Origin of the sequence: Streptomyces sp. NPDC051364 (genome assembly GCF_040682115.1) — a bacterium.
Taxonomy (GTDB): Bacteria; Actinomycetota; Actinomycetes; order Streptomycetales; family Streptomycetaceae; genus Streptomyces.
The window spans coordinates 1-57,671 of sequence record NZ_JBFBAH010000025.1 but is presented as its reverse complement, the minus strand read 5'-3'; the positions used below and the strand labels follow the sequence as shown (position 1 = coordinate 57,671).

The following is a 57,671-nucleotide window of genomic DNA, read 5'->3' as shown; positions in this document are numbered from 1 at the left end:
TCGTTGCGCTGCTTGCGGGCGTCGTCGAGCTTGTCCTGCGCGGCCGTGGCCATCGCCTTGCCCGGGTCGTCGTAGTCGCGCCCCGGGCGGGGCGGCAGGGGTTCCTTCTTCGCGTCGTAGGCGTCGTTGTATTCCTTGACGAGCTTGTTGTGGGCGGTGCGGGCGTCCTCGGAGGCCTTCTTCGCCTTGTTGTAGTCCTCCAGGGCCTCCTTGGCCTTGCCCTGCGCCCACTCGACGGTTTCGGCGAAGCGGCCCATGGTGTCGGCGGCCTTCTCGAAGGCCGAGGCGGCATTGAACCAGCGCGCCGGCTCCTTCGCGACGGAATCACGGAACGCGCCGGCGGTCTCGCCCTTGAGCCCGTCGGGCCGGGTGAGGCTCTTCAGGCCGTTGCCTACGGATTCGAAGGCCTTCCTGAAGTCGTTGAGGTGGGCGACCTGCTCGCGGATCTTCGAAGGGCTGCCGTAGACCAGCTTCTTCGGGTCCTCCGTCTGGCCGAGTTCGAGTTCCTCCACGTCCGCGCCGAGCCGGTTGGCGGCCGAGCGGCTCTTCTCCCGGATCCAGTCGCCCGCATCGTCGAGGCCGACCTCCTCCGCCAGGTCGGCCGTCTTGTCGCCGGCCCACTCGATGGCGTCGCCGACCCCCTCGACGGCGTCCTCGGCGACGTCCTCGACCGAGTCGGGTATGTAGTCGCGCCAGCCCATCAGTTACCGCCCCCGTCGCCCTTCGCCTGGTCCAGCAGGTCCTTCAGCGAACCGATCTTGCCGGTGGAGGTCACCGTGTCCTTGGTGTCCGACCAGGTCTTCTTGATGTCCTGCGCGCCCTTCTCGAAGGACTCGGCGCTGTAGTCCGGCTTGTAGACGTCCGCGCTGAAGATGTCGCCCCAGGACTTCTGCTCGATCTCGTCCTCGGTGGCGTGCGGATTGCCGTACGCGGCGTTCGCGGCCACCTTGAACGCGCCCTGGATGTACTGGTCCTCCTCCCACATCGTCCCCGCGGCGATGCCGAGGTTCCCGGCCAGGGTGGAGGCGTCCTGGATCAGGGCGCGCACGCCCCACTCCCAGCGCTCGCAGAAGTCCTCGAAGTCCGTGGCCAGTCCCGCGTGCCCGGTCTCCATCCCCGTCATCGACAGGTTCTCGAAACCCGCACCCTGCGAGGCGCCGGCCGCATCGCCGGACTCCCGCAACTCCGATATCGCCGCCCGCAGCCCGACCTGGATCGATGCGACCGCCGCCGGCGAAACCTCCAGATCCCCGCCGCCCGCCATCAGGCCACCGCCCCGTCAGAAGCCCGGCCGGCGGCGACATCGACGGCGCAGGCATCGGGGACGATCCCCGCGACCGGCGGGAACATCATCGAGCCGTCCGCGTCGGCCACGTTCACCGCCACCCCGGCCGGCCCGTCGACCTGCGGAACGACCGCATCGACCAGCCGCGCGCCGAGGACCGCCAGGTACGGCCACTCCCGGCCGTCCTCCCCACGGGCCCGGGCGAACCGGAACAACGCCTCCTCGTCGGTGAACGCGTAGAACCAGCGGATCCCGCCCGACACGGCCGACATCAGACCACCGGCGGCATCACCGGCACCGGCCGCGACGTCGGTGACCGGAACGAGCAGGGCAGCGCGGCGGAACTCGCCCACCAATCGCCCCGGATCCCCCCGGCCTTCCCGGAAATCGGCTATCTCTTCGGTCAGTCCCATGCCCGTGCGCACCCTCCGCATGATCCATGTGTGCGAAAGGAAACAGTACCGTTATCGGCAAAATGGACTGCCGTCCGACCGGGGCCGGAGTGGCGGGGGCTGTGTGCCCCGTAGGGGGTGCACCGGTCGGCGGGGCTCGGTCCCCCCGCGCCTCAGCCACGCCGACCAGCGTTCGAGCCCCCGTTCAGGCCGCCCGTTCAGGCGCCCGCCTCAGCCATCCGGCGGCGCAAGCTCAAAGGGCGCATGTCCGTCCACACCGTGCCGATGTGGTCCAGGCATTCCTGCCGCGTGCCCGTCGTGCCCTCGGCGTGCCAGCCCGCCGGCAGCTCGCGGTCCGCACGCCAGATGGAGTACTGCTCCTCGTCGTTGCGCACGACCCGGTAGCCACTCTCGTCGGTGTCAGTCATCGCTTCGGTCCTCCGCAGTCAGTCGGTCATCCGGTTTCATCCGGCCTTTCCGTCAATGGGCCACAGCGTGCCGCCCCGGCCCGGGCCGCCATAGGGACAAACGCGCAGAAGGACCGGCGGTCGGTGCTGCCGCTCCTTCCCTGGTGACGCCGGCCTGCGCGGCGGCAGTGTTCGGGGCAGCCAGGGTGGTGTCCGAGAGGTACAGCGCCGCCGGCCACGCCACCCCATCAGGCTGGAAGGAGCTCCGCCATGTCGGACACCCCAGAGACCGTGCACCTGCCCACCGGCGGGTGGCGGTTGTGGGAGCACTTCGCACTCCGCGGTCCGGGTTTCCCGGCCGAGGGGGTCCTGCGCATGGCTCCGCCCGGACTCGCCCTGGCCGCCGACAAGTTCGGGCCGGGCGACACCCTCGCCGGCCCGGACTGGGAGGCGTTCACCGGGGCCTTCGACACCGGCGCAGTCCACACCGCCGAGCTGCTCCAGGACATCGCGGCCTCGCCGCGCTTCCGGGCCGCCGTGGCCTGGCAGAACCCGGCCGTGCTGCGCACCGGCATCGCGCCGTTCCTGAACTGGACGCCGACCGCGGCGAGTCGTACGAGCATGCCCCGCCAGCGCGAGGAGCTGGTCGCCCACTACTGGCAGCGGTTCTGCGTCAAGAACGACACCATCGGGTTCTTCGGACCGGTCGGGTGGGGGCGTTGGGATCTCGCCACGGACGGGGTGCGCGTCGACCCCGGCTCCGGCGGGTTCCTCGCCGACTCGCGGGTCTACTTCGCCAGTTGGGCCATCGACGCCCTGGCCAAGTCGCTGAACGCGGACCCCGCTCTGCGGGCCTGGATACCCCCGCGCCGGGTGTCCTTCGTACGGGCCGAGGGCCTGTCCGTGCATCTGCCGGGCCGGCCGCCGCAGCCCATCGGCGAGACCGCCCGCGCCGTACTGGACCTGTGCGACGGGACCCGGCCCGTGGCCGCGATCGCCGAGGCGCTGGGGATCCCGGTGGCGGAGGCGACCGAGACCGTGCAGTGGCTGCTGGCCAAGCGGTGGGTGCACTGGCGCCTCGACGTGCCGACCGGCACCTACCCGGAGCGGGAGCTGCGGGCCGTCCTGGAGCGGATCGGCGATCCGGCCCTGCGGGAGCCGGCCCTGGAGAAGCTGGCCGTCCTGGAGCGCGGGCGGGACGCCGTCCAGGCGGCCGGCCTGGACGCCGAGGCGCTGACCTCGGCGATCGGCGCCCTGGAGGCCGACTTCGCGGCGCTGACCGCCACCGACGCCCAGCGGTCCAAGGGCGAGCGGACCGCGCCCTGCCGGGGGCTCGTGTACTCGGACGCGCGGCGCGCGGCCACGGCCACCCTCGGCACCGCCCTGCTGGACGAACTCACCCCCCTCGCACAGTGCCTGACCGCGGCGCGCTGGCTGACCAACCGGTTCGCCGAGCGGGTCGGAACGCGGCTGCGCGAGGTGTACGAGCGGCTGCGGGAAGCCGGCCCGGTGGACCTGGGGTCGATGTGGCTGGGCTGCCTGCCCTCCCCGTACCCGGAGGCGGGCCGGGACCTCGACGCCGTCCAGGCTGAGCTGCGCGCAAAATGGGCGCGGATCCTGGCCGTGCCCGAGGAGGCGCGCCGGGTGCGGGTGTCCTCGGCGGACATCGCCGAGCAGGTGCGGGCGGAGTTCGAGGAGCCCGGCGCGGGCTGGTCGCTGGCCCGCTACTTCAGCCCGGACGTGCTGCTGCTGGCCGATGACGCGGACGCCGTGGCCCGCGGCGACTTCGAGATGGTGCTGGGCGAGATGCACAGTGCGCTCAACACGATGGGCGCCTCGCTCTTCGTCCACCAGCACCCCGACCGCGATGAGTTGATCGCGGAGACCACCCGCGACTTCCCCGGGCCGCGGCTGCTGCCGATGCTGCCCAAGGAGCTGCCGCTGAAGTGGTCGACGCGCAGCAGGCCTTCGCTGGACCGGCCGCAGGACTACTACGTCTCGCTGGTCGACGACACCGGCGACCCGCACCGCCCGCGCACCGTCCTGTGCGCCGACGTCGCGGTGGAGGACCGGGACGGCCGGCTGACGGCGGTGCTGCCCGACGGGGCCGCGTTCGACCTGCTCGACGTGTACGCGAACACCCTGACGCAGCGCGTCATGGACCGGTTCACGCTGCGCCCCGAGGGCGACCACACGCCGCGGATCAGCATCGACAAGATGGTGGTGGCGCGCGAGACCTGGGCCTTCCCGGCGTCCGAACTGGCCTTCGCCGACGAGAAGTCCGAGGCCAGGCGGTACGTACGGGCCCGGCACTGGCGCGAGGAACACGACCTGCCCCGGTTCGTGTTCGTGGTCTCGCCGACCGAACCCCGGCCGTTCTACGTGGACTTCGACAGCCCGGTGTACCTGACCATCCTCGCGAAGGCCGCGCGCAGGCTGGCCCGCAAGGACCCCGGAGCCAAGCTGAAGATCAGCGAGATGCTGCCGACCCCGGAGCAGGCCTGGCTGACCGACGACCAGGGCGACACGTTCACCTCGGAACTGCGCTTCGTGGCCGTCGACCGGACGGTCGTCGACCAGGCCGTCACCGACGTCTCGCGGCCCGCGGACGGGAGCGCGTGATGCGGACCTTCGTCGACGACATCGCCGGGCACGCCGCCCTCGACCCGGACCGGGTCGCGGTCACCACCCCCGCCGGCGAGGTGACGTACGCGGAGCTCACCGCCCGCATCGACGCCCTGGCGGCGGTGCTGCGGGCCCGCGGCGCCCGCCCGGAGACGGTGTGCGCGGTGGCCGTGGAGCGCGGCGTGGACGCCGTGGTGGCACCGGCGGCCGTGGTGCGCTGCGGCGCGGCGTTCCTCGGCCTGGACCCGGAGCAGCCGCCGGCCCGGCTGGCGGCGCTGGCCCGCAGCGGCGGCGCGGAGCTGCTGGTGACCACCTCGGCCCTGGCGGGCGGGCTCGACCTGCCGATCCCGGGGCCGCCCGTCCTGCTGGACCGGCCCGGGAGCGCGGCCGGCGCGGACGGACCGGGCCGGCCGCTCGGCGAGCGCTCGCTCGCGTACGTCAGCCACACCTCCGGGAGCACCGGGGAGCCCAGCGCCGTCCTGGTCGAGCACCGCGGGCTGGACTCGTACCTGCGCTTCATCGCCCGCGACTACGGGCTGGGGCCCGACACCGTGGCCCTCCAGCTCGCCCCGCTCGGCTACGACGCGTCCCTGCGGGACACCTTCGCCCCGCTGCTGGCGGGCGGGCGGCTGGTGGTGGTGCCGCGCTCGGCGCTGCTGCGGCCCGAGGAGTTCGGCGCCGTGGTCCGGGAGCACGGCGTGACGGCGGTGCTGAGCACGACCCCGTCGTTCCTGTCGTTCCTGGCCGGGCAGCCGAACGGGGCCCGGCTGCTCGCCGGGGTCCGCCTGGTGGTCTCCAGCGGCGAGTCGCTGCGGCCGTTCCTGGCGGCCGGGGGGCGGCCGCTGGTCCGGGGCGACCTGGTCAACCAGTACGGCCCGACCGAGTGCACGATGACCTCGACCCGGTACGCCGTGCCGGCCCGGCCGGACGTCCTGACCGACACCGTCGGCACCCCGATCGACGGCGTGGTCGTACGGCTCCTGGACGCCGGGATGTCCCCGGTGCCCGACGGGGACGTCGGGGAGGTCTACATCGGCGGGGCGGGTGTGGCCCGCGGTTACCGCGGGCGGCCCGCCCGTACGGCCGAGTGCTTCGTACCGGACCCGTTCGGTCCGCCGGGTGCGCGGCTGTACCGGACCGGCGACCTGGCCCGGACGGGTCCCGACGGGCTGGAGTACCTGGGGCGCGGCGACCGGCAGGTGAAGATCCGCGGGTACCGGGTGGACCCGGCCGAGGTCGAGGGGGCGCTGCTGTCCCACGCCGGGGTCACCGGGGCGGTCGTCACCAGCGAGACCGACGCGCAGGGGCGGGTGTTCCTCGTCGCCCACGTCACGGGGGACCTGGCGGGCACCACCGATGCCGCGCTGCGCGCGCACCTGGCCGCCGGCCTGCCCCCGCACCTGATGCCGCGCCGGTTCGTGCGGCTGGCGGAGCTGCCCACCACCCGTGGCGGGAAGGCCGACCGCCGTGCCCTCTCGCAGACAGGAGGCCGGTCATGACCACCGCACCCGCGGCGCCTGCCGCACCCGTCGCGTCCGGCGGACCGGCCGGCTCCGTGCGCGTCCCGCTCGGCCGGGCCGACGTGGAGGCCGCCGCCGCGCGGATCGCCGGCCATGTCCGGCGTACCCCGCTGCTGCCGGGGCCGCCCGCGCCCGACCGCCACCGGACGGGCCGGCGGCTGCTGCTGAAGGCCGAACACCTCCAGTACGGCGGGTCGTTCAAGCTGCGCGGGGCCGCCAACGCGGTCCTGGCGCTGGGGGCCCGGCGGATCGTCACCGGCTCCTCAGGCAATCACGGCATCGCGCTGGCCCGGCTGGCGGCCGCCCTCGGCGCCGAGGTGACCGTGGTGCTGGCCGGCGGGGCGCACCCCGCCAAGATCGCCCTGATCCGGGCGCTCGGCGGGCGGACGGTCGGTGTGCCGGGCGGCGTCGCGGAGCGCGACGCCCGGGCGCGGGCGCTGGCCGAGGAGACGGGTGCGGTCCTCGTGCCCTCCTCGGACCACGAACTGGTGGTCGCCGGGCAGGGCACGGTCGGCCTGGAGATCCTGGCCGAGGCGCCCGACGCCGAGACCGTGTACGTGCCGACCGGCGGGGGCGGACTGCTCGCGGGGGTGTGCCTCGCCGCGTACGGGCATCCGGTGCGGGTGGTGGGCGTCGAGCCCGCCGGCACCCCCCGCTACGCCCGGTCCCTGGCCGCGGGGCACCCCGTACGGCTGGCGCCCGGTGACACCGTCGCCGACGGGCTGCGCGGCCAGCAGCCGGGGGCGGTGCCCTATCCGGTCATCCGGGACCGGGTCGACGACCTGGTCACCGTGTCCGACGCGGAGATCCTCGCCGCGGCCGCGCTGCTGCGGCGGCGCGGGATCGAGGCCGAGCCGTCCGGCGCCGTCGCGCTGGCCGGGGCGATGCGCGCGGGTCGCGGGACCGGCCGCGCCGTCGCCGTCGTCTCCGGCGGCAACACCTCGGCGGCCCTGACGGCGGCCGCCGCGGCCGCCACCCCTTCCCGTACCCACTGCACCACCTGAACCACACGCACCACACACGCCACCCGTACGTCCGCTCCTCGAGGAGAACTCATGACCATGACCGCGAACGAGACCGCGAACCTGACCACGCAGCTGACCGGCGCCGCCCTGACCGAGCTGGTCGTCTCCATCTACCGCGAGACCCTGGGGGTGGCCGACCTCGACGAGCAGAGCGACTTCTACGAATGGGGCGGCGATTCGCTGACCGCGTTCCGGATCACCGCACGGCTCGAGGAGGCACTCGGGGCAGAGGTCCCGGTGGCCCTGGTCTTCGCCTACCCCTCGCCCGCGGACCTCGCCGACGTCGTCCACGCCGACTTCGTCCAGGCATGAGGAGCCGGCCATGACCGATACCTACGTGCCCGGCGGCCGCTGGCGGCTGTGGGACCAATTCGCCCTGCGCGGGGCGGGTTTTCCGGCCGGGGGCGTGCTGCGGCTGGCCCCGGACGGACTGGCCGCGGCCGCCGACAAGTTCGAGCCCGCCGAGGGCCCGGCCGCCCTGGCCGGCGAGCGGTGGGGGGAGTTCACCGCGCTGTTCGCCGACGCCCAGGTGGAAGTGGCGCACACGCTCCAGGAGATCGCCCGGATGCCCGCCTTCCGGGAGGCGGTGGCCTGGCAGAACCGCCCGGTCCTCGGCTCCGGGATCACGCCCTTCCTGAACTGGACGCCGACCGCGGCGGGCCGTACCAGCATGCCCCGCCAGCGCGAGGAGCTGGTCGCCCACTACTGGCAGCGGTTCTGCGTCAAGAACGACACCATCGGGTTCTTCGGCCCCGTCGGATGGGGCCGCTGGGACCTGTCCGCGGAGGGCGTCCGCGTCGATGCCGGCGCCCCCGGCACCGGCTTGACCGCCGGTTCGGAGGTGTACTTCGCCAGCTGGGCGATCGACGCCCTGGCCGCGCGGATCGACACCGGCCCGGAGCTGCGGGAGTGGGTGGCGCCCCGGCGCGTGCCGTTCGTCCGCCAGTCCGGGATGGACGTGACGGTGCCGGGCCGCCCGCGCCAGGCCCTCGGCGAGGAGGGGCGCGCAGTGCTCGCACTCTGCGACGGCGTACGCCCCGCGCGGGAGATCCGCGCCGCGCTGCCGGACGTGGACGTTTCCGCAGTCCTGGCCGACCTGGTCGCCCGCCGGTGGGTGGTGTGGAAGCTGGAGGTGCCCGCCGACGCCCGCCCCGAGCGGTATCTGCGGGCCTGGCTGGACCGGGTCGGGGACGCGGAGCTGCGCGCACCCGGCCTGGCCGCCCTGGATGCTCTGGAGCGGGGCCGGGACCGGGTGGCGCAGGCGGCCGGGCCCGAGGCCCTGGTGGCCGCGCTGACGGAGCTGGAGGGCGAGTTCGTCTCGCTGACCGAGACCGCCGCCGTACGCGAGAAGGCGGCCGGTACGGCTCCCTGCCGGGCCCTGGTGTACTCCGACTGCCGGCGGGCGGCGACCGCCACCCTCGGGCGGACCGTGCACGAGGCCCTCGCCCCGCTGGACCCGCTGCTGACCAGCGCCGGCTGGCTCACCGCCCGGCTCGCCGACGCGGTGATGGCCCGGGCGCGGGAGGTGTACCGCCGGCTGGCCGGGCAGGGGCCGGTCGACCTGGCCGCGTTCTGGTTCGCCTGCATGCCGATCCTGCACGGCGCCGCCCGGGCGGAGTCCGCCGAGCTCCAGCAGGAGTTCCGCCGGCGCTGGGACGCGATCCTGGCGCCCCCGCCGGGCACCCGCCGGGTCAGGCTGCCGCTGGAGGCCGTCGCGGGGCCCGTCGCCGAGCAGTTCGGCGGCCCGGGCGGCGGCTGGACCGCCTCCCGCTACCTCAGCCCCGACATCATGATCGCCGCGGCCGGGGAACAGGCCGTGGCACGCGGTGACTTCGAGCTGGTCCTCGGTGAACTGCACGTCGCCGCCAACACGTTGGGCGCTTCGCTGTTCGTCAACCAGCACCCGGACGCCGAGGAGCTGCTCGGGCTCACCGACCGGGACCATCCCGGCCCCCGGCTGATTCCGCTGCTGCCGAAGGAGCACCGCTCGCGGCTGTCGGCGCGGATCCGGCACTCCTTGGTCCGCCCCGAGGACTACTACGTCGCCCTCGTCGACTTCACCGCCGATCCGGGCCGGCCCCGTACGGTGCTCAGCGCCGATGTGGCGGTGACCGAACGGACGGACGGCGAGCTGGCGGTGGTGCTGCCCGACGGGTCCGAGTTCCCCGCCGTGGACGTGTTCTCGCACGTGCTGACCACCCTGGCGATGGACCTGTTCCAGATCCTGCCGGACGCGCCCGACCACTCCCCCCGGGTCACGGTGGACCGCCTCGTCGTGGCCCGCGAGACCTGGCGGCTGCCCCCGTCGGACATGGACTTCGCGGAGGAGAAGGACGAGGCGCGCCGGTTCGTACGGACCCGGCAGTGGCGGGAGCGGCGCGAGCTGCCGCGGTTCGTGTTCGTGGTGCTGCCGACCGAGACCCGGCCGTTCTACGTGGACTTCGACAGCCCGGTGTACGTCAACATCCTCGCCAAGGCGGTCCGCAGGATGGCCCGCAAGGAGCCCGAGGGCCGGGCCGTGTTCACCGAGATGCTGCCGAGCCCCGAACAGGCCTGGCTGACCGACGACCAGGGCGATGCGTACACGTCCGAGCTGCGCTTCGTGGCGGTGGACGAGGGCTGACCGCAGCGGCCCGGCCGCACATGTGGAGCGACGTGTACGACGGCGGCGCGCACGGCAGACCGACACCGTGCGGTGCCGCCGTTGCGCTTTTTACCCCCCGGCGGCTGCGTGCGCGGCTGCGTCTTCTTCCCTACTGACGGATCTCCGCAGCCAGCAGTGTTGAGGAAAACACCGCTTGGAGGCCCACAGTGAAGGTTGTCGCAGCGCACGGCGGAGCGGCGAGGCACGGCAGCGAAGCAGGCGACGTCGTCCGTGATGGTGACGGAGTGTCGTTCGCGCAGCGGAGGCTGTGGTTCCTCGACCAGCTCACCGGAGGCTCCGCCGAGTCCCTGCTCCCGCTGGCCCTGCGCATCCGCGGCGCCCTCGACGTCCCGGCCCTGGAGCGGTCGCTGACCGGCATCGTGGACCGGCACGAGGTGCTGCGCACCCGCTTCACCGCCGTCGACGGCGAGCCCGTACCCGTGGTGGACCCGGCGGGCCGCACCCGGCTGGCGCGGATGGAGGCGGGCAGCACCGCCGAGCTGTTCGACCGGGAGCTTGCGCGCCCGCTCGACCTGGCGAAGGAGCACCCGCTGCGGGCCACGCTCGCCCGCCTCGGGCCCGAGGACCACGTGCTGCTGCTGGTGGTCCACCACATCGCCGTGGACGGCTGGTCGTGGGACGTGCTGCTGCGCGAACTGGACGCCGGCTACCGGGGCGAGGCGGTGGACGCACCCGCCCTGCAGTACACCGACGTGGCCCGCACCGAGGCCGAGCGGCTGGGCGGGCCCCGCATGGAGCGGCTGCTCGGGTACTGGCGCGAGCGGCTGGCCGGGGTCTCCCCGCTCGCGCTGCCCGCGGACCGGCCCCGGCCGGCGTTCTGGGACGGCTCCGGGGACGTGGTCCGCTTCGAGCTGCCGGCCGAGCTGGTCGCCGAGGTCGACCGGGTGGCCCGCGAGCAGCGCGCGACCCGCTACATGCTGCTGCTCGCCGTCTACCAGGCCCTGCTGGGGCGCCACTCCGGCCGCTCCGACATCGCCGTGTGCACCACCCTGGCCGACCGCGGGCGCGCCGAAGTGGCCGGCCTGATCGGCCCGTTCGTGAACACGATCGTGCTGCGCACGGACCTGTCCGGGGATCCGACCTTCGCCGCCCTGCTGAGCCGGGTCCGGTCGGGGGCCCTGCGGGACTTCTCCCACGCCGAGGCCCCGTTCGACCGGGTGGTCGGCGAGGCGGTCACCGAGCGCGACCTGTCCCGCCACCCCCTCGCGCAGGCCTCCTTCACGCTGCTCAACACCGTCCCCTCGGCGGCCCGTCTGGACGGGCTGGACGTGGCGCTGGTACGGACCCCGCTGACGGGCACCCCGCTGGACGTGTTCCTCGACCTGAGCCTGCGCGCCAACGGCGACATCGCGGCCCGGCTCCAGTACTCCACGGCCCTGTTCGACGAGAGCACGATGGTCCGCTTCACCGAGGGCTACGTCGAACTCCTGCGCGCGGTGACGGCCTCGCCCGGGACCCCGGTGGCCGAACTCGCCGGTCGGCTCGAGCCGTTGCCAGGCAAGGAGCGCCGGCGCCTGGTCGCCATGGCGGGCTCGGAGCGCGCCGCGCCGGCCGCGGAACCGTTCACCGCCGCGGGCGCGCCCGACGCGGTGGCCCTGGTCTGCGGGGAGGAGACCCTGCGCTACGGCGAACTGGACGCGCTCGGCGGCGGCCTGGCCACGGCCCTGCGCGCGGCGGGCGTCGGCCCGGGGACCCCGGTGGGCGTGTGCCTGCGACGCGGGATCCGGTCCGTGGCCGCGATGACCGCGATCTGGCGGGCCGGCGGAGTCTACGTGCCGCTGGATCCCGCGCTCCCCGGGGAGCGGCTGCGGTTCATGGCCGCCGAGGCCGGTCTGCACTGCGTGCTCACCGATGCCGCGACCGCGGAACTGGCCGGCGCGCTCGGCCCGCAGGTGCTCCGGGTGGAGGACGCCGGGCCCGACGCCGCCGCCCCGCACCACACCCCCGACCCGCAGGACCTCGCGTACGTCATCTTCACCTCGGGCTCCACCGGCCGCCCGAAGGCCGTCGGCATCGAGCACGGGGCGATCGCGGCTCATGTGGCCGCCGTCCGTGAGGAGTTCGGGATCACCGCCCGGGACCGGGTGCTCGCCTTCTCGTCCTTCTCGTTCGACGCCTCGCTGGACCAGCTGCTGACCGCCCTCGGCTGCGGGGCCACCCTGGTGGTCCGGCCGGACGAGCAGTGGCTGCCCGCGCAGCTCCCCTCGGTGGTCGAGCGGCACGGGATCACCGTCCTGAACCTGCCGCCCACGTACTGGGCCGAGCTGGCGTTCTCGCTCACCGACCGGACCGCGGCCTTGCTCGCCCCGCTGCGCCTGCTGATCCTCGGCGGGGAGGCCGTACCGGCCGCGGCGCTGGCGACCTGGCTGGCGCGGGCCCCGCACGTACGGGTGCTCAACGCGTACGGCCCGACCGAGACCACCGTCACCGCCACCACGCACGAGATCGGCTCGGCCGGGGACACCGACCGGGTGCCGATCGGGCGGCCGCTGGGCCACCGACGGATGTACGTGGTCGACGCGCACGACGAGCTCGTGCCGGTCGGCGAGCCCGGCGAGCTGCTGATCGGCGGCCTTGAACTGGCCCGCGGTTACCTCGGCCAACCGGCCCTCACGGCCCAGAAGTTCGTGCCGGATCCGTACGGCGGAGACGGCGGACGCCTCTACCGCACCGGCGACCTGGTCCGTCGGCTGCCCTCCGGGGAACTGGAGTTCCTCGGCCGCACCGACGACCAGGTCAAGATCCGCGGCTTCCGCATCGAACTCGGCGAGGTGGAGGCGGCCTTGGCACAGTGCCCCGGCGTGGTGGCCGCCGCGGTGGCCGTCGGGGCGGACGCCCAGGGCGGCAAGAGCCTGACCGGCTATGTGGTGGCCGGCCCCGGCGGCCCGGTGCCGCCCGCCGTACTGCGGTCCTTCTGCGCCGGCCGGCTGCCGCACTACGCCGTACCCGCGGACTTCGTGGCGCTCGACGCGCTGCCCGTGAACGCCTCGGGCAAGCTCGACCGGGCCGCCCTGCCCGCCGCCCGGCCGGACGGGGAGCGCGCGGATCGGGACCGGGCGGCCGCGGGCGGCGCCGAGTTCGTCGCGCCGCGCGATACCGCCGAGCAGGTGGTCGCCGAGATCTGGGCCGAAGTGCTGGGCGTCGACCGGGTCGGCATCGACGACGGGTTCTTCGACCTGGGCGGGCACTCCCTGCTCGCCACCATGGCCGTGTCCCGGATCGCGGAGCGGCTCGGCCGCGAGGTGGAGCTGCGGACCCTGTTCGAGAACCCCCGCATCCGCGAGTTCGGCCCGCTGGTGGCCGCCGCCCGGCAGGCGGGCGCCGCCACCGTCGTCCCCGTGGACCGCTCGGGGCCGCTGCCACTGTCCTTCGCGCAGGAGCGGATGTGGTTCCTGGACCGCATGTCCGACGTCGGCGACGAGTACGTGCTCTGGTTCTCGTGGCGGATGCGCGGCGGGCTCGACCGGGACGCCTGGCAGGGCGCCCTCAACGAGGTGGTGGCCCGGCACGAGGCGCTGCGGACCGCCCTGGTCGAGGTGGACGGCCGCCCGGCGCAGCGGGTGGTCGACGGGGTCCGCGTACCGCTGGTGTGGCAGTCGGCCCCGCCCGGCGACGGCGAGGCCGTACGGCTGGCCAGGCTCCGGGAGGTGGCCGTCCCGTACGCCACCCGCCGCTTCGACCTGGCCGGGCCGCCGCTGCTGCGGGCCGGGGTGTGGGAGCTGGACCCCGAGGACCACGTCGCCGTCATCGCCTTCCACCACGTGGCGACCGACGGCTGGTCCAAGGACGTGATCATCGGCGAGCTGGCGCAGGCGTACGCAGCCCGGGTGGCCGGGCGCCCGGCCGGACTGCCGCCCGTCCCCATCCAGTACGGGGACTTCGCCGTCTGGCAGCGCGACCGGATGGCCGGCGAGGTGCTGGAGCGGCAGCTGGCGTACTGGGAGCAGGCCCTGGCCGGCGTACCCGTACTGGAGCTGCCGACGGACCGGCCCCGCCCGGCGGGGTGGTCGGGCCGGGGCGGAGCGGTCGAGATCGACCTGCCGAAGGAGCTGGAGAGCGCGCTCGGCGAGCTGGCCCGGCGGCACGGGGTGACCCGGTTCACGGTGCTGCTGGCCGTGGTGCAGATCGTGCTGGGCCGCTGGTCCGGGCAGCAGGACGTGGCGGTGGGCACCCCGGTGGCGGGCCGCGGCCAGGTGGAGCTGGAGCGGCTGGTGGGGCTGCTGGTGAACACGGTGGTGCTGCGCGGGGATCTGTCCGGCGAGCCCTCGTTCACGGAGTTCCTGGGCCGGGTCCGGGAGTCGGTGCTCGGGGCCTTCGACCACCAGGAGGTTCCGTTCGAGCGGCTGGTGGAGCAGCTGCGGCCGGAGCGGGACCCGTCCCGCAACCCGTTGTTCCAGGTGATGTTCGACGTACAGGAGAGCGCCGCCGGCGGGCCGCGGGTCGAAGGCCTCGACGTGGAGCACTTCGTCCTGCCGTGGGGTTCCGCCAAGTTCGATTTGACCGCCACCTTCCTGCTCTATCCGGACCGCTTCGCGCTGAACGTGGAGTACGCGAGCGATCTCTTCGACGCCGCCACGGTCACCCGGTTCGCCGGGCACGTGGGCCGGGTGCTGGAGTCGGTGGTGGCCGGTCCGGAGCAGGCCGTCGGGCGGCTGGAGCTGCTGTCCGCCGCGGAGTACGCGGAGCTGACCGGGGCTGCGGGCTCCGAAGTGGCCGCACCGGCGACGACGTTCACGGTGTCGGGCGCGGCGGACGCGGTGGCGCTGCTCTGCGGGGACGAGAGCCTGACGTACGGCGAACTGGACGGTCTGACCGGCGGGCTGGCCCGCGCCCTGGCCGCTGCCGGCGTCCGGCCCGGAACGCCGGTCGGCGTGTGCCTGCGCCGCGGTATCCGCTCGGTCGCCGCCATGGCCGCGATCTGGCGGGCCGGCGGGGTCTACGTACCGCTCGACCCCCGGCTGCCCGAGGACCGGCTGCGGTTCATGTGCGCCGCGGCGGGCGTGCACAGCGTGTTCAGCGACACCTCGACCCACGCGCTGGCCGCCGCCCTCGGGCCGCGGACCGTCCCCGTCGACACCGTCGTGCCCGACCCGGACGCGCCGCACCACACCCCCGCTCCCGAGGACCTCGCGTACGTCATCTTCACCTCGGGCTCCACCGGCCGCCCCAAGGCCGTCGGCGTGGCACACCATGCGCTGGGCGCGCACGCCGCCGCGGCCCGCGAGCTCTTCGGCATCACGGCGGACGACCGCGTCCTCGCCTTCGCCTCCTTCTCCTTCGACGCCTCTCTTGAGCAGGTGCTGCCCGCTCTCGCCGCGGGAGCCTCGGTGGTGGTCCGCCCGGACGAGGTGTGGTCGGTGGAGGAGCTCGCCGAGGCCGTCCGCACCCAGGGCGTCACGGTCGTGGAGGCCACCCCCGCCTACTGGGAGGAGATCGTCGCCCGCCTCGACACGGTCGCCGGGGACCTCAAGAGCCTGCGGCTGCTGGTCACCGGCGGCGAGGCACTGCCCTCGGCGCCGCTGGCCCGCTGGTTCGCACACCTCCCCGACGTGCCGGTCGTCAACACGTACGGCCCGACCGAGTCGGTCATCTCGGCCACCGCCCACATCGTCACCGCGCCGGTCGAGGGCCGGGTGGCGATCGGCAGGCCGCTGGGCTCCCGCCGGGCGTACGTCGTGGACGCCCTCGGGCAGCTCGTACCCGTCGGGGTGCCCGGCGAACTGCTGATCGGCGGCCCGGAACTGGCCCGCGGCTACCTCGGGCAGCCCGCGCTCACCGCCGAGAGGTTCGTACCCGACGCGTACGGCGGCACCGGCGGGCGGCTCTACCGCACCGGCGACCTGGTCCGCCGACTGCCCTCCGGGGAACTGGAGTTCCTCGGCCGCACCGACGACCAGGTCAAGATCCGCGGCTTCCGCATCGAACCGGCCGAGATCGAGGCCGTCCTGGAACAGCACCCGGGCGTGCACGGCGCGGCCGTACTGGTCCGGGAACTGCGCGGGGAGCGCGCCCTCGTCGGCTACGCCGCCGGCCAGGGGCTCGACGCCGACGTGCTGGCCGCCTGGTGCCGGACCCTGCTGCCCGGCTACATGGTGCCCGCCGCGTTCGTCCTGCTCGACGCCCTGCCCCGGACCGTGCAGGGCAAGACCGACACCGCCGCCCTGCCCGATCCGGTCCTGGCCGCGCCCGTCGCGTCCGTGGCGCCGCGAACCCCCACCGAGGTCGTGACGGCCCAGATCTGGGCCGAGGTCCTCGGCCTCCCCGAGGTCGGGATCCGGGAGGACTTCTTCGCCCTCGGCGGCCACTCGCTGCGCGCCGTGGCGGCCGCGTCCCGCCTGCGCACCGCGTTCGACTGCCCGATCCAGGTACGCGACCTGTTCGACCACCCGACGGTGGAACTGCTCGCGATGGAAGTGGAACGACAGCTCATCGACCAGATCTCCTCGATGAGCGACGACGAGATCGACCTGTCCCTGACCTCCGAGTTCTGATCGCCGCCGCGGTCCGAGCCTCGATCCCAGCCTTGATTGGACGGCACTTCCGATGACCACTGCACAGGTCGAACCCTCCACCACTTCTTCCACGACGCCCGGCGGTCTCTCCCCGGCGGCCCGCCGGCTCCTCGAAATGCGCCTGCGCGGCAAGACCGCCGCCGCGCCCGCCGGCATCCCCCGGCTCGATCCGCGCTCCGCGCAGGCCCCGCTGTCGGCCGCCCAGCAGCGCCTGTACTTCCTCGACCGGCTCGACCCCGGCGGCGTCGAGTACCTGATGCCCGCGGCCTGGCGGTTCACCGGGCCGCTGGACGCGGCCGCGCTGGGCGCCGCGATCGGGGACCTCGTCGCCCGCCACGAGCAGCTGCGGGTGGTGTTCACCCACGAGGACGGCGTACCGGCCCAGCACGTGCTCGCCGCCGCCGAGGCACCCGCCCTGGACGTGGTCGACCTGCCCCCGGCGGTCCGCGACGGCGGCCCCGAGGCGGTCGCCGAGGCCGTACGGGAGGTGGCCCTGCGCCCCTTCGACCTGGCGGCCGCGCCCCCGTTCCGGGCCACTCTGCTGCGGATCACGGCCGAGGACCACGTGCTCGTCCTGGCCATGCACCACATCGTCTCGGACGGCTGGTCGCTGGACATCCTGACCGGCGACCTGAGCGCCTGCTATCGCGCCAGAACCCAAGGCCGGCCCCCGCACCTCGCCGCACCACCGGTCGAGTACACCGACTACGCGCACTGGCAGCGCGGGGCCGACGAGAGCACCGAGCTGGACTACTGGCGTACCGCCCTCTCCGGCCTGACCCCGCTCGAACTGCCCACCGACCACCCGCGGCCGGCCGTGCGCACCTCCGCCGGCGCCGTGCACTCGGTAGAGCTCCCCGAGGTGCTGACGGCCGCCCTGGCGGAGCTCGGCCGCCGGGCCGACACCACCTCGTACATGACTCTGATGGCGGCCTTCCAGGCGGCGCTGGCCTTCCACAGCGGCCAGGACGACATCGCGATCGGCACCGTCGTCGCCAACCGGGAGCGCCCGGAGATCGAACAGCTCGTCGGGTTCTTCGTGAACACGCTGGTGATCCGCACCGATCTGTCGGGCGACCCGACGTCGGCGCAGCTCCTCGCCCGTACCCGGGAGAGCGTCCTGGGCGCCCTCTCCCACCAGGGCCTGCCCTTCGAGCGGGTCGTCGACGAGCTGAGCCCGGAGCGGGACCTCTCGCGCAACCCGCTGTTCCAGGTGCTGTTCTCGCACTCCGCCGCCGCGCGGCAGGGTGCGTACGCCCTCGGCGACGCGACCGGCACGGCGTTCCCCATCGACCTCACCACCGCGAAGTTCGACCTGACGCTGGACGTCAGCGAGGACGCGGACCGCATCCGGCTCCAGTTCGTCTACCGCCCCGACCTGTTCGACGCGGCATCGGTGGCCCGGCTGGCCGAGCACACCGTCGCGGTGCTGCGGGCGTTCGCCGAGGCCCCGGACGTGCCGCTCGGCATGGCCGACCTGCTCAGCGCCGACGAGCGGGCCGCGCTGCTCGGCCCCGACGGCCCGGCGAACCGCGCGCCGGCGGGCACCGTCCCCGAGCCGGCTCCGCGGCTCGCGATGGAGCGCCTGGCCGAGCGGATCCGGCTGGCCCCCACCGCCGTGGCCGTCTCCGGCGGCGGCCGCAGCCTGACGTACGCCGAACTCGACGCGGCCTCGCTCGCCCTGGCCCGGCGGCTGCGGGCGGCGGGCATCGGCCCGGAGTCCCTGGTCGGCGTCTGCCTGGGCCGCTCGGTCGACCTGGCCGTCGCGCTGCTCGGCGTATGGCGGGCGGGTGCGGCGTACCTGCCGCTGGACCCCGCCCACCCGCGGGCCCGGCGGGAGTTCACGGTCGGCGACGCCGGGGTGGAGTGGGTGGTCGCCGACGCCGTCGGCCGGGCCGGGGTGGAGGGGCTGCCGGTGGGCGTGATCCCGCTCGAGGGCCCCGCAGACGACCCGGCCGACGACACCGGGGACCCGCTCTCCGCCGTGCTCCCCGGACCGGAGACCCTCGCGTACGTCATCTACACCTCGGGGTCGACCGGGCAGCCCAAGGGCGTCGAGATCACCCACGGCAACCTCGCCTGGCTGCTCGGCGCCGCCGACCGCCACTTCGGCTTCTCCGCCGACGACGTGTGGACGCTCCTGCACTCCCCCGCGTTCGACTTCTCCGTCTGGGAGCTGTGGGCTCCGCTGGCCTCCGGCGGCCGCGTGGTGGTACTGACCGAGGACGAGGTCCGCGACCCCGCCGCGGTGCACGCCGTCCTGCGCGACGAGCGCGTCACCGTGCTCAACCAGACCCCGGCCGCGTTCAAGGGGCTCCGGGCCCATCTGGCCCAGCAGGGCGAGGAGTTCGGCGCGCTCGCGCTGCGCACCGTGGTCTTCGGCGGTGACGCCTTCGACGCCCGCGACTACCGCGACTGGTTCGCCGGGCCCGAGGGCGAACGGCCCGCGCTGGTGAACATGTACGGGATCACCGAGACCACCGTGCACGTCACCCACCGGCTGATCACCGAGGCGGACACGGTCTCCCCCGTGTACTCGCCGATCGGCCGCCCCCTGTCCGGCCAGCACGGCTACGTCCTGGACCGGGCGGGCCGGCTGGTGCCGCACGGCACGGTCGGAGAGCTGTACGTGGCCGGCGGGGGCGTCGCCCGCGGCTACCGCAACCGGCCGGAGCTGTCCGCCGAGCGCTTCCCCCTCGACCCCTTCGGTCCGGCCGGGACCCGCATGTACCGCACCGGCGACCTGGTACGGGTGCTGCCCGACGGGCAGTTGGCGTACGCCGGCCGGGCCGACCACCAGGTGAAGATCCGCGGCTTCCGCATCGAGCCCGGCGAGATCGAGACCGCGCTGCGCGCCCTGCCCGGCGTACGGGACGCCGCGGTGGTGGCCCGGCCCGATGCGCACGGCGGCGCCCGCCTGGTCGCCCACGTGGTGCTGACCGAGGGCCGGCCGCTGGACGCGCCGGACCTGCGCGACCGGCTGCGGATCACGCTGCCCGAGTACATGGTGCCCGCGCTGTTCGTCCGGCATCCGAAGCTGCCGATCACCGCCAACGGCAAGGTGGACCGCACGTCCCTGGTGGCGGTGGCCGCCGACGGGGCTGCCGCGCCCGCCGGGCACGTCCCGCCGGCCGGTGCGGCCGAGGAGGCGCTGGCCCGCATCTGGTCGGACGTGCTGGGCGCCGAGCGGATCAGCCGGACGGCGAACTTCTTCGACCTGGGCGGCGACTCGATGCTGGCCCTGCGGGTGATCGGCCAGGCCTGCTCCGCCGGGCTGGTACTGAGCGTCCCGGACCTGTTCCGGGCCCGCACCCTGGGCGATCTCGCGGCGCTGGCGACCGAGGCCGCCGACGCCGCCGTCCCCGCGCCCGTGGAGCCGTTCTCCCAGCTCGACCCGGCCGACGCGGCCCGGCTGCCGGAGGGGCTCGACGACGCGTACCCGCTGACCATGCTCCAGGCCGGGATGCTGCACGAGATGCTGGCCGACCCGAGCCGCGGCGCCTACCACAACGTCACCGACCTCAAGATCACCGTGCCGGAGGGCTTCGACCTCGCCGCCTTCCAGACGGCGGTGGACACCGTCGTCCGGGGCCACAGCATCCTGCGGTCCTCCATCGACCTGGTCTCCTTCTCCGAGCCGCTCCAGCTGGTCCACGCCGCCGCCGAACTCCCGGTCGGCTACAGCGATCTGCGCGGCCTGCCCCACGACGAGCAGTGGGCCTCCGTACGGCGCTACGTCGACGCGGAGTTCGCCCGGCGCTTCGACCTGGCCGCCCCGCCCCTGGTCCGCATCCACCTGCACCGGCTCACCGACCAGGAGCTGCGGCTCACGCTCACCGACTGCCACGTGGTGCTCGACGGCTGGAGCCTGACCTCGCTCATCGCGGACCTGCTCGACCTCCACCGGCAGGCCGTGGCGCAAGGCCGGACTCCGCAGCTGCCGGCGGCGCCCCCGTACGCCGAGTACGTCGCGCTGGAGCGGGCCGCGCTCGTCGATGAGGAAGGCCTGGCGTACTGGCGCTCGGCGCTGAGCGACCTGAGCCCGATCCGGTTCACCCGGCGCGGTACGGAGGCCGCCGACGGCGGGCAGTTCGTCCACGAGGTGCGCCGTTCGTACGGCTCCCTCGCCGAGCCGATCGGCCGGCTGGCCCGGCTGGCCGGGGTGCCCCGCCGTACCGTCCTGCTCTCCGCGTTCCACCACACCATGAGCCTGTTCGCCGAGCGCGACGGCTCAGCCGAGGGGCACTCGGTCGGCCTCGTCACCAACGGCCGGCCCGAGGTGCCCGGCGCCGACCGGATGCGCGGGCTGTTCCTCAACACCGTGCCGTTCGGCGTCCGGCGGCCGCGGGGCAGCTGGCTGGAGTACCTGAAGGCGGCGTTCGCCGCCGAGCAGGAGATGCTCCCGTACCGCAGGGTGCCGCTGGCCCGGCTGGCGCAGCTGCGGCCGGGTGAGCCCAGCCTGGCGGACACCCTGTTCAACTACGTCAACTTCCACCGGCTGTCCGGGGACAGCTGGGACGACTCGCTGGAGATCGCCCGTACCGCGTTCCCGCTGATGCTCAACGCGAGCGTGGAGTCCTTCACCCTCGACGTCGACCCGGACTACCTGGCTCCGGCCACCGCCGAGCAGCTGGCCGACCTGATGTGCGGGGTGCTGAAGGCGATGACCGCGCAGCCGGAGGCGCCCGTCGCGCCGCCGGTGCTGGGCGGCGAGGCGCGCATGAGGGCGCTGGAGGAGTGGGGCCGCGGGCCCGAACTGCCCAACACCCCGCTGATGTTCCACGAGTGCGTGGCCGAACACGCCGTGCGCACGCCCGACGCGGTGGCCGTCCGCCAGGGCAGCCAGAAGGTGACGTACGCCGAACTCGACGAATCTGCAGGTCAGTTGGCGGCACGGCTGCGCGCGCTCGGGGTCGGCCCCGAGGTGCCGGTCGGCATCTGCCTCGACCGGGGCCCGGAGATGGTGCGAGCCGTGCTCGGTGTGCTCCGCTCGGGCGGCGCGTTCCTGCCGCTGGAGTCGCAGCACCCGTCCGACCGGCTGAAGTTCATCGTCGAGGACAGCGGGATGCCGGTGCTGATCACCCAGTCCTCGCTGCTCGGGAAGGTGCCGTTCGACGGCCCGACCCTGGTCGTGGACGATCCGGCGACCTGGGGGGCTTGCCTCGAGGTCCCGGCCCCGGCGCTCGCCGTCACCGCGGACAACGCGGCCTACATCCTCTACACATCCGGCTCCACGGGCACGCCCAAGGGCGTCACCATCCAGCACCGCAGCCTGACCAACATGCTGGAGGGACAGCGGGACCTGTTCCCCGTGACCCCGGCCGACCGGGTGCTCCAGTTCGCCTCCCTCAGCTTCGACGTCTCGATCATGGATCTGACGTGGGCCCTGGCGAACGGCGCCCAGCTGTGCACACCGCCCCGGGAGGCCCTGCGCGCGGGCGCCGACCTGGCGAACACCCTGCTCGACTACGGGATCACCGTCGCGATGCTGGCCCCGAGCGCCTTGGCGGCCCTCGGCGAGGACCGCTTCCCCGCACTGCGGATCCTCCAGGTGGCCGGCGAGGCGTGCCCTGCCGAACTGGCCCAGAAATGGGCGCGCGGACGGCGCTTCTACAACGTCTACGGGCTCACCGAGACGGCCGTGTGGTCCGTCTCCACCCTCCTCAAGCCCGACTGCAAGCGGCCGCCGATCGGCTGGCCGATCCGCAACACCCAGGTCTACGTACTCGACGAGGACCTCCAGCCCGTTCCCGTCGGGGTGCAGGGCGAGGTCTACCTCGGCGGGCGCGCCATCGGCCGGGGCTATGTGAACCGCCCCGACCTGACCGCCGCCGCGTTCGTCCCCGACCCGTACGGCGCCCCCGGCAGCCGGCTGTGCCGCACCGGCGACATCGGCGTCCAGCTCCCCGACGGAGCCGTGGAGGTCCTCGGCCGCCGCGACAGCCAGGTGAAGCTGCGCGGATTCCGCATCGAGCTCGGCGAGATCGAGCACGGGCTGCGGGAACTGCCCGAGGTGCAGCAGGCGGTGGTCCTGCTGCGGCGCGACCTGCCGGAGCCGGCGCTGGTGGCGTACGTGGTGCCCGAGGCGGGCGTGGAGCCCGTCGCCGAGCCCTTCCGCCAGGCGCTGCGGGCCAGGGTGCCCGCGTACATGGTCCCCGCGCGGTTCGTGTTCCTCGACGCGATGCCGGTCAACAGCAGCGGAAAGATCGACAAGAAGGCACTGCCGCTGCCCTCGGCCGACCGCCTGCACAGCGCCACCGACTACGTCGCGCCGGGCACGCCGGCCGAGGTGGTGCTCGCCGAGGTGTGGCGCACGGTGCTCGGCATCTCCCAGGTCGGTGTCCACGACGACTTCTTCGCCCTCGGCGGGAGTTCGCTCTCCACCGTCCGGGTCGCCGCGCAGGCCGCCGCCCGGGGCCTCCGCGTCTCCGTACGGGACCTGCTCGAACTGCCGACGATCGCCCGGCTCGCCGCCCGCGCCACGGAGACGGCGGCGCAGGCGGCCGGGGAGATGCCGGCCGGGGCGAAGGCCCGGGCCGTCACCTCGGAGGTCCGGCTGCGCGAGGGCGACGGCACCCCGCTGTGGTGCGTGCACCCCAGCGGCGGCAGCGGCGCCTGGTACGTACCGCTCGCCCGGGCCCTCCCGCCCGGGCAGCCGGTCCGGGCCTTCCAGGCCCGGGGCCTGCTCGGCGGGGTGGACCCGACCACGATCGCCGGCATCGCGGCCAACTACGCCGCCGAGCTGGCCGCCCACGGCGGGCACGGGCCGCACGACCTGCTCGGCTGGTCCATGGGCGCCAACATCGCCCTGGAGATGGCCACCCAGCTGCACGAGGCCGGTCACACCGTCGCACCGCTCACGCTGATCGAGCCGTACCTGCCCCACCCGGCGGCCCGCGAACGCCTCGCCGCGGTCGGCCGGGACATGGAGCAGGGACTGCGGATGCGCGACCGCGTCCGCGCGCTGGCTCCGTCCGCGGAGCGGGAGGCGGCCGTGGCCGAGCTGACCGCCCTGCTGCTGGGCGCCGGCATGAGCCCCGGCGAGGCGTCCCTGGTGGAGCACGCCCCCATCGAGGTGTGGCACTCGCTGCTCACCGCTCTGGCCGGCTACGCACTGCGCCCCTACCCCGGCCACGTCCACCTCCTGGTGGGCAGCGCGGCGGCCGAACTGCCCGACGGCGAACCGATGCCCGGTCTGGACGTGGACTTCCGGACCTACGTCGGGCGCTGGCGCGAGATCGCGCTCGGCGGGCTGACCGTCCACGTCACCGAAGGCGACCACATGTCCATGATGTCCGAACGGCTGATGCACAAGACCGCTGGTGTGCTCGGCCGGATCCAGTCGGAGGCACGCCGATGACCGTCCTGACCACGACCTCGAACGCGGCAATGAGCGCGGCCATGAGCCCGGACCCGTCCGCCCTGGTGTGCCCGATCACCGGGAGGACAGCGCCGCCGGCCGCCCCGCCGGCTCCGGTGACCCGTACGAGCCCGCCGGCCGCCTTCACCGAGCGGTACCTCCTCGACCCCGCCGTCAACGCGGACCCGTACGGGTACCTCAACTCCCTGCGCGACCACGACCCCGTGTACTGGTCCGCCATGCACCGGGCCTGGCTCGTCACCGGGCACGCCCAGCTGATGCACTGCCTGCGCGACCCCGCGGTCTCCGCCGAGCGGGTGCGCCCGCTGATGGACGCCGTGCCGGAGGGCGCCCGCGAGGACGCCGAGCGGGCCTTCGCGATCCTGTCGCGCTGGATGGTGTTCAACGACGCCCCGCAGCACCGGCGGCTGCGCCAGGTGTTCCAGGAGCAGTTCGCGGCCCGCTCGATCGGCCGCTACCGGGCCTTCGTCGAGCGCGCCACCCGCGCCATGCTCGCCCGCCGGGCCGTCCCCGGCCGGATCGGGGACCTGGTCGCGGACATCGCCCGGCCGCTGCCCGCGCTGGTCTTCGCCCGCTGGCTGGGCGTCCCCCAGGCGCACGGCCCGTCCTTCTGGTACTGGAACGCCCGGGTGGGCGACCTCGTCCTGGGCGCCGCCCAGGAGGAGCGCGAGTACCGCACCTCGCTCCAGTCCCTGGTCAACCTGGACGACTACCTCGCCGACCTGGTGAAACAGCGCCGCGCCGAACCCAAGGACGATCTGATCAGCGCCGTGCTGGCGGGCGGCCAGGTCGGGAAGTCGGTCAGCGAGGAGGAGTTCGTCGGGATGCTGACGCAGATGGCGTTCGCCGGCGGCGAGACCACCAGCAACCTCGTCGTCAACGCCGTACTCGCCCTGCTGGGGCACCCCGAGCAGCTGGCGGCGGTACGGGAGGACCCGCAGCTGGTGTCGATGGCGGTGGAGGAGGCCATGCGCTTCGACGGCCCGTCGAAGATGTCGATCCGTACCGCCGCCCGGGACTTCGACCTCGACGGGCGATCCGTCCGCGCGGAGGACCGGCTGTTCCTGGTCACGGCGGCGGCCAACCGGGACCCGGCGCGCTTCGCCGATCCGGACCTCTTCAGCGTCCGGCGCGGCAGCGCCTCGCACCTCGGGTTCGGCTTCGGCGCGCACTTCTGCATCGGCGCGGCGTTCGCCCGGCTGGTCGCCGGCGCAGTGGTCGACGTACTCGTACGCGAGTACCCGGGCCTGGAGCTGCTCGACCGGCAGCAGCACACCTGGCAGCTCTCCCTCCTCAACCGCGCGCTGACGGCCCTGCCCGTCCGCTACTGACCCCGGCGAAGGGATTCTTTTCATGGCTTCCACCCTGGTGGACGCGCGGTCCCGGCTGAGTGCCCCGGCCCGGCTGCCGTCGTTCCGCCTGTTGTGGCTGGGGCAGTCCCTGTCCCTGCTCGGCGACGGGTTCAGCTACATCGCCTTCTCCTGGATCACGCTCGGCCTCACGCAGTCCACCCTGGCCCTCGGCTACGTCCTCGCCTTCCAGGCGGTGCCGCGGGCCCTGCTCACCCTGGTCGGCGGCTCCCTCAGCGACAAGTGGTCCTCCCGGACGCTGATGACGCTCTCCAGCTGGGCCAGGGCCGGCCTGATGGCCGCCGTGGGCCTGGCCGGCCTGGCCGGATCCCTGACGGTGTGGATGCTGTGCTGCGCCGCCGCGGCCTTCGGCGCGGTCGACGCGTTCTTCCAGCCCGCCCGGGCGTCGATCCTGCCGTCGGTGGTGGACAAGGAGCAGCTCGCCCCGGCCAACGCCCTGCTCGCGGTCGCCGCCAAGGTGTCGGCGGTGCTGGGCCCGGCCGTCGGCGGCATGGTGGTGGCCTTCTCCAATGCCCCGGCCGCCTTCCTCGTCGACGGGGTGTGCTTCGCCCTCTGCGGCCTGTGCGTCGCGAGGATCCGCCCGCTGCCCCGCCCGGCGCAAGGCCCGGCGCCGGACGCACCGGCCGGGGGCGCGGGAGCGCCGGCGGCCGGGCTCTCGCTGGGCGCCCGGATCCGCGCCGGGCTGCGGTACGCGTTCGAGGATCCGCGGATCCGTACGATCCTGGCCGTCGACGCGGCGGTGACCTTCTGCCAGGCGGGCCCGTTCACCGTCGGCTTCGCCACCCTGGCCAAGGTCGACCTGCACGGCGGCTCGACCACCCTCGGCCTGCTCAACGGCGCGCTGGCCGGCGGGGCGATGCTGGGCACCCTCGTCGGCGGCGCCGTGAGCAGCCGCCCCCGGATCGGCCTGCTGATCGCCGCGCTCGCGGGCTGGCTCGCGATCGGCACCGGCCTGCTCGGCCTGATCGGCAGTACGGCCGGGGCGCTCGCGACGGTCCTGGCGATGGGCTTCGGGATGGGCTTCCAGGGGGTCTTCGGCCTCAGCTGGATCCAGCGCACCATCGACGGCTCGGTGCTGAGCCGGGTGATCTCGGTGGACATGGTCATCGGCTACGCGGTGGCCCCGCTCTCCCTGATCCTCTGCGGAGCCATGGCGCAGTCGGGCACCGGCCCGATGTTCGCCCTCTCGGCGGCGGTCCTCGCGGTGACGGCGATCGGGATCCTCAGCTCGCGGACGGTCCGCGAGATGCGATGACCGGGCACCGGGCACCGCGTCGTCCCGGCGCGGGGGCCGGTACGTCAGGGCGCCGGCGGGGCGAGGGACGCGGAGAGTTCGCAGAGGGCGGCGCGGTTGGTGCGGCCCGTCTTGGTGCCGAGGGCGGCGATGTGCTTCTCGACCGTACGCGGGGAGATGTAGAGGCGGTCGGCGATGTCCTTGTTGCCCAGGCGCTCCGCGAGGAGCCGGAAGACCTCGTACTCGCGGACGGTGACGCCCTGGGAGCGCAGGACGTCCGGGATCGTGCTCGAACCCGTGCGGCGCTGCTGGACCGGGGCGCCCATCCGGCGCAGGGCCGCGCGGCAGGCGCCCGCGACCGCGGCCACGCCGCCCTGGTGGAAGTGCTCCTCGACGCGGCGCAGCCAGGCCACCGGCTCGCCCCAGCCGTCCTCGTACGCCGCTTCCGCGATCAGCCGCAGGCCCAGGTGGAGCGCGGTGGCGTACGGGGCTGCGGCGCGCAGGGCCTCGGCCGCGGCGGCCGCGGCCTCCTCGGGGCGGCGTTCGCGGCCCAGCAGGACGGCGCCGGCGAACAGGACGAACTGCCGGTTCCAGCGCATCCGGCCGGGTGCGGTGGCGGCGATCTCCTCGTACGCGGCGCGGTCGGCGTCCCCCGACAGCACGTCCAGGAGCAGGCCGATGCCGTACCGCCCGCTGAGGTAGTACGTACTGGGGTTGGTGTCCTCGAGGGCGGCGACGGCGCGCAGTTCGCGGACGGCGCCGGGCCGGTCCTCCTCCGTCAGCGCGCAGAAGGCCCGGGCGAGGCCGCGGGTCAGCGGTTCCTCCTGGGAGCCGGCCCCGTCGCAGTCGGCGAACGCGGCGAGGGCGCTCTCCATCGCGGGCCGGTCGCCCCGGTGGGCGGCCATCGCCGCCCGGGCCATCAGGACGTAGCGGGTGGCCGGGGCCAGCCGGAGGCGCTGTACGACGGCCAGGCACTCCTCGGCGGACTGCTGGGCGGCGGTGAACTCGGCCCGCAGGACGGCGTCGAGGATCATGATGCCGTCGATGGTGTAGACGATGGTGGCCGAGCCGAGCCGCTGGGCCTCGCTGCGGGCGGCCAGCAGCGGGGCGGTGGCGCCCTCGGTGAGCCAGTAGTTCCCGCCGATCCGGGTGAGCGCGTACATGCGCTGGAGCGGGAGCTGGTGCTGTTCGGCGGTCTGCAGGGCCGATTCCAGCAGGGCGGTGGCCTCGTCGAAGTCCCGTTCGCGGGCGAGGGTGGCGAGGAGTTCCAGGGACTGGCAGGCGACGGTCGCCAGGCCGTGGCGCTGCGCTGCCTGGAGCGCGGAGTGGGCGAGTTTCTCGGCCAGTTGGGTGCGGTCCGGGCCGGGGGTGTCGAGTGCGAGGTACGCGGCGGTCACATCGATCGAGGCGGTGCAGCGTTCGTCGGGCCGGGGCCCCAGGAGGGATCTGGCCTGGGATATCTGTCTGTTGCCGTCCTCCCAGCGGCCCGCGGTGTGGGCCACCTTGGCGAGCCGGGTGTGCAGTGCGGCGAGCCGGGAGGCGCTCAGGCCGCTGCCGCCGAGGGTGTGCAGGTTCTCCGCGAAGCCGAAGGCCCGGGCGAAGTCCCCGGCTTCGGCGAGCGCGGGGAGCAGGGCCTCCAGGGCGTCGGTGCGCCCGGCGGGGTCCTGGCTGGCGGCGAGCAGCCGTTCGGCGCGGCTGAGCAGGGTGATCGCGGAGCCGATCGCGCCGGCCGCGAGGGCGCGCAGGCCGGCGTCGGTGAACAGGCGGCCGGCCTCGGCCTCGTCGCCCGCCTGGGAGCGCAGCTCCGCGACGAGGGGGCACCAGTCGCCCTCGAGGTCCGGGTAGAGCGCCTGCACCGCGTCCGCGGCACGGCCGGACATCGTCGCCCGGTTGCCCGGTGTGAGCTGGGTGAGCAGGGCCTCGGCGGTGAGCGAGTGGCGGAACGCGTACCAGTCCGGGGCGGGTTCGTCGGGGACGACGAGCTGGGCCGCGACGCCGGCGTGCAGGTGGCTGAGCAGCCCGCGGTCGTCGATGCCGGTCATCCGCTGGAGCACGGTCAGCGGGAAGCGGCGGCCGATCACGGCGGCTGCGGACAGCAGGGTCAGCCCCTGCGGGCCGAGCCGGTCGATGCGGCGCAGGATCCCGCGGGCGAGGGCGGTGGACACGTCGCTGCGCAGGTCGCCGACGACGCGCCAGCCGTCCTCGAAGCGGACGAGGGCGCCACTGCCGATCATGCCCTGGAGCAGTTCCTCGACGAGGAAGGGGCTGCCGGCGCTGTCGTCCCAGAGCCGGTCCAGGGCCGCCTGCGGCACCAGCTCGGGTTCGGTGTCCAGCTGGGCGGCGATGACCGCGCGGACTTCGGGGCGGGTGAGCGGGGCGAGTTCCAGTACGGTCCCCACGCCGCGCCGGCGGGCCGAGTCGGCCATGTCGAGCGCGTCGCAGGGCTCCGTACGGATCGTGGCCAGGAGCACCACGTTGGTGTACTCCAGGTTGTCCACCAGGTACTCGACGACCGCGAGCGTCTCGGGGTCGGCGTCGTGCAGGTCCTCCAGCAGCAGGAGCTGGCCGTGCTCCTTGCCGGTGGCGATGAGCAGCCGCAGTACGGCCTCGCCGAGGATGACCATGGAGCTGTTGTTCTCGGCGTCGCTGCTCCAGTCCGGGATGATCCTGCCGAGCGCGGGCCGGTAGGGGCCCAGCGGCAGATCGTCCAAGGGCTCGCCGCTGCGGAACAGCGACATCAGCGCTTCGGTGAGTGGCCGAAAAGGGACGGTGGGGCCGGTGGTGCTGCTCCGGCCCCGCAGGGCCCGCATGCCCATGCCGAAGGCCATGCCCACGGCTTCGGCGGCGAGGCGGGACTTTCCGATTCCGGCCTCGCCGACGAGGAAGACGACCCCGCCGCGCCCTTCGCCCGCGTCGGTCAGTGCCTGCTTGATCTCCCGCAGTTGCGAGTCACGACCGACCATGTACCGCGAACGGGAACGCATGTCCGCAATCTAGTTCATGTGAACGGCTCATTGTGCGATGAAAGTTGGCCGTTTCGAACAAGGTCGGCGTGGAGATCCGGGAAAGATCCGGAGAAGATCGGACACGGACCGCCGGGTGACGGGAGACGGGGCTACCAGGTGACGTTCGGGGCCGAGACGCTGGTGTCGATCGAGCTCAGGGTGATCACGATGCCGCTGGTGAGCACCACACCGGCCAGAGCACGGGCCCGGGCGCACGCCTTGTTCCGACCCGACAGGGTGATCCCGCCGGCCGGGTCCTCGATCCGCGCCGCGGCCGCGGCGTCGGCGGCGGCCTCGTCGGCGGCGGTGACGGACTGGGCGTTGACCTGGGGCTTCTGCATGGTGGTGAGTACCCTTCTCGTTGCCTGATGGGGAGTGGTGCTCAGTGCTGACGTGCTGCGGTGCAGAGGTGCCGATCGGGTTCGAGCAGCAGGGCGGACGGGACGGCCTCCGGGAAGCCCAGCCTGAGCAGGGCGTATCCGATCCCGGAAAGCCCGGTGAGGAAACCGGGGGAGGGTACGTGGTCGGGGGTGCCGCAGCGGTGGCCGTGGTCCTCGAGCCGGCCGAGGACCTCCCCGGCGCGGTGGCCGAGTGCGGCCCGGGCCCCCTCGTGGCCCTGCCCGGCGAGGACGCCGAGCAGCTCCAGGGAGCCGACGGCACCGTGCTGCAGGCTGAGGTCGGGGGATTCGAAGGGCGCACCCGACAGGGCGGCGCACCGGTCGAGTTCTGCCACGGGCACGTCGGCGCCCAGTGCGTCGGGGCCGAGTGCGTCGGCGGCGGCCAGCGCGGTGCCCGCGAGACCCGTGTGCCAGCCGAGGTCCGTCGGACGGCGCAGGGCTTCGTCCAGTGCCGTGCGCAGCAGCGCGGCACCGGTGCGGGCGTACGCGGCATCCGGCTGCCCCGCCTCCTGCGAGGCGGCGGCGTGGCGCAGCAGGGCCCAGCCGATCCCGGCGTCGCCGTGGGCGAAACCGGGGGCCGCCAGGCACTGTTCGGCGAGCCGCTTCTCGGCCCGGACCAGCAGCCGGTCGGCGAGCCGCCGGGCCACTGCTCCCGCCTCGGCCCCGTACGTGCGCTGCGCGGCGACCGCGGCGGCCAGGGCTCCGGCGAGGCCGTCGGCCAGATCGGCCGGCCCTTCGGCGCCCTCCTCGGCGTCGGCCTCGGCGGCGCGTTCCAGGGCGGCGAGGGCGTCGGGCAGGCAGTCGCCCAGGCCCTCGCCGAGCAGCGGGGCCAGCCGGGCCACGGTGTAGACGATGCCGCCGAGTCCGTGCAGCGCGCCGGGTCCGACCGCGGCGCCCAGCCCGGGGTTCGCGGCCAGCGTCGCGAGCAGCGCGGGCAGCGGCCGTACGGCCTGCCGGGCCAGCGCGGTGTACCGCTCGGCACCGGTCAGGGCGCCGAGCTGGGCCAGGAACAGCGCCACCCCGCAGTAGCCCTGGGCGAGCCCGCCGCCCATCGGCAGGACGGCCCAGTGCTCGCCGGCCACCTGCTCCAGGCCGAGCCAGTTGACCCGCCCGCCGCCGTGCACCGCCCGGGCCGCGATCTCGTCCGCGATCCCGCAGGCCGCGGCCAGCAGCCGCGACGGCTCGGGTACGACGGCCGGCGCGGCGGGGCCGGCGAGGGTGGAACGGGGGCCGCCGACGCTGAGGTTGGCCCCGGTGACGGCGAGCGTCGCCGAGATGATCCACTCCTGGTCGTGGCGGTCCACCTCCCCCATGGCGGCGATCTTGTCGCGGGCGGAGCGCAGGCTGGGGGCCGGCAGCACCCCGTCGAGGCGGGTGCCCCGGGAGGTGCGCAGCACGGTGTCGGCGGGGTGGTGGAAGAAGAGCGGCACGTCCCCGGCCCACAGGTCGGCGATCTCGTCCTCGATCAGCCGCTGGCGGGCCGGATCGTGCTCGGACTCCGCCCAGAGCACGGCGAGCACCGCGTCACGGGTCAGGGCGTCGCGCAGCACGTCGGGGTGGGTGGACTCGTCCAGCAGGGTCGTGTAGAGGCGGGTCGAGCGGGCGATCAGGCGCCCGGGGCTGGTGGCCCAGCGGGCCAGCAGACCGCCGTCGGCGCCGCCCCCCTCGCGGTCTGCGTCTGCGCCGCCCAGTAGTTCGGCCCGGTGCTCGCAGATCGCGTCGTACCCGGCCCGGAACCCCTCCAGCAGCGCCGCCCGGTGGTCGGCGTGCCCGGCCGCCCGGCCCTGCGGCGCCGGCCGGTTCTGCCCGGCCGCGCTGGCCACCGGGCCGCGCAGCAGCCGCATCCCGTCCGTCCCTGCGGCCTCCCAGCGCAGCCCGTCACTGGGGTACGAGCCGCCGTCCCCGCCGCCCAGCGCCGAGATGTCCATGGCGCCGTTCTCGCCGATCAGCAGGCTCGGCAGCAGGCAGGTGCGGTACACAGAGGAGGCCAGGGCGTCCGCCGCCGGGTCGGACCCGCAGGTCACGGCAGCCGGCAGACCGGAGTGCAGCAGGGTCTCGGCGTCCACCAGCACCGGCTGGTCACCGCAGGCGATGACGTTCTCGTAGTGCATGTCCACGCCGTCGACCGCGTAGAGGAGGGCGAGCAGCGCGCCCTGGCGCCGGTAGAACCGGTCCAGTTCGGTGGGCGTGGCGCACCAGCCGTGCTCGATGAACTCCAGCCACCCGTACCCGTCGCCGCGCACCGAGCGCGGGGTCCGCAGGCCCAGGCCCGGCACCTTGCCGTTGGCCCAGCCCACCGCCCGGTCCAGCAGGACGTGCTGGTCCAGCGGCCGGGGCTTGTAGACGACGGTCGTCCCGTCGGCGAAGCCCAGCAGGGCCACGGACCGGTTGCCCTGGTGGACGTCACCCCGGCCGAGGTCCACCCGTACGAGGGCGCCCGGGTCGCAGCCGTGCAGCAGCCCCTCGACGATCGCCGCCCGGTCGGCGGTGAAACGGTCCAGCAGCTCCACCGTGGCCGAGGCCGCGAGGCCGCAGGTCTGGCCCAGCATCCGCGCCAGCACCGGGTAGCGGGTGAACAGTTCGGCGAGGCCCTGCCGGGTACCGAGCCGGGCCAGGAAGTCCGCGAACCGCTCCCGCGGGCTCTCCCCCGCCAGCAGGCCCTCCGTACGGGCCCGGTGGAGTTCCCGGACCAGGGTGCGGGCGGACTGCCGGATCAGCCGGTCGCCGAGCCGCTCTTCGAACGCGGCCCGCACGGCGCCGAGTTCGCCCTCGGCGAGATCGATGCGTGCGGCCGTCTGCGCCCAGGCGGCTGCGATCAGGGGGCGCAGCGCGGGCAGGAACACCGCGGCGCCGTCCGCGTCCGGCGCCGCGGGGACCGCCAGGCCGGCCTGTGCGGGGGCCTCGGCCACCATCTGCTCGATGCACCGGGCCCACTGCGGCTTGGCCGTACGGGCGGCCAGCCGGCCGGGAGCCTCCGCCGCGAGGGCGTACGCCACGCCCTCGCCGGCTCCCAGGCTCGCCAGCCGGGCCGCGAAGCCCTCCGTGTCCCCCAGGGACCACGAAGCCGGTCGGCTCTGGGGGGCGTCGGCCGGCGCGGGTACCGGGGTACCCGGGGCGGCGAGCCGCTCCCGCAGGTTCAGGGCCCGGGCCCACCAGGAGGGGGCCAGGCCACCGACCTGGGTTTCTTCGGCGGTGGTGGCGGTGTCAGTCACAGGAGAAAACTCGCAGAGCGCGGGGCCGCGCACATGGGGGCCGATCCCCCATATTCCGCGGAGCCGCCCCCATGGCCCCCGCGGGCCCTGCGTACGGGGTGGTGCGGCGGCCGTCGGGCGGGGCGGCGGCGCACCGGTTCCGGCAGGTCGCGGGCCGACTCGGGGGCTGCCTGCGCAGGATCCGTGCCTGCGGAGGGGCACGTTCAGGAAATGTGGGGGCCGGGGCCCGATGCCCCACCCGGCCGGCGCCCCGCAGCCTGTGTCCAGTGCCCCTTCCGCCCGTCCGGCTACCCCGGCCGGCGGATGATCATCGGAGGACCTGGTGGGAGTACCCGTCCCTGTCGACGTCGTCGCATTCGACCCCGTGCTGGAAGCCGGAACCAAGAGCACCCTGTTCGCCTGCCCGGAGGTGTGCCTGACGGCGCCGGGCGGCGCACCGCGCGTCGTGGTCATGACCGTGGACCAGGTCGGCCGGCCGGAACTCGACGTGCTGCGCACCGTCCGCGACGCCCCGGCCCGCCCCGATGTGGTGCTGGTGGCGGGCGAGTTGGCGCCCGACGGCGCCCTGCACGCCATAGCGGCCGGCGCCCGCGGGCTGCTGCGCCGCCGCGAGGCGGACGTCAATCGGCTCTCGCGCGCCGTACTGGCCGCCTCCCGCGGTGACTGCACGCTGCCGCCGGATCTGCTGGACCGGCTGCTGGAGCGCTCCGGCGCCGGCGGCCGGTCGGGCAGCCGGTCCGACGGGGGTACGGACCCGTGGGCGGCGGCGGGCCTGAGCGACCGGGAGCGCAGCGTGCTGCGCCTGGTCGCGGACGGCCACGAGACGAACGAGATAGCCAAGCAGCTGTGCTACTCGCCTCGCACCGTGACGAGCGTCGTCCACGACATCACCCAGCGGTTCCGGCTGCGCAACCGCGCGCACGCGGTCGCCTACGCCCTCCGGGTGGGCCTGCTGTGAGCGCCGTCGCCGAACTCACCCGCGAGAGCGCGCCCGTACGGGTCCCGGCGGCGCCGGACCGCCTGAGCCTGCTGCGCCAGGCCGGGGACGGCCGGATGCCGTACCCGGCCCTGGTCCGCCTGCTCGGCGCGGCCACGACCGCCGGCACGGCCATCGGCATCGACACCGGCACCGCCGCCGGAGCCACCGCCTCGACCGCACCGGGGCCCCGGTCCGCGGCCCCGCCGGACGCCCCCCGGCTCACGGCCCGCCAGACCGCGGTGCTCACGCTGATGGCGGAGGGCCACGGCAACGCGGTGATCGCCCGCACCCTGTCCTGCTCGGAGCACACGATCAAGAACGTGATCTACGAGCTGATGTCCCGCCTCCAGGCCCGCAACCGCGCCCACGCCGTGGCCTGTGCGGTCCGCCACAGCCTCATCTGAGGTGTTGGCCGCGAAGCCGCCCTTGCCCGAGTACTGCGGGTGTACGGTCAACGCTCCGACAGCCTACGGGGGTTGAAAACTTTGGCTGGTATCGGCGGCGAATTCCGCCACCGGGTGGAGCGGGCTGCGCTGGCGTTGATGGCCACGTCGGGTGTGGTGGTCCTGCTGGCGGACCTCTTCGGCTGGCTCGACGCACTGGCTCCGGGAGGCGCGCTCCCAAAGGTCACGCTGCTCATCCTGAGCACGGTCACGGTGTTCCTCCTGCTGGAGCTCGACCGCCTGAAGAAGCTCGACACCGTTCAGCAGAAGATGGACGCCCTGGGCCCCGACGTGACTCGGACGGTCACCACCCTGGAGACCGGCGTCGGGGCGAAGTTCACGGCCCTGGAGACCAGCGTCGGCACGCAGATCACGACCCTGACGGCGAACGTCGAGGCGCACCTCTCCAAGCTCGACATCGACGCCATCGCACAGCGCCTCAAGCGGCAGCACTACGGCGGCGTGGTCGGGGTCCACAGCCGCTTCCCCGAGGAAGCGTTCACCGGGTTCCTGGAGCGCGCCGGGGACGAACTGGTGATCCTGCAGACGTGGATTCCCAACCTGCACCATCTCAGGGCCGCCTTGCGCAAGGCGCTCGTCGATCAGCAGGTCAGCGTACGCATCCTGCTGCTGCACCCCTCCTCGCCGGTGGCGGGACTGCGTGACGAGGCGCTCAGGGCGGTGCGCGATCCGGCACTCGCGGTGAACGTGAAGGCGAGCGTCGAATCCTGCCTCGCCGGACTCGCCCAGCTGAACGGGGACATTCCTGCCGAGAGCCGGGCGCGCCTCCAGGTGCGGCTCTACAACTCCCTGCCCTCCATCGCCGTGTTCAAGGTCGACCAGCATTTGCTGGTCAGCTCGTTCCTGCACGGCCAGCTCGCCATCGATTCCACTCAGATCGAGATCGACGGCGGCGACACCGTCATGGGCGAGGAGGTCCAGCAGGAGCTGCGCACGCTGTGGAGCATCGGCAAGGACGTGGATCTCCTCGACTGGCGCACGTCGGTGGCAAACATCAGCCTGTGATCCACGGAAAGGTACGGCCATGCACGATCTGCACGATCTGGACCGGTTCGAGGACGCTCTCATCGAGCGGTTCAAGGAACATCCGGTCCTGGCGAACGTCACCGGGCTCCCGGACGAGGACTTCGCCGAGCTCCTGCTCCAGCGGCGCTTCGTCTCGCTCGCCTTCACCCCCTCCTACGACCTCGCGATCGACCTGCTGCGCGACGAGGCGGGGCTGCGGATCGCCCGGGTCATCCTGCGCGAGGAGTATCCGGACGGCGGCGGCCGGACGCCCTCGCACCGGGAGGACATGACGCAGGACATGAGCCGGCTGGGGATCTCCCGCTCCGCCCTGGTGGCCTCGCGGCCCACGGCAGCGACGCGGCAGGCCATCGAGGACACCCTGGAGCTGATCGCCGACGCGGGCGGCCACGCGAATGCCGACCTGCGGCTGCTGACGGTCCTGCGGTTCTGGGGCGAGGTGCTCGTCTCCGTCGAGTACGGCCGGCTGTGGGAGCGGATGGCTCCCCTGCTGACCGACGAAGGCAGGAACCGCTCCCGCTTCTACTACCCGCACCACGTCCACGATGCGAAGACGCACTCCCTGGCGACGCTCTCCCTGCTGTCCGGCTCCCACTCCGACCGCCTGGCCACGCGGGTGACCGAACTCCTCGCCCAGGAGGAGTCGACCGACTGCTTCAGGGAGCTGGAAGAGCGGGCCCTCCAGCTCAAGACCCGCTTCTACGACCAGTTCCTCCCCGCCGTGGACCGCGTCGCGGTCTGATCACCGGGAAGCTCACGGGAAGCCCCCGGCAGCCCCCGGCCGGGGAGCAGCCGGGCGGTGTCAGCTCTCGTCGGGGGTCAGCCGCAGCGAGATGGAGTTGATGCAGTAGCGCTGGTCGGTGGGCGTGGGGTAGCCCTCGCCCTCGAAGACGTGGCCCAGGTGGGAGCCGCACTTCGCGCACAGCACCTCGGTGCGGACCATCCCGTGCGCGACGTCCGCCTTCAGCTCGACGGCGTCGGAGTCCTTCGGGTCGAAGAAGGACGGCCAGCCGCAGTGCGACTCGAACTTCTCGGTGGAGCGGAAGAGCTCGGAGCCGCAGGCGCGACAGGAGTAGACGCCGGCCGTCTTGGTGTCGGTGTACTCACCGCGGAACGCCGGCTCGGTGCCGGCCAGGCGCAGCACCTGGTACTCGGACGGCGTCAGCTCCGCCTGCCACTGCTCGTCCGTCTTCTCGACCTCGTACGACATGACTCTCCCGCTCCCTCGTTCTCAGTCCGTCAGGCGGGCGAGGATCGCCGGACCCAGGTCCGTGACGTCACCCGCGCCCATGGTGAGAACGAGATCACCGGGCTTCGCCATTCCCGCGATGACGTCGGCGACGGCACCCTTGTCGTGCTCGGCGGTGACGTCGGCGCCCGCGGTGCGGGCCGCCGCGATGATGATCTCGCTGGTGATGCCCGGGATCGGGTCCTCGCGGGCCGGGTAGATGTCCAGGACCACGGCGGAGTCGGCGAGGGAGAGGGCCTGGCCCATCTCCTTGCCCAGCTCCTGGGTGCGGGAGAAGAGGTGCGGCTGGAAGACGACCAGGATCCGGGAGTCCCCGGCGGCGCCCCGGATGGCCTCCAGGTCGGCGGTCATCTCGGTCGGGTGGTGCGCGTAGGAGTCGATGACCTGCACGCCCGCGGCCTCGCCCTTGAGCTGGAGGCGGCGCTTGACGCCGGTGTACTTGCCGAGGGCGGAGGCCAGGTTGTGCGCCGGGATGCCGAGGGCGACACCGGCGGCGAGGGCCGCGACGGCGTTGTGCGCGTAGTGACGCCCGGGCACGGAGACGGTGAAGGTGAGCATCCGGCCGTCGATGACCACGGTGACCTCGCTGGTCAGACCGCGCGGGGTGATCTTCGTGATCCGGACGTCGGCGCCCTCCTCCTCGCCGTACGTGACGACGTTCAGGCCCTCGGTGCCACGGACCCGGCCGGCGATCTCGGCGGCGCCGGCCTGGCCGTGGGCGACGACCAGGGTGCCGCCGGGCACGATCTTGCCGACGAAGGTCTCGAAGGACTCGTAGATCTCGTCCATCGACGCGTAGTTCGCGTGGTGGTCGAGCTCCGCGTTGAGGATGATCGCGACCTGCGGGGTGTACTTGTGGAAGCTGCGGTCGCTCTCGTCCGCCTCGGCCACGAAGATGTCGCCCCCGCCGTGGTGGGCGTTGGAGCCGGGGGCGTCCAGGTCCCCGCCGATGGCGTACGAGGGGTCCAGGCCCAGGGCCGACAGGGACACCGCCAGCATCGAGGTGGTGGTGGTCTTGCCGTGCGTACCGGCGACCGCGATCGGCCGCAGGCCGTCCATCAGGCCGGCCAGGGCGTCGGAGCGGTGCACGACGGGGATGCCGAGCTCGGCGGCGCGGGCCAGCTCCGGGTTGTCGGCGCGGATGGCGCTGGAGACGACGACGCAGGTGGCGTCGTCGGCGAGGTGGCCGGCCGCGTGCCCGATGTGGACCGTGGCGCCGTGGGCGCGCAGCGCCCCGGCCGTCTCGGAGTCCTTGGCGTCGCTGCCGGCGACCTGCGCGCCGCGCTGGGCGAGGATCTTCGCGATGCCGGACATCCCGGCGCCGCCGATGCCGATGAAGTGCGGGCGTTCCATGGCGTTCGGCAGGCCGGGCGGCGTCATACGGGATCTCCCCAAGGTGCGGGTCGGTACGTCGGGGGTCTCGGCGGTGCGGACCGTCCCGGCGCGTGTGTCGGACGCCAGCCTATTCGTTGTGGGCGAAGAGCTTGAGCACCGGAACCCCGACCTTGTGGCGCGCGCGGGAGGCCCAGTCCCGGTGGAAGAACTCCTCGACGAAGTGCGGGGCGGTCAGAACGATCACCTCGTCGGCGTTCGACTCCTCCACGACGCTCTTCAGCTTGTCGAGCGGGTGGTCCTCGATGATCTGCCCGCTGGCCTTGGCGCCCTTCTTCCGCAGGGCCTCCAGGGAGTGCACGAGGGCCTGCTCGGCCGGGCCGCGGGCGGCGTGGCCCTCGGGTACGTCGGCCTCGCGGAGCGCCTCGGGGAGCTCGCCGAGCGCCACGTCGTCGATGGCGCGCAGCAGCCGGTCCTGGTCGCCCCGGGGCTGCATGAGGACAAGGAAGGAGACCGGGTCGTCCCCGTGCAGGCTGGTGACGAAGTCCACGTCGACGCTGGTCAGCGGCTGCTCGATCATCAATACGCTCGTGAACACGGACGCCCTCTCCTTCATGGGCCAGGGCCGGTCGGCCGGCCCCTGCGGAAACCATCCTGCCCCGCTGTCACACGGGGCCTTGCGGGGATATGTCTGCCCAGGTATGTGCCCACCGGAAGCTAAGCGGAACAAGAAATTCCGCCCCTTGTCAGATCCGACGGTAGCTCGTGAAGAGGAACCCGGCCTCCTCCAGTACGGAGGCGGGCGCCAGCCGGTGCGGCACGGCGACCGAGGGCCCTCCGGAGATGCGCTGGGCGCCGCCCGCCGCCAGCATCGGCGAGATCGTCAGGCACAGCTCGTCCAGCGCGTCGGCGGCCACGAACTGCCCCAGCAGCCGGGGCCCGCCCTCGGTGAGCTGGCGGCGCAGCCCCCGGTCCGCGAGCTCCCGCACCACCCGGGCCGGATCCGCGCCGGCCCCGCTGCCGGCCACCACGACCTCGGCCCCGGCCTTGGTGGCCGCGGCCACCCGGTCGGCGGGCGCGGTCGCCCCGGTCACCACGAGGGTGGGTACCAGGGGGGAGGTGAAGAGGGGAAGCGAGAAGTCCAGGTCGAGACTGGCCGTGACCACCGCGATGGCGGCCGCGGGACCCTGCCCGGCGGCCGCGCGCCGGGCCGCGAAGGCCTCCCGGGCCCGGGCCGGGCGGTAGCCCTCCTGGCGAACCGTTTCGGCTCCGACGACCACCACATCGGCCAGCGCCCGCAGGGTGCCGAAGATCCGCATGTCGGTCTCGCCGGAGATCGGCTGCGAGCGCCCGTCGTGCTGGGCCGCGCCGTCCAGGGTGGAGACCATGTTGGCCCGCAGCCAGTGGCCCTCCGGGCCGAGCTCGGGGTACGCGTACGCATCCGCCAGCTCGTCCAGCGACCACTCGCGGTCACCGCGGTCCGTGGGGGCCGCGGGGGCCGATGTCTGACCGGCTGCTGTCTGATCGGCTGATGTCTGATCGGTCACAGGGAACAGGCGTCGCATCGGTGCAGTGTGCCACGCCCCGTAGAGTTAAGAGCTGTGTCAACATCACTCTCCACCTCCGGATCCACCTACGGGCGACCCCCGATAGCCGGCCCGGCCGACGTCGGCCCGCAGGCCCTGTGCGCCCGCGAACCGCGGGTGCCCGCCGAACGGATGGTGGCCGAGATGGTGCCGCCGCCCCGCTTCGACTCGGTGCGCTTCGACACGTACAACCCGGACCCCAACCAGCCGAGCCAGTCCGAGGCCGTCACCGTGCTCAGCGGCTTCGCCGCCGGGCTGGGCGGAGCCCACGCGAGCGGCGGCGGCAAGCGCCGCTGGTTCACGAAGAAGGCCCCGCTTCCGACCGCCCCGCGCGGGGTCTACCTCGACGGCGGCTACGGCGTCGGCAAGACCCACCTGCTGGCCTCCCTGTGGCACGCCACCCCGGCCGAGCCCGCGCTGAAGGCCTTCGGCACCTTCGTGGAGCTGACCAACCTGGTCGGCGCGCTCGGCTTCCAGCAGACGGTCCAGACCCTGGGCGGCCACCGCCTCCTGTGCATCGACGAGTTCGAACTGGACGACCCGGGCGACACCGTCCTCGTCTCCTCGCTGCTCAGCCGCCTCGTCGAGCAGGGCGTGGCGCTCGCCGCCACCTCCAACACCCTGCCCGGCAAGCTCGGCGAGGGCCGGTTCGCCGCCGCGGACTTCCTGCGGGAGATCCAGGGGCTCTCCGCGCACTTCCGCCCCCTGCGCATCGACGGCCAGGACTACCGCCACCGCGGCCTGCCGGAGGCGCCGGCGCCGTTCTCGGACGAGCAGGTAGCCAAGGCCGCGTACGCGACCGAGGGCGCGAGCCTGGACGACTTCCCGGGCCTCCTCGAACACCTGGCCCGGGTCCACCCCAGCCGGTACGGCGCCCTCACGGACGGCATATCGGCGGTCTGCCTGACCGATGTCGGCCCGGTCCCGGACCAGTCGACGGCCCTGCGCCTCGTGGTCCTGGCGGACCGGTTGTACGACCGCGAGATACCGGTCCTGGCATCGGGCGTCCCCTTCGACAAGCTCTTCAGTGAAGAAATGCTGAACGGCGGCTACCGCAAGAAGTACTTCCGGGCCATCTCGAGGCTCACCGCACTGGCACGCGACGCGAAACCCCTGGTGTCCCAGTAGGTTTGGAGGCGCCGGCCGTTCCCTGTGAGGACGGTCCGGCCGTTCCCACTTCCTCCGAAGGGATCCACCATGGCCACCACGCGTACCGCGCACACCAACTGGGAAGGCAACCTGCTCAAGGGCGCCGGTGTCGTCACCCTCGACTCCTCGGGTCGGGGCTCGTTCGACGTCTCCTGGCCCTCGCGCGCCGAGGCCGCGAACGGCAAGACCAGCCCGGAAGAGCTGATCGCCGCCGCGCACTCCAGCTGCTACTCGATGGCGCTCTCGCACGGTCTGGACGGTGCCGGCACCCCGCCCACCCGGGTGGAGACCAAGGCCGATGTGACCTTCCAGCCGGGTGAGGGCATCACGGGCATCCACCTGACGGTGCGCGCCGAGGTCCCGGGCCTGGACGCGGAGGGCTTCGCCGCGGCCGCGGAGGACGCGAAGAAGAACTGCCCGGTCAGCCAGGCCCTGACGGGCACGACGATCACCCTGAGCGCCGAGCTGATCTAGCGGTTCCGCCTGGCGGGGCGTCTTCCCGCCCCGCCGGAGGCAGGGGCTCCGCTGCGTGGGGCTTCTCCCCGCCCCGCCGGCCGCTGCACGGCGACGAGCCGAATTCCAGCCCCGCCGGCGTTTGCGGCGCGGGGTCTGAGGCGGAGCCCCGGGTGCCGGCCGAAGCGCCGCCTGCCCGGCGCAGCCGCCCGGCACCGTTGAGCCCCGCCGGCGATCGAGGCGCGGGGGGCCGGTCCCGGACAACGCGACAGCGGCTCGGCGCGTCCGGGCACGGGGCGCGGGGCCGCGTGGTAACACGGCCCCGTCACCCCCTCGCCCCGGGAGCAGCCGATGTCCGTCACCCGCCGCACCCTGCTCGCCGCCGGCACCGGCATCGCCTTCACCGGAGCCCTCGGCGCCCTCTTCGCCGGGAGCTCCCACGCCACCCCGCCCCGGCAGGGGTACGGGCCGCTGCTCCCCGACCCCCGCAAGCTGCTCGACCTCCCCGCCGGGTTCCGCTACCGGGTGCTCTCCCGCGCCGGCGACCCCCTCCGCTCCGGCGAGGGCACCGTACCGGCCAACTGCGACGGCATGGCCGCCTTCGACGCGGGCTCCGGCCGCGTCCGCCTCGTCCGCAACCACGAGAACCGCACCACCGCCGCCCTCCGCGTCCCCGCCGTCGACGGCCTCACGTACGACCCCCACGCCCTCGGCGGCTGCACCCTCCTCGACCTCGACCCGAGCGGCAGCGTCACCGCCGAGCGCGTCGCCCTCGCCGGCACCGCCGTCAACTGCGCGGGCGGCCGCACCCCCTGGAACACCTGGCTCAGCTGCGAGGAGACCGAGGACCGGGCCGGGACCTCCGGGTACACCGAGGACCACGGCTACGTCTTCGAGGTCGACCCCGCCGACCCGCACCGCTCCGGCGCCGTCCCGCTCACCGCGATGGGCCGCTTCGCGCACGAGGCCGTCGCCGTGGACCCGTACCGCGGGACCCTCTACGAGACCGAGGACGCCTTCATCGAGCCCTTCGGGCTCTTCTACCGCTTCCTGCCCGCGCAGCCCCTCCGCGGCCCCGGCTCCCTCCGCGCAGGCGGCACCCTCCACGCCCTGCGCGTCCCCGGCGTCCCGGACCTCTCCGCCGTGGACGAGCCCGGCGCCGAGTTCCCGGTCGAGTGGGTCCCCGTACCGGACCCCTCCGCGGCCGACACCCCGATCCGGTTCCAGGACTTCGGGCCGGGCGGGATCACCCACGCGCAGAAGCTGGAGGGCTGCTACTGGGGCGACGGCGGCGTCCACTTCGTCTCCAGCTACGCCCGAACCCTCGAGGGCGCCGCCGCCGACCACCACGGCCAGGTGTGGTTCCACGACCCGCGGCGCGCCACGATCCGCCTGGACGTGCTGTTCGGCCCGGCCGCCGACATCCAGCTGCCCGGGGACTCCCCCGACAACATCTGCCTGGCCCCGGACGGCGGCCTGATGGTGTGCGAGGACGGTGGCGGGGCGCAGTACGTCTTCGGCGTCACCCCGGCCGGCGAGGTCTACCCGATGGCCCGCAACGCCGACGACATCGGCCGGCCCGGGGCCCCGGAGTGGGGGGAGTTCGCCGGGGTCACCTTCTCCCCCGACGGGCGGACGATGTACGTCAACGCCTACACGCCGGGGACCACCTTCGCCGTGACGGGCCCCTGGCGCTGAACCGGCCGCGCCCTCGCGACCCCGTCCGATGTGGTGGAGGATCGGAGGGAATCGACCGGATCGGGGTAGGTGACGGTGGCCAAGAGGACCAAGAAGAAGGACGAGAACGACAAGGACGGGAAGGGCGGCAAGGCCCCGAAGCGAGCCGGGCGGGCCGAGCCGCCCGCCCCGGAGGCCCCGCTGCGCCCGCTGCTCCGCGTCCCCGCCGGTGTGGGGGTACCTCCCGGCGGCAGCCGGGGGAGCATCGACCTCGGCGCCTTCGATCCCGCCGCGACCCCCGGCGGTCCCGCCGGCAAGGCCGCCGGACTGGCCGCCACCGCGCAGCTGGCCGGGCCGCTCGCCTCCCTCCAGGAACGGCTGTACGCGGCCAGCACCGCCGGCGACCGCCGCCGCGTCCTGCTCGTCCTCCAGGGCACGGACACCAGCGGCAAGGGCGGTACGGTCAAACACGTGGCCTGCCTGTTCAACCCCTCGGGCTGCCGCATCAGGGCCTTCAAGGCGCCCACCCCCGAGGAGCAGAGCCACCCCTTCCTCTGGCGCATCAAGCAGGCTCTGCCCCTGCCGGGCGAGATCGGCATCTTCGACCGCTCGCACTACGAGGACGTCCTCATCGCCCGCGTCCGCGACCTGGTGTCGCGCAGCGAGCTGAACCGCCGCTACGCCCAGATCAACCGGTTCGAGGAGTCCCTCGCGCAGGACGGCGTGACCGTGGTGAAGGTGCTCCTGCACATCAGCTACGAGGAGCAGCGCAAGCGGCTGCTGGAGCGGCTCGACAACCCCGACAAGCACTGGAAGTTCAGCCCGGCCGACATCGACGAGCGCGGCCTGTGGCCCGAGTACCGGCACGCGTACGAGCTGGCCCTCGAGCGCTGCTCCGGCGATGCCGCACCCTGGTACGTCGTCCCCGCGGACCGCAAGTGGTACCGCAACTGGGCGGTCAGCAAGCTGCTGCTGGAGCACCTGGAGGAGATGGGTCCGCGCTATCCCGAGGCGGGCTTCGACGTCGAGGCGTGCCGCGCCCGGCTGCTCGAAACCTGACGAGGCGTGGCGGGCGGGCGATTCACGGGCCCACCCCCGCGCCGCTGCGATCCGCTTGGCAGATGGTCATATATTTTGCCTGCGTGACCCTTTCTGTGCGCAATGTGGCGGTCGCGGCCGCCCTCGGTGCCGCTCTCTGCACCGCCCTCGCCGGCTGCGGAGGCGGCAGCGGCACCTCCGGCTCCGCTGCCGGTCCCGGTGGCCAGGCCCGTATGGGCACCCCCGGGGCCTCCGCGCCGCCGGTCTCCCCCGCCTCGCCGCAGGCAGCCGGTTCCTCCCCGGCCTCCGCCCCGCCGCCCGCCAAGGCCCCGACCCTGGCGCCCGGCCCGAACGGCCTGACCCCGGTCTTCGAGCGGGCGAAGCAGCAGACCGACAAGACCGTCGCGCTGACCTTCGACGCCGACATGACCTCCGACCAGGGGCAGCGGGCCGCGGACGGGGAGCACTTCGACAACCCCCAGCTGATCGCGACCCTCCGCAAGCTCCAGGTGCCCTCGACGATCTTCATGACGGGCCGCTGGGCCGAGGAGTACCCGGACCAGGCCAAGTCGATCGGTACCGACCCGAACTTCGAGATCGCGAACCACTCGTACAGCCACCACGCCTTCACGTCGCCCTGCTACGGGCTCCCCGCGCTCGACACCGCCGCCGCGCGGGCCGATGTGGACCGGGCCTTCGCCGCCTTCCGCACGGCCGGCGCGGTCAACACCGTCCCGTACTTCCGCTTCCCGGGCGGCTGCTACGACGACCAGTCGCTGCGGGCCGTGTCCACGGCCAAGGTCACGGCCGTCCAGTGGGACGTGGTCAGCGGGGACGCGTTCGCCAAGGACCCCGACGCGGTGGCCGAGCAGGTCCTCGCCGGGGTGAAGCCCGGCTCGGTGGTGGTCATGCACTGCACGCGCAGCGCCGCGCCGGTCACCGAGGAGGCCATCCGGAAGATCGTCCCGGAGCTGCGCAAGCGCGGCTACCGCTTCGTGAAGGTGTCCGAGCTCATCGGGAAGTAGGCCGGGCCGCGCCTCAGCCGGAGCAGGCGGTGCGCTGCGCGTCCTGCCACTCGCACACCGGGCACAGCACCACGCCCGGGGTCGCGACCCCGTACTCGGTGGGCTTGCCGCACTCCAGGCAGTCGGCGTACGGCGGCCCGGCCACCCGCCCGGCCGGCGCCGCCGGGGCGGGGCAGTACGACTCGGCCTCGGCCTGCCGGTCCATTTCGTCCATGCCCACGAGCGTACTCAGCCCCGGCGCGCGCTGACGAGGCAGGCCACGGCACCCGCCCCGCAAGCCAGCACCAGCGACCCCGCGAAGGCCGCCAGCGGCAGCGTCACGGCCTCCACCCGGGAACCCTCCACCAGCGCGGTCACCGCACTGCGCGCCGGGGAGCCGGCGATGCCCCACGCCAGCAGCGACCCCAGGCCGCCCGCCAGGACCGCGAGCCCCGTCGACCGCAGCAGCGGCCGGCTGCACAACGCCCCCACGGCCGCCCCGGTCAGCGCGCACGCGAGGACCGCCAGCACCCCGGCCAGGGCGGCGTCCTGCGGCTCCACCTTGCGCCCGGGGTTGCCGATCAGCAGCACCACCACCGTGCCCACGGCCCCGGCGAGCAGCGCCCCGCCCAGCGCGACCAGCAGGGCGGCCGCGTGCACCCGTACGGGACCGGCCGCGGCGGCCGCGCAGTCGCGGGCGGCGTCGGGCTCGTTGGTCACGCAGACCCGGACCAGCCAGACCGTCATCGGCACCAGTCCGGCGGCCGCGAAGCCCAGCGAGTCCAGCAGCGGGTCGCCCGGGCGGACCCCGGCGGCCAGGAAGGCCGCGTACACGACCAGCGGGGCGATCCAGCGCTGGGAGCGCAGCAACAGCGCCGACTGATAACGCAGCAGGCCGGTCACGGCAGTTCCTCCACGGCTCTGATGTGCCAGGGCGCGGGCGCGGTGAGCAGCTCGCGCAGCACGGCGTCGGACCGGGCGGCGGGCACCGTCAGCAGCAGGCCCCCGCCGGGCGCGGGCGCGGCGGCCAGGCCCGCGGGCGGCTCGGCGCCGGGCGGTCCGGCGGCCTCGATCCGTACGTACGGCCCGTCGTCGGCAGGCTCCCGTATGGGGATCAGCGCGGCCCCCTCGACGCGGTGGTGCGCATCGGCCGATCCGGCGAGCCGCGCCGGGTCGTGGTCGACGAAGACCACCGTGCCCCCGGCGGCGGTCCGCTCGGCGACGGCCCGGTCCAGCTCGGCACGGGCGGGCACGTCCAGCCCGGTCCACGCCTCGTCGAGGACGAGCAGCCCGGGCTCGGCGAGCAGCCCCTGCGCGACGGCCACCTTCTGGCTGCTGCCCTTGGAGAGTTCGGCCAGCGGGGTGTGCGCGTACCCGGCCGCCCCGAACCGCTCCAGCCACTCGGCGGCCCGGTCCGCCGCCTCGGCGCGTGCCAGCCCGTGCACCCGGCCCATGTGGGTCAGGTAGGCCGTCGCGGTGAGCGGCAGCGCCGCCGGGAAGCGCTCGGGCACGTACGCCGTACGGCTCGGCCGCCCGGTGATCCGCCCCTCGGACGGGGTGTCGATCCCGGCGACGATCCGCAGCAGGGTGGACTTGCCGCCGCCGTTGGGGCCTTCGATCCGGACGAGGGCGCCGGGCGGCAGGTCAAGCGCGACCCCGCGCAGTACCCAGGGCCGCCGCAGCCCGTAGCGGCGGCCCACACCCGTCAGCTTCAGTGGGAAGCCGCCGTCTCGGTCACCTCGCTGGGGCGGACGATGACGAAGCCCTCGCCGCGCAGCATCAGCTGGACGGCCTCGCCGGAGCCGCCGCGGATCATCGAGCCGACCGACTGGGAGCGGTGCAGGCCCGTCTCCAGCTGGGCGCTCCAGCCGACCACCGCGTCGGTGTCCACGTACACGGGGTTCTGCGCCGTGACCGGGATGATGATCGGGTGGCCGTCGCAGACCACGGCGAGCTTGCCGGTGCCGGTGAAGAGGCTGTTGAAGAGGCCGCCGCCGGTCATGCCGGCGCCCTTCACCATCTTTATCTCGTACGAGAGCGTGGGGTCGAAGCAGAGCACGTTGCGGCCGTTGATGGTCAGCGAGTCACCGGGCTCGAAGTCGATGATGAAGCACTGTTCGGCCTGGTGCGCGAACCAGGCCTCGCCCTGCCCGCGTACGGACATCAGCGCGAGGCCCTCGCCGGTGACGGCGCGCTTCAGCATGCCGCCTATGCCCTGGCCCTTGCGCTCGAACTGGAGGTTCCCCCGGAAGGCGACCATCGAGCCCTGACGGGCGAGCATTTCACCGTTGACGGTGTACTTCACGGACTTGGCGTTCTGCAGGGTCATGCCCGGAGCTGCCGACGGCTGGGCCAGGTTCTCGGACGCAAAAAGATCGCTCTTCATGACCCCGATCCTCACCCGGCCCAGGACCCCGCGGCATCATCCTCAAGTTGGAGGCTGGCATCCTTGGCGGGATGAGCAGCCAGCACCAGAACCACACTTCAGACGTACCGGCAGAGGGCCCCGCGCACGTACCCGCAGTCGGGGCGGACAGCCCGTTCCGGCAGGCACACGTCGCCCGCGACGAGGCACCGCAGTTCGTCCTGCCCCTGGTGGTGCGGATCGAGAAGGCCGAGCCGCCCGCCCGGACGGACGCGCTGGAGACGGCGGCCCGGGCGGTGCTGGTCCTGCTGACGGACGAGCGGGCGCACGGCGAGGGCGAGTGGGCCGAGGCGGTCCGGGACTGGCAGGACGCGCGGATCCGGAAGGTGGTGCGGCGGGCGCGCGGGGCGGAGTGGCGCAAGGCCGGCACCCTGCCCGGCGTGACGGTGCACGGTGACATGTCGGAGGTACGGGTCTTCCCGCCGGTGCCGTTGGACGGCTGGCCCAAGGAACTCGCGAAGCTCCAGGTCTCGGGGACCGATCTGGACGACCCGGAGCCGGCCGCTCCGGCCGCCGCGGGTATTCCGGTGCTGTGGCTCAACCCGGACCTGGAGATGTCCGCCGGCAAGGCGATGGCCCAGGCCGGGCACGCGGCGCAGCTGGCGTGGTGGGAGCTGACCGGCGCCGAGCGCACCGCCTGGCAGGACTCCGGTTTCCGGCTGGCCGTACGGACGGCAGCGCGCGAGCGGTGGGCGGGGCTGAGCGGGAGCGGGCTGCCGGTGGTCCGGGATGCCGGATTCACGGAGATCGCACCCGGTTCGGCGACGGTGGTCGCGGACCATCCGGCCCTGCGGGCGCGGCTCGCCGGCGGAATTTCGCGCTGACCCGGAACCTCAAATGTTGCTCTGAACGTCCCTTTGCGCGGTTGGCCCGACTCCGTCGGGGCGATGACATCGGCACACGACCGATGAGAGGGGGCGAGGGGACATGAAGACCATGGCGCACCTGGGGGTGGGCATCGGATGGCGGCCGGAGATCGCTGACGCGGTGGAGCGGCTGCCGGGCCTGGACTGGGTCGAGGTGGTGGCCGAGAACATCTGCCCCGGCCACCTGCCCGCATCACTGCTGCGGCTGCGCGAGCGCGGGGTGCGCGTCGTACCGCACGGGGTCTCGCTGGGGCTCGGCGGCGCCGAGCGGCCCGACGCGGGGAAGCTGGCCGCGCTCGGGGAGCGGGCGGTGGCGCTGGGGGCGCCGCTCGTCACCGAGCACATCGCGTTCGTACGGACGGCCTCGCCGGCGCTGGAGGCGGGGCACCTGCTGCCCGTCCAGCGGACGCGGGACGCGCTGGACGTGCTGTGCGAGAACGTCCGGCTCGCGCAGGACGCACTGCCGGTGCCGCTGGCGCTGGAGAACATCGCCGCGCTGATCTCGTGGCCCGGGGAGGAGCTGACGGAGGGGCAGTTCCTGACGGAGCTGGTGGAGCGGACGGGGGTCCGACTGCTGATCGACGTCGCCAACCTGCACACGAACCGGGTGAACCGGGGCGAGGACCCGTTCGCCGTGCTGGACGCGATCCCGCTGGAGGCGCTCGCGTACGTGCATGTCGCCGGGGGCGTGGAGCGGGGCGGGGTGTGGCACGACACGCATGCGCATCCGGTCCCGGCGGTGGTGCTGGACATCCTGGCGGAGCTGCGGAAGCGGGTGGAGCCGGCGGGGGTGCTGCTGGAGCGGGACGACGACTTCCCGGCGGAGGCGGAGCTGGCCGGGGAACTGGCCGCGATCCGGGAGGTGGTCGGCCCTGCGGGGCTGTCCCCTACCCGCCCTTCCACCGTGCCCCGGGGCTCCGCACCGGACCCCGCACCTCACACGCCGGCGGGGCTGGAGGGTGCGGCGGACGTCGAGCCGCTGGAGCGGGCTCGAATCCGTGTCGGGGTGGAGCAGGCGGCGCTGTTGTCGGCGCTGGTGGGCGGGACGCCCGTGCCGGAGGGGTTCGACCGGCAGCGCGTACGGGTGCAGGCGCGGGCGCTGGCCGCCAAGCGGGCCGAGGTCGTCGCGAAGCTCGCGCCCGAGCTGCCCGGGATCCTGGGCGGTGAGGACCCGTACCGCGAGGCCTTCCTCGCCTACGCCCGCAACCGGCCCATGACCGCCGGATACCGGCGGGACGCCCTCGACTTCGCCGAGCACCTGCTGATCCAGGACCTGCCCGCCGACCCCGCGGCCCGGCGCCGGCTCACCTCCTGGTGGCGGGACCGGGTCGGGGCGCGGCCGCCGCGCCGGATCGTGCGCTGGGCCCGGACCCTCGTGGGGCGTGCGGCATGAGCGTACTCGCCGTCGCGATCTGGATCGCCGTCGTCGTCTCCACCGTCCTGCTGTTCCGCGGCCTGCGGCGCTCCCGCCCGCCGTCGGCCGGTCTGGCACCGCGCCTGCACGACCTGTCCGAGGCCGCGTTCATGGCCGGCGGCCCCGGCGCGGTCGTGGACTCCGCGCTCGTCTCGATGCTCGGGGACGGCCGGCTGGTGGTCGGCGGTCCCGGGATCGTCCAGGTGCGCCCCGGGGCGCGGGCCGGCGACACCGCCGAGCGGGCCGTGCTCGAGGCCCTTCGGCAGGCCCCGTCCGGCTGGCTGTACCAGGTGCGGTACGCCGCCATGCTCGACCCCGCCGTCCAGGAGACCGGCGACGCGCTGGCCGCCCGCGGGCTGCTCGCCGCTCCCGGCTCGGGGGCGAAGTGGCGGCGCTGGGCGCTGATCCAGGTGGTGGTGTGCGTGGTGTGGGTGGTGTTCTCGCTGCCCCTCACCTTCGTGGCGCTGGCGCTCGAGTCCGGCCCGCAGGTGCCGTTCGCCATCAAGGTGTTCCCCGCCCTGGTGGGCGGGATCGTCATGGGCTGCGCACTCGCCGCCCGGGCCAGGCAGCGGCTCAACCCGGCGGGGCAGGCGGCGCTGCGCGAGATCCGTACGCACTACCTGAACGACCAGACCCCGCACGTGCAGACCGCCCTGTACGGGCTGCGCGGCCTGCGGGACCCGTACCTGCGGGAGCAGTTGGTACCGGCCGCGCGCAGCACCAGGCTGGCGGCCGCGCAGTCGCGCTCCGCGCCCCGCGGCTCGTCCTCGTCGTCCTCCTCCTCGTCCTCGGCGGACTCCTGCGGGTCTTCCGCCGCGGTCCTGCCCGTCGTGTGGTGCGCGGGCAGCAGCGACGGCGGGGGAGGCTCCGGGTCCGGCTGCGGGTCCACCGGATCCGGCTGCGGGTCCTCGGGGTCGGGGTCGAGCTGTTCCTCGGGCTCGGGCTCGGGCTGCGGGTCCTCGTCGGGCAGCAGCTGCGCGAGCAGCAGCTCCAGTTGTTCCAGCAGTTCGAGTTGCAGCAGTTCGTCCGGGTCGAGCTGCGGCAGCAGCAGTTCCTGACCTGCGGTGGCACTGAGCGGGGTCCGCGTGCTCGCGGACCCCGCCCTACGGGCGGCATTGGCCTGGGCAACGGGGGGAATGCGGCCGACACCCGGCGGTGATCCTGTACAGGGCCCCGCTCAGCGCATCTCATCAGATCATCCGAAGAGATGAAGGTGGCCCGTGATGCAGACTCCGCTCACCCGCTGCGGAGTCGCCGCGGCGGTGCTCTCCCTCACCCTGTGCACCCCGTCCCCATCCGCCCGAGCGACCACCCCGGGCCCGGACACCGCCGGCGCCGCCGCGAGGGCGGCCGCCGCGAACGCCGGCGCCGAACTCGTCGCCCACCGCGCCGCCGAAGCCTCCGGAGCCGGCGGGCTCCGCTTCGGGCGGTGTGCCTCCGTCGAGAAGTTGCCCTCCACCGTGCAGTGCGCGAGCCTGCGGGTTCCGCTCGACTACACCCGGCCCGACGGGCCGCAGATCTCCCTCACCGTCAGCCGGGTCGCCGCCACCGGCCACGGCGGCGCCGCGCGCCAGGGGGCCCTCGTCTACAACCCCGGCGGCCCCGGCGCATCCGGGATGTTCTTCCCGCTCGTCGGCGACCTCCCCGAGTGGGAGCGCATCGGCGCCGCCTACGACCTCGTCGGCTACGCCCCGCGCGGAGTCGGCCGTTCCGCCCCGCTGTCCTGCGAGGACCCCGCCGTCCGCGCGAAGGGCCCCACCCAGGTCCCGGCGGAGCCCTCGGCCGCGTACAAGCAGCAGCGCATCGCCGCCGCCCAGGCCTACGCCCGCGGCTGCGCGCAGCGGGCCGGCGCGGCCCTGCCGTACTACTCGACCCTCGACAACGTCCGCGACCTGCACGTGCTCCGCGCCGCCCTCGGCGAGGAGAAGCTGACCTTCATGGGCGCCTCGTACGGCACCTACCTGGGCGCCGTCTACGCCACGCTCCACCCCGGCCACGTCCGCCGGATGGTCCTCGACTCCGCGGTCGACCCCGACCCGCGCCGCATCTGGTACCTCGACAACCTCGACCAGGCACCGGGGTTCGAGCGCCGCTGGTACGACTTCCGTGCCTGGGCGGCCCGGCACCACGCCACGTACCGGCTCGGCGCCACCCCGGCGGCCGTGCAGGCGAGCTACGAGCGTGTGCGGGACGCGGTGGCGCGCACTCCGGCGGACGGGACCGTCGGCACCGGCGAGCTCCAGGCCGCCTTCCTGCAGGCCGCGTACTACGACGACGTGTGGCAGGAGCGGGCGGCCGCGCTCAGCGCCTTCCTGGCGGGCGATCCGGGCCCGCTGGCCGAACAGGCCCGCCCGGACCCGGAGTCGGCGGCCGAGCGCGAGAACGCTCGGGCCGTGTACACGGCGGTGCTGTGCAACGACGCCGCCTGGCCGGCGGATTGGGAGACCTGGGACCGCGACAACACCGAACTGGCGCGCCGGGCGCCCTTCGAGACCTGGGCCAACGCCTTCCTGAACCTGCCGTGCGCGTACTGGCCGGTCGGCGAGCGGCAGCAGCCGGTGGCGGTCGGCGAGCAGCCGGAGGCGATCCCCCGCACGCTGGTCGTCGCGGCGGAGCGGGACGGGGCGACCCCGTACCCGGGCGCGCTGGAGCTGCAACGGCGGCTCGGCAGCGGGGCCGCGCTGGTCGCGGAGGAGGGGGCCGGGGCCCACGGAGTGGTCGGCGGACGCAATGACTGCGTGGACCGTCACGTGGAGCGGTACTTGCTGACGGGTGACACCTCGGGGTGGCGTGTCACGTGTGCGCCGCATCCGGAGCCCGCACCGGTGTCGTTGGACGACCGGGCAGCACAAATCCCCGGGAAGGTACCCAGGGCTCTGCTGCCGCCAGTCGTCTGAACTTCCGGGCGGGATCTCCGGCTGCGTCGTTTCGGGGGTCAGGCCGTCATCCGGACCAGCCTCCCGATCCACCGGAGGCCGCTCCCCAGTCAAGAGAGCGGTACTCCGGTTCCTTCCCCCCAGGGGAGGTATCAGGCGAGCCCGGCCACCAGATCGGCGACGGACTTGCGGCGTCCGGTGTAGAAGGGCACTTCTTCACGGACGTGCATACGGGCCTCGGAGGCACGCAGGTGACGCATGAGGTCGACGATGCGGTACAGCTCGTCGGCCTCGAAGGCCAGCATCCACTCGTAGTCACCCAGCGAGAAGGACGCGACCGTGTTGGCGCGGACGTCGGGGTAGCCGCGGGCCATCTTGCCGTGGTCCGCGAGCATGCGGCGGCGGTCCTCGTCGGGCAGCAGGTACCAGTCGTACGAGCGCACGAACGGGTAGACGCTGACGTAGTCGCGCGCAACCTCGTCGGCCAGGAAGGCCGGGATGTGCGACTTGTTGAACTCGGCCGGGCGGTGCAGGGCCATGTTCGACCACACCGGCTCCAGCGCGCGGCCGAGCTTGGTGCGGCGGAACAGGTTGTACGCGGTCTGCAGCTCGTCCGAGGTCTCGGCGTGCCACCAGATCATGATGTCCGCATCGGCGCGCAGGCCGGAGACGTCATAGGTGCCGCGGACGGTGATGTCCTTGGCGGCCAGCTGGTCGAACAGCTCCTGGACCTCGTCGGCGTAGCCGGTGCGGTCCTCGGGCAGGACGTCCTTCAGCTTGAAGACGGACCACAGGGTGTAGCGGATGACCTCGTTGAGGTCCTTCGCCTTCTTCCCCGCATTGGGAATCTTCTCTGGTGCAGTCATGTGTCCATTGTCCCGTGTGCTGATCAGTGGTCGGTGCCAGGGGTGCCCAACGTGGCCATCACCACGTCGGCGGCCTTGCCGGCGCTCGCGATGCACGCCGGGATGCCCACGCCGTCGTACAGCGCCCCGCACACCGCGAGGCCCGGCAGGGCCGCGACGGCGCCGCGGATCCGGGCCACGCGGGCGAGGTGGCCGACCGGGTACTGGGGCAGGCCGCCGTCCCAGCGGGTGACGGTGGAGGCGACCGGCCGGGCCGCGAGGCCCACGGCCTCGCCGAGGTCGCGCAGCGATACCTCGACCAGCTCGGAGTCCTCGCGCCCCAGGTCGCCCTCGTCGCCGTACCGGCCGACCGAGGTGCGCAGCAGGAAGAGCTCGGGGTCGGCACCCGCCCAGGCCCACTTGTTGCTGGAGAAGGTGGAGGCCTTGATCGTCCGGCCGTCGACGGGCGGTACGAGGAATCCGCTGGCGCCGCCGTCGGTGATCGCGGCGGGCAGCTCGGAGCGCCGGAAGGCCATCGTCACGAGGGCCATCGAGGCGTACTCGACGGACCGCAGCTCGGCGGCCGCGGCCGGCGCGAGCCCGTCCAGCAGCCGGGCGGCGGGCCCGGCCGGGACGGCGAGGACCACGGCGTCGGCGTCGATCGCCTCCGCGTCGGTGACGACCCTCCAGCCCCCGGCGGTACGCAGGACCTCGCGCACGGGAGTACCCGTGCTGATCCGCGCCCCGGCCGCCCGGCATGCCTCGGCCACGGCCTGCGGGAGCCGTCCGATGCCGCCGTCGATGCCGGAGAAGACGGGCCGCCCGGCCTGCTGGGGCTGCTGCGCGGCCGCCCGGTGCTGGAGTTCGCGTACGCCGTCGCCCAGCGAGGCGTGCGTACGGGCGGCCTCGAAGAGCTGCGGGACGGCGGCGCGCATGGAGATGCGGTAGGCGTTGCCGGCGTAGACCCCGCCGAGGAGGGGCTCCACCAGGCGGTCGACGACCTCGTGGCCGAGGCGGGCGGCGACGTACTCGCCGACGGCGACGTCCTCGCCGATCTCGGCGGGCGGCAGTTCGCGCTCGGCCTCGATCCGGGCCAGGCCCTCGGCGGAGAGCACCCCGGAGGCGGCGAGCGGGGCCAGGTCGCCGGGGACGCCCATGACATGGCCGCGCGGCATGGGCCGCAGCGCGCCGCGGGTCCACAGGTGGGCGGTGGCGGTGGCGGGCGGCTGGAGGGCCTCGCCGAGGCCCACGGCCCGGGCCAGCTCCAGGGCTTCGGGGCGGCGGGCGAGCACGGACTCGGCGCCGAGGTCGACGGGGGCGCCGGCGAGCTCGCCGGCGAGCAGCTTGCCGCCGAGCCGCGGCCCGGCCTCCAGGAGCGTGACGCGCAGGCCGTCGGCGAGCAGCCGGTGGGCCGCGGCGAGGCCGGCGATGCCACCGCCGATGACGACGGCGTGGCGGAGCGGGGCCACCGGGGCCGCCGCGCCTGCTGCGTCGTCCGTACGCATGTCCGCTTCGTGCATGGACACATCGTCTCAGACCGTTCACCGGCCGATCACCGAGGCCGGACCGTGACCGCATCGGGACCGGCTCGGGACCGCCTGAGCGAAACCCACGACGGGACCCTGTACGTCACAACGGCGACATCAGCCGATCCTCGGGGGGTACCACCGATGCGCACCAGCAATAGAGGCACCGCTGTGAGACACCGCGGCGCGGCCACCCTGGCCGCCCTGTCCCTGGCCGGAGTGCTCGCGCTCACCGGCTGCGGCGCCGGCCAGGACACCGCCGGCTCGGCCTCGGCCGACAAGGCCGCGGTCGGCGCCCCGGAGGGCGCGGCCCAGGGCAAGCCAGGGGCGGCCGCGGCGGCTCCGCCGGCGGCCGCCGGGACCTCGGGCTCCGATGCGGCCAAGAACGGGCAGCAGCCGGCGGCCGTACGCCCGCACGTCATCCGTACGGCGACGCTCGCCCTCGAGACGGCGGACGCGCAGAAGGCCTTGGCCGCGGCCCGTACGGCGGCGGAGGGCGCGGGCGGGTACGTGGGCAACGAGTCCACCAAGCGCGGCGAGGACGGCCGGATGACGTCCACCCTGACCCTGCGCGTGCCGGGCGACCGCTTCGACGCGGTGCTCGGCGCGATGGAGGGCAGCGGGAAGCTGCTCAACCGCAAGGTCGAGGCGCAGGACGTGACCGAGAAGGTCGCGGACGTCGACAGCCGGGTCAAGTCGCAGCAGGCGAGCGTGGCCCGGGTGCGGGAGATGATGGACAAGGCCTCGGCGCTCAGTGACGTGGTGATGCTGGAGAGCGAGCTGAGCAAGCGCCAGTCGGACCTGGAGTCGCTGCTCGCGCAGCAGACGGCGCTGAAGGACCAGACCTCGATGGGCACGATCACGATGGAGGTCGCGGAGCCGGCGCCCAAGGCGGCGGAGAAGCCGAAGGACGAGGAGCCCACCTTCCTGGGCGCCCTGAGCGGCGGTTGGAACGTCTTCACGACGATCGTGCAGTACCTGACCCTCGTGGTCGCCGTCCTGCTGCCGTTCGCGGTGACGGCCGCGGTGGCGCTGGTGTGCTTCCGCGTGTACCGGCGGCTGCGCCCGGCGAAGCCGAAGGCGGGACCGACGCCGAAGAAGGTCCCGGCCGTACCGGGGGCGCGGTCCGCGGACCCGACGGAAAAGACCCACGTCCCGGACTGAACACGCATTCGGCCGTAGCGTGTTCGGTAGGAGACGGCGGTGCGGCGGACGGGGCGGGCGATGGCGACGGAACGACTGGTGGTGGTCGGCGGTGACGCGGCGGGGATGTCCGCCGCGTCACAGGCCCGGCGGCTGAAGGGCCCGGCGGAGCTGGAGATCACGGCCTTCGAACGCGGGCACTTCACCTCGTACTCGGCGTGCGGGATCCCGTACTGGATCGGCGGCCAGGTCCCCGGGCGGGACGAGCTGATCGCCCGTACGCCCGAGGAGCACCGCGCCCGGGACATCGACCTGCGCATGCGCACGGAGGTGGTGGAGCTCGACGTGGCCGGGGGCCGGGTCCGTGCCCGCGATCTGGAATCCGGATCCGAATCCTGGACGGGATACGACAAGCTCGTCCTGGCCACGGGGGCCCGCCCGATCCGGCCCCGGCTGCCCGGGATCGGCGCGCACGGGGTGCACGGCGTCCAGACCCTGGACGACGGCCAGCGCCTGATGGCATCCCTGGAACTCACCGAGGGGCCGGCGCGTACGGAGGGCCGCAGGGCGGTCGTGGTCGGCGCGGGCTACATCGGCGTGGAGATGGCGGAGGCGCTGGTCGCGCGGGGGTACGAGGTCACCGTCCTGCACCGCGGGCAGCAGCCGATGGCGACCCTGGACCCGGACATGGGCGCTCTGGTGCACGCCGCGATGAACCGGATGGGGATCCGTACGGAGTCCGGGGCGGAGGTCACGAAGATCCTCACGGACGAGGCGGGCCGGGTGTGCGCGGTGGCCACGGCGGAGGGCGAGGAATACCCGGCGGACGTGGTGGTCCTCGGCATCGGCGTGGAGCCCCGTACGGCGCTGGCCCGCGCGGCGGGACTGCCGCTCGGCGAGTCGGGCGGGGTTCTCACGGACCTCTCGATGCGGGTCCGGGGCCACGAGAACATCTGGTCGGGCGGCGACTGCGTCGAGGTCCTGGACCTGGTGGCGGGCCGGATGCGGCACATCCCGCTGGGCACGCACGCCAACAAGCACGGCCAGGTGATCGGTTCGGGCGTGGGCGGCGGTTACGCCACGTTCCCGGGGGTGGTGGGCACGGCGGTGAGCAAGGTCTGCAACCTGGAGATCGCCCGTACGGGCCTGCGCGAGAAGGACGCCCTGGCGGCGGGCCTGCGGTTCGTCACGGCGACGATCAAATCGACGACGACGGCGGGCTACTACCCCACGGCCGCGGACATGACGGTCAAGATGCTGGCGGAACTCCGCACGGGCCGCCTGCTCGGTGTCCAGCTCGTCGGCGGCGCGGGCTCCGCGAAGCGGGTGGACATCGCGGCGGTCGCCCTGACGGCGGGCATGACGGTGGACCAGGTCGTATCCCTGGACCTGGGCTACGCCCCGCCGTTCTCCCCGGTCTGGGACCCCGTCCTGGTGGCCGCCCGCAAGGCCGTCTCGGCAGTGCGGGCGGCGGGCTGAGCGGCCTTGGTGAAGTGGGGTGCGTTTTCGCGTCGTCCGGTGCGGTGCATCGCAAGGCGGAGCGGCACGCTTGTACTGGACGTACCCGGGTGCTGCGAGACCGCGGCGA

The 57,671-nt window shown here is 74.0% G+C and carries 41 protein-coding genes (1 of these 41 running past the window's edge); 24 read left to right on the top strand and 17 right to left on the bottom strand.

Annotated features, from left to right (window positions below; translation table 11 throughout):
* From AB0M76_RS33410 to AB0M76_RS33395, 4 genes are all read right to left on the bottom strand, one after another.
* Window positions 1-701, bottom strand: partial view of a putative T7SS-secreted protein gene (locus AB0M76_RS33410; protein WP_365956505.1) — the start only. 4,033 nt of this gene lie to the left of the window's left edge; only the first 701 of its 4,734 coding nucleotides appear in the window; its start codon is at window positions 699-701; its stop codon lies beyond the left edge, outside the window.
* Window positions 701-1,264, bottom strand: a complete 564-nt coding sequence (locus AB0M76_RS33405) for a hypothetical protein (protein ID WP_365956504.1) — start codon at window positions 1,262-1,264, stop codon at window positions 701-703. The genes AB0M76_RS33410 and AB0M76_RS33405 overlap by 1 nt, the downstream gene beginning before the upstream one ends.
* Window positions 1,264-1,698, bottom strand: a complete 435-nt coding sequence (locus AB0M76_RS33400) for an SseB family protein (RefSeq protein ID WP_365956503.1) — start codon at window positions 1,696-1,698, stop codon at window positions 1,264-1,266. The genes AB0M76_RS33405 and AB0M76_RS33400 overlap by 1 nt, the downstream gene beginning before the upstream one ends.
* A 197-nt stretch (window positions 1,699-1,895) precedes the next feature.
* A complete protein-coding gene (locus AB0M76_RS33395) occupies window positions 1,896-2,105 on the bottom strand; it encodes an MbtH family NRPS accessory protein (RefSeq protein ID WP_365956502.1) in 210 nt (69 codons plus the stop codon).
* 249 nt (window positions 2,106-2,354) lie between these two features.
* On the opposite strand from AB0M76_RS33395, the gene AB0M76_RS33390 reads away from it, so the two are divergent.
* The 9 genes from AB0M76_RS33390 (at window position 2,355) to AB0M76_RS33350 (ending at window position 26,437) form a co-directional block, all read left to right on the top strand.
* A complete protein-coding gene (locus tag AB0M76_RS33390; RefSeq protein ID WP_365956501.1) occupies window positions 2,355-4,706 on the top strand; it encodes a lantibiotic dehydratase in 2,352 nt (783 codons plus the stop codon).
* On the top strand, window positions 4,706-6,208 hold the full coding sequence (locus AB0M76_RS33385; RefSeq protein WP_365956500.1) for an amino acid adenylation domain-containing protein: 1,503 nt from the start codon (window positions 4,706-4,708) through the stop codon (window positions 6,206-6,208). Before AB0M76_RS33390 ends, AB0M76_RS33385 begins: the two co-directional genes overlap by 1 nt.
* Window positions 6,205-7,233, top strand: a complete 1,029-nt coding sequence (locus tag AB0M76_RS33380) for a pyridoxal-phosphate dependent enzyme (protein WP_365956499.1) — start codon at window positions 6,205-6,207, stop codon at window positions 7,231-7,233. Before AB0M76_RS33385 ends, AB0M76_RS33380 begins: the two co-directional genes overlap by 4 nt.
* A gap of 51 nt (window positions 7,234-7,284) precedes the next feature.
* Window positions 7,285-7,566 (top strand): acyl carrier protein, encoded by a 282-nt coding sequence (locus tag AB0M76_RS33375; RefSeq protein ID WP_266662555.1) that lies wholly within the window; start codon window positions 7,285-7,287, stop codon window positions 7,564-7,566.
* 10 nt (window positions 7,567-7,576) lie between these two features.
* Window positions 7,577-9,877, top strand: a complete 2,301-nt coding sequence (locus tag AB0M76_RS33370; RefSeq protein ID WP_365956498.1) for a lantibiotic dehydratase — start codon at window positions 7,577-7,579, stop codon at window positions 9,875-9,877.
* A gap of 266 nt (window positions 9,878-10,143) precedes the next feature.
* Window positions 10,144-16,410 carry an amino acid adenylation domain-containing protein gene (locus AB0M76_RS33365; RefSeq protein WP_365956497.1) on the top strand — a complete coding sequence of 2,089 codons (6,267 nt, stop codon included), beginning with the start codon at window positions 10,144-10,146 and terminating at the stop codon, window positions 16,408-16,410.
* Between the two features lie 52 nt (window positions 16,411-16,462).
* Window positions 16,463-23,791: an amino acid adenylation domain-containing protein gene (locus AB0M76_RS33360; protein WP_365956496.1), complete on the top strand. Its 7,329-nt coding sequence runs from the start codon at window positions 16,463-16,465 to the stop codon at window positions 23,789-23,791.
* Entirely contained in the window at window positions 23,788-25,143 is a 1,356-nt protein-coding gene (locus tag AB0M76_RS33355; RefSeq protein WP_365956495.1) for a cytochrome P450, read from the top strand. Before AB0M76_RS33360 ends, AB0M76_RS33355 begins: the two co-directional genes overlap by 4 nt.
* 22 nt (window positions 25,144-25,165) lie before the next feature.
* Entirely contained in the window at window positions 25,166-26,437 is a 1,272-nt protein-coding gene (locus tag AB0M76_RS33350) for an MFS transporter (RefSeq protein ID WP_365956494.1), read from the top strand.
* Between the two features lie 44 nt (window positions 26,438-26,481).
* Here AB0M76_RS33350 and AB0M76_RS33345 read toward each other — a convergent pair whose 3' ends face one another.
* The 3 genes from AB0M76_RS33345 to AB0M76_RS33335 all read right to left on the bottom strand — a co-directional run bounded on the left by AB0M76_RS33345 (window position 26,482) and on the right by AB0M76_RS33335 (window position 33,031).
* The gene (locus tag AB0M76_RS33345) at window positions 26,482-29,400 is read right to left on the bottom strand and encodes an AAA family ATPase (RefSeq protein ID WP_365956493.1); all 2,919 of its coding nucleotides are present in this window, start codon (window positions 29,398-29,400) and stop codon (window positions 26,482-26,484) included.
* 131 nt (window positions 29,401-29,531) lie between these two features.
* On the bottom strand, window positions 29,532-29,762 hold the full coding sequence (locus AB0M76_RS33340) for a hypothetical protein (protein WP_365956492.1): 231 nt from the start codon (window positions 29,760-29,762) through the stop codon (window positions 29,532-29,534).
* A gap of 41 nt (window positions 29,763-29,803) precedes the next feature.
* Window positions 29,804-33,031 carry a type 2 lanthipeptide synthetase LanM family protein gene (locus AB0M76_RS33335; protein WP_365956491.1) on the bottom strand — a complete coding sequence of 1,076 codons (3,228 nt, stop codon included), beginning with the start codon at window positions 33,029-33,031 and terminating at the stop codon, window positions 29,804-29,806.
* Between the two features lie 322 nt (window positions 33,032-33,353).
* Between AB0M76_RS33335 and AB0M76_RS33330 the strand changes: the two genes are divergently transcribed.
* The 4 genes from AB0M76_RS33330 (at window position 33,354) to AB0M76_RS33315 (ending at window position 36,242) form a co-directional block, all read left to right on the top strand.
* Window positions 33,354-33,989, top strand: coding sequence for a LuxR C-terminal-related transcriptional regulator (locus AB0M76_RS33330; RefSeq protein WP_365956490.1), 636 nt, complete (start codon window positions 33,354-33,356; stop codon window positions 33,987-33,989).
* The gene (locus AB0M76_RS33325) at window positions 33,986-34,414 is read left to right on the top strand and encodes a LuxR C-terminal-related transcriptional regulator (RefSeq protein WP_365956489.1); all 429 of its coding nucleotides are present in this window, start codon (window positions 33,986-33,988) and stop codon (window positions 34,412-34,414) included. Before AB0M76_RS33330 ends, AB0M76_RS33325 begins: the two co-directional genes overlap by 4 nt.
* A 72-nt stretch (window positions 34,415-34,486) precedes the next feature.
* Complete coding sequence (locus AB0M76_RS33320; protein ID WP_365956488.1) at window positions 34,487-35,479, top strand: hypothetical protein; 993 nt, start codon at window positions 34,487-34,489, stop codon at window positions 35,477-35,479.
* Between the two features lie 19 nt (window positions 35,480-35,498).
* The gene (locus AB0M76_RS33315; protein ID WP_365956487.1) at window positions 35,499-36,242 is read left to right on the top strand and encodes a hypothetical protein; all 744 of its coding nucleotides are present in this window, start codon (window positions 35,499-35,501) and stop codon (window positions 36,240-36,242) included.
* A gap of 60 nt (window positions 36,243-36,302) precedes the next feature.
* On the opposite strand, the gene msrB is transcribed toward AB0M76_RS33315, so the two are convergent.
* The 4 genes from msrB to AB0M76_RS33295 all read right to left on the bottom strand — a co-directional run bounded on the left by msrB (window position 36,303) and on the right by AB0M76_RS33295 (window position 39,646).
* Window positions 36,303-36,710, bottom strand: a complete 408-nt coding sequence (gene msrB, locus AB0M76_RS33310) for a peptide-methionine (R)-S-oxide reductase MsrB (protein ID WP_365956486.1) — start codon at window positions 36,708-36,710, stop codon at window positions 36,303-36,305.
* 21 nt (window positions 36,711-36,731) lie between these two features.
* Window positions 36,732-38,129, bottom strand: a complete 1,398-nt coding sequence (murC, locus tag AB0M76_RS33305) for a UDP-N-acetylmuramate--L-alanine ligase (protein WP_266662581.1) — start codon at window positions 38,127-38,129, stop codon at window positions 36,732-36,734.
* Between the two features lie 82 nt (window positions 38,130-38,211).
* Window positions 38,212-38,679: an indole-3-glycerol phosphate synthase gene (locus AB0M76_RS33300; protein ID WP_365956485.1), complete on the bottom strand. Its 468-nt coding sequence runs from the start codon at window positions 38,677-38,679 to the stop codon at window positions 38,212-38,214.
* A gap of 148 nt (window positions 38,680-38,827) precedes the next feature.
* Entirely contained in the window at window positions 38,828-39,646 is an 819-nt protein-coding gene (locus AB0M76_RS33295) for a pyrimidine reductase family protein (protein WP_365956484.1), read from the bottom strand.
* A 36-nt stretch (window positions 39,647-39,682) separates the two neighbouring features.
* On the opposite strand from AB0M76_RS33295, the gene zapE reads away from it, so the two are divergent.
* The 5 genes from zapE to AB0M76_RS33270 all read left to right on the top strand — a co-directional run bounded on the left by zapE (window position 39,683) and on the right by AB0M76_RS33270 (window position 45,009).
* On the top strand, window positions 39,683-40,795 hold the full coding sequence (zapE, locus tag AB0M76_RS33290) for a cell division protein ZapE (RefSeq protein ID WP_365956483.1): 1,113 nt from the start codon (window positions 39,683-39,685) through the stop codon (window positions 40,793-40,795).
* Window positions 40,796-40,864: 69 nt separating this feature from the next.
* Complete coding sequence (locus AB0M76_RS33285) at window positions 40,865-41,290, top strand: OsmC family protein (RefSeq protein ID WP_266997606.1); 426 nt, start codon at window positions 40,865-40,867, stop codon at window positions 41,288-41,290.
* Between the two features lie 330 nt (window positions 41,291-41,620).
* A complete protein-coding gene (locus AB0M76_RS33280; protein WP_365956482.1) occupies window positions 41,621-42,967 on the top strand; it encodes an alkaline phosphatase PhoX in 1,347 nt (448 codons plus the stop codon).
* A gap of 210 nt (window positions 42,968-43,177) precedes the next feature.
* Window positions 43,178-44,005, top strand: coding sequence for a PPK2 family polyphosphate kinase (locus AB0M76_RS33275; RefSeq protein ID WP_365956542.1), 828 nt, complete (start codon window positions 43,178-43,180; stop codon window positions 44,003-44,005).
* Between the two features lie 83 nt (window positions 44,006-44,088).
* On the top strand, window positions 44,089-45,009 hold the full coding sequence (locus tag AB0M76_RS33270) for a polysaccharide deacetylase family protein (protein ID WP_365956481.1): 921 nt from the start codon (window positions 44,089-44,091) through the stop codon (window positions 45,007-45,009).
* A 13-nt stretch (window positions 45,010-45,022) separates the two neighbouring features.
* Here the strand turns inward: AB0M76_RS33270 and AB0M76_RS33265 are convergent, their stop codons facing one another.
* Genes AB0M76_RS33265 through AB0M76_RS33250 form a run of 4 tightly spaced genes read right to left on the bottom strand, consistent with a single transcriptional unit; the run spans window position 45,023 to window position 47,374 of the window.
* On the bottom strand, window positions 45,023-45,223 hold the full coding sequence (locus tag AB0M76_RS33265) for a hypothetical protein (RefSeq protein WP_365956480.1): 201 nt from the start codon (window positions 45,221-45,223) through the stop codon (window positions 45,023-45,025).
* A gap of 14 nt (window positions 45,224-45,237) precedes the next feature.
* Window positions 45,238-45,891, bottom strand: coding sequence for an ABC transporter (locus tag AB0M76_RS33260; RefSeq protein ID WP_365956479.1), 654 nt, complete (start codon window positions 45,889-45,891; stop codon window positions 45,238-45,240).
* Window positions 45,888-46,703: an ATP-binding cassette domain-containing protein gene (locus tag AB0M76_RS33255; protein ID WP_365956541.1), complete on the bottom strand. Its 816-nt coding sequence runs from the start codon at window positions 46,701-46,703 to the stop codon at window positions 45,888-45,890. The genes AB0M76_RS33260 and AB0M76_RS33255 overlap by 4 nt, the downstream gene beginning before the upstream one ends.
* Window positions 46,700-47,374: an AIM24 family protein gene (locus tag AB0M76_RS33250; protein WP_365956478.1), complete on the bottom strand. Its 675-nt coding sequence runs from the start codon at window positions 47,372-47,374 to the stop codon at window positions 46,700-46,702. Before AB0M76_RS33250 ends, AB0M76_RS33255 begins: the two co-directional genes overlap by 4 nt.
* Window positions 47,375-47,445: 71 nt before the next feature.
* Between AB0M76_RS33250 and AB0M76_RS33245 the strand changes: the two genes are divergently transcribed.
* From AB0M76_RS33245 to AB0M76_RS33230, 4 genes are all read left to right on the top strand, one after another.
* Window positions 47,446-48,237, top strand: a complete 792-nt coding sequence (locus AB0M76_RS33245; protein ID WP_365956477.1) for an aminoacyl-tRNA hydrolase — start codon at window positions 47,446-47,448, stop codon at window positions 48,235-48,237.
* 103 nt (window positions 48,238-48,340) lie between these two features.
* Window positions 48,341-49,672, top strand: a complete 1,332-nt coding sequence (locus AB0M76_RS33240) for a DUF692 domain-containing protein (RefSeq protein ID WP_365956476.1) — start codon at window positions 48,341-48,343, stop codon at window positions 49,670-49,672.
* Window positions 49,669-50,751: a TIGR04222 domain-containing membrane protein gene (locus AB0M76_RS33235; protein ID WP_365956475.1), complete on the top strand. Its 1,083-nt coding sequence runs from the start codon at window positions 49,669-49,671 to the stop codon at window positions 50,749-50,751. The genes AB0M76_RS33240 and AB0M76_RS33235 overlap by 4 nt, the downstream gene beginning before the upstream one ends.
* A gap of 165 nt (window positions 50,752-50,916) precedes the next feature.
* Window positions 50,917-52,590 (top strand): alpha/beta fold hydrolase, encoded by a 1,674-nt coding sequence (locus AB0M76_RS33230; RefSeq protein WP_365956474.1) that lies wholly within the window; start codon window positions 50,917-50,919, stop codon window positions 52,588-52,590.
* A 131-nt stretch (window positions 52,591-52,721) separates the two neighbouring features.
* On the opposite strand, the gene hemQ is transcribed toward AB0M76_RS33230, so the two are convergent.
* Together hemQ and hemG are read right to left on the bottom strand one after the other, a co-directional pair.
* A complete protein-coding gene (hemQ, locus tag AB0M76_RS33225) occupies window positions 52,722-53,435 on the bottom strand; it encodes a hydrogen peroxide-dependent heme synthase (protein ID WP_053788392.1) in 714 nt (237 codons plus the stop codon).
* Between the two features lie 23 nt (window positions 53,436-53,458).
* Window positions 53,459-54,919 carry a protoporphyrinogen oxidase gene (hemG, locus tag AB0M76_RS33220; protein WP_365956540.1) on the bottom strand — a complete coding sequence of 487 codons (1,461 nt, stop codon included), beginning with the start codon at window positions 54,917-54,919 and terminating at the stop codon, window positions 53,459-53,461.
* 192 nt (window positions 54,920-55,111) lie between these two features.
* Here hemG and AB0M76_RS33215 point away from each other — a divergent pair, with 192 nt between their 5' ends.
* Both AB0M76_RS33215 and AB0M76_RS33210 read left to right on the top strand, forming a co-directional pair.
* Window positions 55,112-56,104, top strand: coding sequence for a DUF4349 domain-containing protein (locus tag AB0M76_RS33215; RefSeq protein ID WP_365956473.1), 993 nt, complete (start codon window positions 55,112-55,114; stop codon window positions 56,102-56,104).
* A gap of 60 nt (window positions 56,105-56,164) precedes the next feature.
* Window positions 56,165-57,562, top strand: coding sequence for an FAD-dependent oxidoreductase (locus AB0M76_RS33210; protein WP_365956472.1), 1,398 nt, complete (start codon window positions 56,165-56,167; stop codon window positions 57,560-57,562).
* Window positions 57,563-57,671 lie beyond the last annotated feature (109 nt).

What these genes read in the sequence shown, in the direction of transcription:
- AB0M76_RS33405 (WP_365956504.1), bottom strand. Translation starts at nt 1,264, where the DNA reads ATGGCGGGCGGCGGGGATCTGGAGGTTTCGCCGGCGGCGGTCGCATCG.
- AB0M76_RS33400 (WP_365956503.1), bottom strand. Translation starts at nt 1,698, where the DNA reads ATGGGACTGACCGAAGAGATAGCCGATTTCCGGGAAGGCCGGGGGGAT.
- AB0M76_RS33395 (WP_365956502.1), bottom strand. Translation starts at nt 2,105, where the DNA reads ATGACTGACACCGACGAGAGTGGCTACCGGGTCGTGCGCAACGACGAG.
- AB0M76_RS33390 (WP_365956501.1), top strand. Translation starts at nt 2,355, where the DNA reads ATGTCGGACACCCCAGAGACCGTGCACCTGCCCACCGGCGGGTGGCGG.
- AB0M76_RS33385 (WP_365956500.1), top strand. Translation starts at nt 4,706, where the DNA reads ATGCGGACCTTCGTCGACGACATCGCCGGGCACGCCGCCCTCGACCCG.
- AB0M76_RS33380 (WP_365956499.1), top strand. Translation starts at nt 6,205, where the DNA reads ATGACCACCGCACCCGCGGCGCCTGCCGCACCCGTCGCGTCCGGCGGA.
- AB0M76_RS33375 (WP_266662555.1), top strand. Translation starts at nt 7,285, where the DNA reads ATGACCATGACCGCGAACGAGACCGCGAACCTGACCACGCAGCTGACC.
- AB0M76_RS33370 (WP_365956498.1), top strand. Translation starts at nt 7,577, where the DNA reads ATGACCGATACCTACGTGCCCGGCGGCCGCTGGCGGCTGTGGGACCAA.
- AB0M76_RS33360 (WP_365956496.1), top strand. Translation starts at nt 16,463, where the DNA reads ATGACCACTGCACAGGTCGAACCCTCCACCACTTCTTCCACGACGCCC.
- AB0M76_RS33355 (WP_365956495.1), top strand. Translation starts at nt 23,788, where the DNA reads ATGACCGTCCTGACCACGACCTCGAACGCGGCAATGAGCGCGGCCATG.
- AB0M76_RS33350 (WP_365956494.1), top strand. Translation starts at nt 25,166, where the DNA reads ATGGCTTCCACCCTGGTGGACGCGCGGTCCCGGCTGAGTGCCCCGGCC.
- AB0M76_RS33345 (WP_365956493.1), bottom strand. Translation starts at nt 29,400, where the DNA reads ATGCGTTCCCGTTCGCGGTACATGGTCGGTCGTGACTCGCAACTGCGG.
- AB0M76_RS33340 (WP_365956492.1), bottom strand. Translation starts at nt 29,762, where the DNA reads ATGCAGAAGCCCCAGGTCAACGCCCAGTCCGTCACCGCCGCCGACGAG.
- AB0M76_RS33315 (WP_365956487.1), top strand. Translation starts at nt 35,499, where the DNA reads ATGCACGATCTGCACGATCTGGACCGGTTCGAGGACGCTCTCATCGAG.
- msrB (WP_365956486.1), bottom strand. Translation starts at nt 36,710, where the DNA reads ATGTCGTACGAGGTCGAGAAGACGGACGAGCAGTGGCAGGCGGAGCTG.
- murC (WP_266662581.1), bottom strand. Translation starts at nt 38,129, where the DNA reads ATGACGCCGCCCGGCCTGCCGAACGCCATGGAACGCCCGCACTTCATC.
- AB0M76_RS33295 (WP_365956484.1), bottom strand. Translation starts at nt 39,646, where the DNA reads ATGCGACGCCTGTTCCCTGTGACCGATCAGACATCAGCCGATCAGACA.
- AB0M76_RS33285 (WP_266997606.1), top strand. Translation starts at nt 40,865, where the DNA reads ATGGCCACCACGCGTACCGCGCACACCAACTGGGAAGGCAACCTGCTC.
- AB0M76_RS33280 (WP_365956482.1), top strand. Translation starts at nt 41,621, where the DNA reads ATGTCCGTCACCCGCCGCACCCTGCTCGCCGCCGGCACCGGCATCGCC.
- AB0M76_RS33265 (WP_365956480.1), bottom strand. Translation starts at nt 45,223, where the DNA reads ATGGACGAAATGGACCGGCAGGCCGAGGCCGAGTCGTACTGCCCCGCC.
- AB0M76_RS33250 (WP_365956478.1), bottom strand. Translation starts at nt 47,374, where the DNA reads ATGAAGAGCGATCTTTTTGCGTCCGAGAACCTGGCCCAGCCGTCGGCA.
- AB0M76_RS33245 (WP_365956477.1), top strand. Translation starts at nt 47,446, where the DNA reads ATGAGCAGCCAGCACCAGAACCACACTTCAGACGTACCGGCAGAGGGC.
- AB0M76_RS33240 (WP_365956476.1), top strand. Translation starts at nt 48,341, where the DNA reads ATGAAGACCATGGCGCACCTGGGGGTGGGCATCGGATGGCGGCCGGAG.
- AB0M76_RS33235 (WP_365956475.1), top strand. Translation starts at nt 49,669, where the DNA reads ATGAGCGTACTCGCCGTCGCGATCTGGATCGCCGTCGTCGTCTCCACC.
- AB0M76_RS33230 (WP_365956474.1), top strand. Translation starts at nt 50,917, where the DNA reads ATGCAGACTCCGCTCACCCGCTGCGGAGTCGCCGCGGCGGTGCTCTCC.
- hemQ (WP_053788392.1), bottom strand. Translation starts at nt 53,435, where the DNA reads ATGACTGCACCAGAGAAGATTCCCAATGCGGGGAAGAAGGCGAAGGAC.
- hemG (WP_365956540.1), bottom strand. Translation starts at nt 54,919, where the DNA reads ATGCGTACGGACGACGCAGCAGGCGCGGCGGCCCCGGTGGCCCCGCTC.
- AB0M76_RS33210 (WP_365956472.1), top strand. Translation starts at nt 56,165, where the DNA reads ATGGCGACGGAACGACTGGTGGTGGTCGGCGGTGACGCGGCGGGGATG.